The 57671-nt window shown below is 73.2% G+C and carries 37 protein-coding genes and 1 pseudogene (2 of these 38 cut by a window edge); 25 read left to right on the forward strand and 13 right to left on the reverse strand.

Features of this window, described 5'->3' with window-relative positions; translation table 11 throughout:
- Positions 1 to 14266, reverse strand: the 5' portion of a protein-coding gene (locus tag ACGF3J_RS13380) for a non-ribosomal peptide synthase/polyketide synthase (RefSeq protein WP_393854139.1). The gene continues 7592 nt to the left of window position 1, outside the view; the window shows 14266 of its 21858 coding nt (coding positions 1-14266); its start codon is at positions 14264 to 14266; its stop codon lies beyond the left edge, outside the window.
- A gap of 313 nt (positions 14267 to 14579) precedes the next feature.
- Here ACGF3J_RS13380 and hppD point away from each other — a divergent pair, with 313 nt between their 5' ends.
- From hppD to ACGF3J_RS13395, 3 genes are read left to right on the forward strand one after another with little or no spacing between them, the layout of a single operon-like run.
- A complete protein-coding gene (gene hppD / locus ACGF3J_RS13385) occupies positions 14580 to 15653 on the forward strand; it encodes a 4-hydroxyphenylpyruvate dioxygenase (protein WP_161326738.1) in 1074 nt (357 codons plus the stop codon).
- Complete coding sequence (locus ACGF3J_RS13390) at positions 15650 to 16816, forward strand: alpha-hydroxy acid oxidase (protein WP_393854140.1); 1167 nt, start codon at positions 15650 to 15652, stop codon at positions 16814 to 16816. Before hppD ends, ACGF3J_RS13390 begins: the two co-directional genes overlap by 4 nt.
- On the forward strand, positions 16813 to 18138 hold the full coding sequence (locus ACGF3J_RS13395) for a PLP-dependent aminotransferase family protein (protein WP_161326736.1): 1326 nt from the start codon (positions 16813 to 16815) through the stop codon (positions 18136 to 18138). The genes ACGF3J_RS13390 and ACGF3J_RS13395 overlap by 4 nt, the downstream gene beginning before the upstream one ends.
- Here the strand turns inward: ACGF3J_RS13395 and absA2 are convergent.
- A complete protein-coding gene (gene absA2 / locus ACGF3J_RS13400) occupies positions 18127 to 18795 on the reverse strand; it encodes a two component system response regulator (protein ID WP_122617551.1) in 669 nt (222 codons plus the stop codon). The two genes, ACGF3J_RS13395 and absA2, sit on opposite strands and share 12 nt — an antisense overlap.
- Before the next feature lie 32 nt (positions 18796 to 18827).
- Positions 18828 to 20561 carry a sensor histidine kinase gene (locus ACGF3J_RS13405; protein WP_393854141.1) on the reverse strand — a complete coding sequence of 578 codons (1734 nt, stop codon included), beginning with the start codon at positions 20559 to 20561 and terminating at the stop codon, positions 18828 to 18830.
- Between the two features lie 136 nt (positions 20562 to 20697).
- Here ACGF3J_RS13405 and ACGF3J_RS13410 point away from each other — a divergent pair, with 136 nt between their 5' ends.
- The 7 genes from ACGF3J_RS13410 to ACGF3J_RS13440 all read left to right on the forward strand — a co-directional run bounded on the left by ACGF3J_RS13410 (position 20698) and on the right by ACGF3J_RS13440 (position 26478).
- Entirely contained in the window at positions 20698 to 21651 is a 954-nt protein-coding gene (locus ACGF3J_RS13410; RefSeq protein WP_161326735.1) for an ABC transporter ATP-binding protein, read from the forward strand.
- A 6-nt stretch (positions 21652 to 21657) separates the two neighbouring features.
- Positions 21658 to 22452, forward strand: a complete 795-nt coding sequence (locus ACGF3J_RS13415) for an ABC transporter permease subunit (RefSeq protein ID WP_161326734.1) — start codon at positions 21658 to 21660, stop codon at positions 22450 to 22452.
- Between the two features lie 182 nt (positions 22453 to 22634).
- Positions 22635 to 23090 carry a phospholipase gene (locus ACGF3J_RS13420; protein WP_393854142.1) on the forward strand — a complete coding sequence of 152 codons (456 nt, stop codon included), beginning with the start codon at positions 22635 to 22637 and terminating at the stop codon, positions 23088 to 23090.
- 59 nt (positions 23091 to 23149) lie between these two features.
- Positions 23150 to 24007: a prephenate dehydrogenase gene (locus ACGF3J_RS13425; RefSeq protein WP_161326733.1), complete on the forward strand. Its 858-nt coding sequence runs from the start codon at positions 23150 to 23152 to the stop codon at positions 24005 to 24007.
- 343 nt (positions 24008 to 24350) lie between these two features.
- Complete coding sequence (locus tag ACGF3J_RS13430; RefSeq protein WP_161326732.1) at positions 24351 to 24785, forward strand: hypothetical protein; 435 nt, start codon at positions 24351 to 24353, stop codon at positions 24783 to 24785.
- Positions 24786 to 24941: 156 nt separating this feature from the next.
- A complete protein-coding gene (locus ACGF3J_RS13435) occupies positions 24942 to 26120 on the forward strand; it encodes a lipase (protein WP_161326731.1) in 1179 nt (392 codons plus the stop codon).
- Positions 26121 to 26262: 142 nt separating this feature from the next.
- Entirely contained in the window at positions 26263 to 26478 is a 216-nt protein-coding gene (locus tag ACGF3J_RS13440) for an MbtH family protein (protein ID WP_122617543.1), read from the forward strand.
- 67 nt (positions 26479 to 26545) lie between these two features.
- Here the strand turns inward: ACGF3J_RS13440 and ACGF3J_RS13445 are convergent, their stop codons facing one another.
- The gene (locus ACGF3J_RS13445) at positions 26546 to 28441 is read right to left on the reverse strand and encodes a BTAD domain-containing putative transcriptional regulator (protein WP_393854143.1); all 1896 of its coding nucleotides are present in this window, start codon (positions 28439 to 28441) and stop codon (positions 26546 to 26548) included.
- A gap of 758 nt (positions 28442 to 29199) precedes the next feature.
- On the reverse strand, positions 29200 to 31590 hold the full coding sequence (locus tag ACGF3J_RS13450) for an HAD-IC family P-type ATPase (RefSeq protein ID WP_161326729.1): 2391 nt from the start codon (positions 31588 to 31590) through the stop codon (positions 29200 to 29202).
- 266 nt (positions 31591 to 31856) lie between these two features.
- On the opposite strand from ACGF3J_RS13450, the gene ACGF3J_RS13455 reads away from it, so the two are divergent.
- From ACGF3J_RS13455 to ACGF3J_RS13480, 6 genes are read left to right on the forward strand one after another with little or no spacing between them, the layout of a single operon-like run.
- Positions 31857 to 32903: a class I SAM-dependent methyltransferase gene (locus ACGF3J_RS13455; RefSeq protein ID WP_393854144.1), complete on the forward strand. Its 1047-nt coding sequence runs from the start codon at positions 31857 to 31859 to the stop codon at positions 32901 to 32903.
- Positions 32900 to 34414, forward strand: a complete 1515-nt coding sequence (locus ACGF3J_RS13460; RefSeq protein WP_393854145.1) for an anthranilate synthase component I family protein — start codon at positions 32900 to 32902, stop codon at positions 34412 to 34414. The genes ACGF3J_RS13455 and ACGF3J_RS13460 overlap by 4 nt, the downstream gene beginning before the upstream one ends.
- On the forward strand, positions 34411 to 35013 hold the full coding sequence (locus ACGF3J_RS13465; protein WP_161326726.1) for an aminodeoxychorismate/anthranilate synthase component II: 603 nt from the start codon (positions 34411 to 34413) through the stop codon (positions 35011 to 35013). Before ACGF3J_RS13460 ends, ACGF3J_RS13465 begins: the two co-directional genes overlap by 4 nt.
- A 16-nt stretch (positions 35014 to 35029) precedes the next feature.
- A complete protein-coding gene (gene trpD / locus ACGF3J_RS13470) occupies positions 35030 to 36037 on the forward strand; it encodes an anthranilate phosphoribosyltransferase (RefSeq protein WP_393854181.1) in 1008 nt (335 codons plus the stop codon).
- A complete protein-coding gene (trpC, locus tag ACGF3J_RS13475; RefSeq protein ID WP_161326725.1) occupies positions 36034 to 36810 on the forward strand; it encodes an indole-3-glycerol phosphate synthase TrpC in 777 nt (258 codons plus the stop codon). The genes trpD and trpC overlap by 4 nt, the downstream gene beginning before the upstream one ends.
- Complete coding sequence (locus ACGF3J_RS13480) at positions 36807 to 38237, forward strand: class II 3-deoxy-7-phosphoheptulonate synthase (RefSeq protein ID WP_393854146.1); 1431 nt, start codon at positions 36807 to 36809, stop codon at positions 38235 to 38237. Before trpC ends, ACGF3J_RS13480 begins: the two co-directional genes overlap by 4 nt.
- A gap of 180 nt (positions 38238 to 38417) precedes the next feature.
- On the opposite strand, the gene ACGF3J_RS13485 is transcribed toward ACGF3J_RS13480, so the two are convergent.
- On the reverse strand, positions 38418 to 40049 hold the full coding sequence (locus tag ACGF3J_RS13485; RefSeq protein WP_393854147.1) for an IclR family transcriptional regulator C-terminal domain-containing protein: 1632 nt from the start codon (positions 40047 to 40049) through the stop codon (positions 38418 to 38420).
- Positions 40050 to 40084: 35 nt separating this feature from the next.
- Positions 40085 to 41380 (reverse strand): M6 family metalloprotease domain-containing protein, encoded by a 1296-nt coding sequence (locus ACGF3J_RS13490; protein WP_393854148.1) that lies wholly within the window; start codon positions 41378 to 41380, stop codon positions 40085 to 40087.
- Between the two features lie 312 nt (positions 41381 to 41692).
- Here ACGF3J_RS13490 and ACGF3J_RS13495 point away from each other — a divergent pair, with 312 nt between their 5' ends.
- Positions 41693 to 42346: a TetR/AcrR family transcriptional regulator gene (locus ACGF3J_RS13495; RefSeq protein ID WP_161326721.1), complete on the forward strand. Its 654-nt coding sequence runs from the start codon at positions 41693 to 41695 to the stop codon at positions 42344 to 42346.
- A 134-nt stretch (positions 42347 to 42480) separates the two neighbouring features.
- Positions 42481 to 44016, forward strand: a complete 1536-nt coding sequence (locus ACGF3J_RS13500; protein ID WP_161326720.1) for an MFS transporter — start codon at positions 42481 to 42483, stop codon at positions 44014 to 44016.
- Between the two features lie 100 nt (positions 44017 to 44116).
- Here ACGF3J_RS13500 and ACGF3J_RS13505 read toward each other — a convergent pair whose 3' ends face one another.
- The gene (locus ACGF3J_RS13505; RefSeq protein WP_161326719.1) at positions 44117 to 44608 is read right to left on the reverse strand and encodes a MarR family winged helix-turn-helix transcriptional regulator; all 492 of its coding nucleotides are present in this window, start codon (positions 44606 to 44608) and stop codon (positions 44117 to 44119) included.
- Between the two features lie 95 nt (positions 44609 to 44703).
- Between ACGF3J_RS13505 and ACGF3J_RS13510 the strand changes: the two genes are divergently transcribed.
- The gene (locus ACGF3J_RS13510; RefSeq protein ID WP_161326718.1) at positions 44704 to 45489 is read left to right on the forward strand and encodes a dioxygenase; all 786 of its coding nucleotides are present in this window, start codon (positions 44704 to 44706) and stop codon (positions 45487 to 45489) included.
- An 18-nt stretch (positions 45490 to 45507) separates the two neighbouring features.
- Here ACGF3J_RS13510 and ACGF3J_RS13515 read toward each other — a convergent pair.
- Positions 45508 to 46026, reverse strand: a pseudogene (locus ACGF3J_RS13515) (GNAT family N-acetyltransferase).
- A 181-nt stretch (positions 46027 to 46207) separates the two neighbouring features.
- Here ACGF3J_RS13515 and ACGF3J_RS13520 point away from each other — a divergent pair.
- Together ACGF3J_RS13520 and ACGF3J_RS13525 are read left to right on the forward strand one after the other, a co-directional pair.
- A complete protein-coding gene (locus ACGF3J_RS13520) occupies positions 46208 to 47206 on the forward strand; it encodes an RNA polymerase sigma factor RpoD/SigA (protein ID WP_161326716.1) in 999 nt (332 codons plus the stop codon).
- A 404-nt stretch (positions 47207 to 47610) separates the two neighbouring features.
- The gene (locus tag ACGF3J_RS13525; protein WP_393854149.1) at positions 47611 to 48315 is read left to right on the forward strand and encodes a TetR/AcrR family transcriptional regulator; all 705 of its coding nucleotides are present in this window, start codon (positions 47611 to 47613) and stop codon (positions 48313 to 48315) included.
- Between the two features lie 131 nt (positions 48316 to 48446).
- On the opposite strand, the gene ACGF3J_RS13530 is transcribed toward ACGF3J_RS13525, so the two are convergent.
- On the reverse strand, positions 48447 to 49424 hold the full coding sequence (locus ACGF3J_RS13530; RefSeq protein WP_393854150.1) for a helix-turn-helix transcriptional regulator: 978 nt from the start codon (positions 49422 to 49424) through the stop codon (positions 48447 to 48449).
- Between the two features lie 62 nt (positions 49425 to 49486).
- Here ACGF3J_RS13530 and ACGF3J_RS13535 point away from each other — a divergent pair, with 62 nt between their 5' ends.
- From ACGF3J_RS13535 to ACGF3J_RS13550, 4 genes are all read left to right on the forward strand, one after another.
- The gene (locus ACGF3J_RS13535; RefSeq protein ID WP_161332081.1) at positions 49487 to 51019 is read left to right on the forward strand and encodes an MFS transporter; all 1533 of its coding nucleotides are present in this window, start codon (positions 49487 to 49489) and stop codon (positions 51017 to 51019) included.
- 147 nt (positions 51020 to 51166) lie between these two features.
- Positions 51167 to 51928 carry a DeoR/GlpR family DNA-binding transcription regulator gene (locus ACGF3J_RS13540; protein WP_393854151.1) on the forward strand — a complete coding sequence of 254 codons (762 nt, stop codon included), beginning with the start codon at positions 51167 to 51169 and terminating at the stop codon, positions 51926 to 51928.
- Positions 51925 to 52872, forward strand: a complete 948-nt coding sequence (pfkB, locus tag ACGF3J_RS13545; protein WP_161332079.1) for a 1-phosphofructokinase — start codon at positions 51925 to 51927, stop codon at positions 52870 to 52872. Before ACGF3J_RS13540 ends, pfkB begins: the two co-directional genes overlap by 4 nt.
- 106 nt (positions 52873 to 52978) lie before the next feature.
- Complete coding sequence (locus ACGF3J_RS13550; RefSeq protein WP_393854152.1) at positions 52979 to 55084, forward strand: fructose-specific PTS transporter subunit EIIC; 2106 nt, start codon at positions 52979 to 52981, stop codon at positions 55082 to 55084.
- A 62-nt stretch (positions 55085 to 55146) separates the two neighbouring features.
- Here the strand turns inward: ACGF3J_RS13550 and ACGF3J_RS13555 are convergent, their stop codons facing one another.
- The 3 genes from ACGF3J_RS13555 to ACGF3J_RS13565 form a co-directional block, all read right to left on the reverse strand.
- Positions 55147 to 55896 carry a DUF6227 family protein gene (locus ACGF3J_RS13555; RefSeq protein WP_161330952.1) on the reverse strand — a complete coding sequence of 250 codons (750 nt, stop codon included), beginning with the start codon at positions 55894 to 55896 and terminating at the stop codon, positions 55147 to 55149.
- A gap of 217 nt (positions 55897 to 56113) precedes the next feature.
- Positions 56114 to 57148, reverse strand: a complete 1035-nt coding sequence (locus ACGF3J_RS13560; protein WP_161330953.1) for a P1 family peptidase — start codon at positions 57146 to 57148, stop codon at positions 56114 to 56116.
- Between the two features lie 46 nt (positions 57149 to 57194).
- Positions 57195 to 57671, reverse strand: the 3' end of a protein-coding gene (locus tag ACGF3J_RS13565; protein WP_161330954.1) for a low temperature requirement protein A. It continues 756 nt past the right edge of the window; the window shows 477 of its 1233 coding nt (coding positions 757-1233); the start codon falls outside the window, past its right edge — the gene reads right to left on this strand; it ends in the stop codon at positions 57195 to 57197.

A 57671-nucleotide genomic window follows, 5' to 3' on the forward strand; every position in this document is an offset into this window, starting at 1 on the left:
CGTGCCGGGCGACGACGTCACCGATCGCCGCACGCAGGGCCTCCACCTCGAGCGTGCCGTCGAGCCGCAGCGTGAGCACGGTGTTGTAGGTCGCCGACGGTCCTTCGAGCTGGTGCAGGAACCAGAGGCGCTGCTGGGCGTAGGAGAGGGGGATCCGCTCGGGGCGGGGCTTCGCGGTGAGCGCGGTGCGGACGGAGCCCGACGTGTCGAGGGCGTCGGCCAGACCCGCCACGGTCGGCGTCTCGAAGAGCTGCCGGATGGAGAGTTCGACGTGCAGTGCGGTGCGGGTGCGGCTGACGAGTCGGGTGGCGAGGAGGGAGTGTCCGCCGAGGTCGAAGAAGTTGTCGTCGATGGTGACGGTGTCGACGCCGAGTACTTCGGCGAAGAGGGTGCAGAGGATTTCTTCGCGGGGGGTGCGGGGGGTGCGTCCGGTGGTCGTGGTGGCGTAGGTGGGGGCGGGGAGGGCTTTGCGGTCGAGTTTGCCGTTGGGGGTGAGGGGGAGGGCGGTGAGGGGGACGTAGGCGGAGGGGCGCATGTAGTCGGGCAGGGCATGAGCCAGTGCGTCCCGGACGGTGTTCTCGTCCCAGTCGATGGCGACCACGTAGGCGACGAGGCGCTGGTCTCCCGCCTGGTCTTCGCGGAGTTGGACGGTGGCCTGGGTGATGCCGGGCTGGGTGGTGAGGGTGGCTTCGATTTCGCCGAGTTCGATGCGGTGGCCGCGGAGTTTGACTTGGTGGTCGGCGCGTCCGTCGTAGACGAGGTGGCCTTGGTGGTTCCAGTGGGCGAGGTCGCCGGAGCGGTACATGCGTGCGCCGGGGGTGGGGCTGTGCGGATTCGCGGTGAAGCGTTCCGAGGTCAGCGCGGAACGCCCGAGGTAGCCGCGGGCCAGCTGTTCTCCGGCGAGGTACAGCTCTCCCGTGACACCGGGGGCCACAGGCCGCAGAGCTGAATCCAGCACATACACCTGCGTGTTGGCGAAGGGGCGTCCGATCGGGATGGCGCCATCCTCGGTGCCGTCGAGGTGGTGGTCGGTGATGTTGACGGTGGATTCGGTGGGTCCGTAGGCGTTGATGACCTGGACGTCGGGGTGCTCGGCCCGCCAACCCGCGAGGTGATCGGTGTGCAGTGCCTCTCCGCCGAGGATGAGGGTGTGGGAGGGCGAGGCGGTCTCGGGGAGGTTGGTGAGCAGGGGGAGGTGGCTGGGGGTGGCCTTGATGAGGCTCGGCTGTGTCGCCGTTTCTTCCAGACTGGTCAGGTGGACCGTCCCGCCGGCCGTGAGGGGTGTCCACAGGGCGGTGATGGTGAGGTCGAAGGCGAGTGGTGAGTGCAGGACGGTGACGCCGTTCATGGCGTCGTACGTCTTGCGGGCCCGGTGGAGGTAGGTGGCCAGGGCGTGGTGTTCGATGACGACGCCCTTGGGGCGGCCGGTGGAGCCGGAGGTGTAGATCATGTAGGCGGCGTGGCGCGGTGACCACGGGCTGCGGCGCTCTTCGTCCGTGAGAGGCCCGTCGGGACGACCCTCATACGCCGTCGGGGCCACCGGCTCGGTGAGAACGAGCGCCGGTCGTGCATCGGCCAGCATGTAGGCGATGCGCTCGGCCGGGTACTCCGGGTCGAGCGGAAGATAGGCGGCGCCGGTCTTCAGTACGGCCAGCATGCTGGTGATCGCGTCCAGTGACTTCGGCAGCGCGATCGCGACGAAGTCCTCCGCTCCCAGGCCCTGTTCCAGCAGGTGCCGGGCGAGTTGGTTGGCGCGTCCGTCCAGCTCGGCGTAGGTCAGGGACCCGGAATCGCCCACCACCGCGACCGCGTCCGGCGTTCTTCCGGCCTGCTGGCTGATCAGTTCGTGCAGCGGCGTCCCGGGAAGCTCGGTCCGCTTCCCGTTCCACTCCACCAGGACCCGCTCCCGGTCGCTCGGGTCGAGGGTGTCCAGGTGGGCGACGGGCAGGTCCGCGTCGGCGATCAGAGTCTCCAGGACGCGCAGCATCCGGTCCGCCAGCGAGCGGACCAGGTCGCCGGAGCAGGTGTCCGCGCGGTGGTCGAGGCGCAGCCGCAGGCTGTCGTCGCGGGTATGGGCCACGAGGTTGACGGCGAAGTCCGTGCTCTCGACCGCGTCGAACCCGGTCACCCGCAGCCCGTCGAGCTGGCGGCTCGTCGTGTCGGCGCTCACCGGGTAGTTCTGGAAGACCATGGCGGTGTCGAAGAGTTCGCCGTGTCCGGCCCAGCGCTGGATGTCGGCGAGTCCGGCCCACTGGTGGTCCAGGAGTCGGGCCTGTTCGGCCTGGAGGCGGCGGAAGAGGGCGCCCAGGGGTTCGGCGTGGTCGAGGCGGGCGCGGACGGGCAGGGTGTTGATGAACAGGCCGATCATCGATTCGACGCCGGGCAGCTCGGGTGGGCGGCCGGAGACGGTGGCGCCGAAGACGACGTCGTCGCGTCCGGTGGCCTGGGCCAGGGCGAGTGCCCAGGCACCCTGGACCACGGTGTTCATGGTCACGCCCTGGCGCCGTGCCCACGCGGAGAGAGCCGCCGTGGCGTCACCGTTCAGGCCGAACGGGACGCTCGAGGGTGCCGTCCCGGCCGGGCCGGAGTCCGGGGCGAGGAGGGTGGTCTCCTCGAGGCCGGACAGGGAGTCCTGCCAGGCGGTCCTCGCCGCGTCCCGGTCGCGGGCGTCGAGCCAGGCCAGGTAGTCGCGGTACGGGCGGACCCGGGGCAGGCTCACGGGGTCGCCGCCCGAGACGTACAGCTCGGTCAGCTCCTGCCAGAGCAGGGGCATGGACCAGCCGTCGAGCACGATGTGGTGGTTGGTCATCACCAGCCGGACGCGCTCGGCGGACAGGCGGATCGCCGTGAAGCGCATCAGCGGCGGGCAGGTGAGGTCGAAGCGGCGTTCCCGGTCCGCGGCCGCCAGCCGTCCGGCCTCCGCGTCACGTGCGTCCCGGGCGCGGTCGGTCAGGTCGTGCTCGCTCCAGTCCGGTTCCACGTCGGCGGGCACCACCTGCACCCACGCGCCGGTCCCGGTCTGCCGGAACCCGGCCCGCAGGTTGGCGTGGCGGCGCAGCAGGGCGTGGGCCGCCGCGCGCATCCGGGTGCCGTCGAAGGTGCCCTCCAGGTCGAAGGAGAGCTGGCCGACGTAGACGTCGCGGGCGGACTCGTCGTACAGGTTGAGGAAGAGGAAGCCCTCCTGGAGCGGGGCGAGGGGCAGGACGTCCTGGAGGCCGGGGAGGGCGTCCTCCAGGTGCTCGATCTCGTCCTGGGCGAGTGCGGGGTGGGCGATGTCGGAGGGGGTGAGGCCGCCCGCGCCGGGCTGCCGGGCCTCCTCGACCAGGCGGCGCAGCATTCGGAACCAGGCGTCGGCCAGCCGCTGGGCGTCCTCGGGCTCCAGCTCGGTGCGGGAGTAGGTCCAGCGTGCGCGCAGCCGGGTGCCGTCGGGGGTCTCCCTGGCGACGGCGTTCACGTCCACGGGGTGGGCCAGCGGCATGGCACCGTCGATGCCGGCGACGTCGCCGCCCTCGATGGTCCACGGGGCCTCGTCGGCTCCCTCCTGACCGATCTGCCCCAGGTAGTTGAAGCCGAACTCCGGTACGGGCAGCGCGGCGAGGGCGTCCCGGGTGCGCGGGTTGAGGTGGCGCAGCAGCCCGTAGCCGAGGCCGTCGCCCGGTACGGCGCGCAGTTGCTCCTTGACGGCCTTCAGCGCGCGGATCGCCGATCCGGCCTCGCCGGAGAGGGCGGGCGGGGCCAGCCGGACCGGGTACATCGACGTGAACCAGCCGGCGGTGCGGCTGAGTTCGGCGCCCGGGACCGCCTCCTCGTGGCGGCCGTGGCTCTCCAGGTCCACGACGACGGGTGCGGCGGCTTCCTCGGAGCGGCCGTGCCGCCACTGGGTGACGGCCAGGGCGAAGGTGCTCAGCAGCACGTCGTTGATGGTCGCGTGGCAGACGCCGGGGACCCGGGTGAGCAGGGCCTCGGTGGTGTCCGCGTCGAGTTCGGCGGTGATCTCGCCCGCGGTCGCGTGGGTGTCCCGCGCGGGGTCCACGTGCAGCGCGCGCGGGGTGTCGCCGAGTACCGCGCGCCAGTGGTCGAGCTCGTCCTCGGTCCGCGACTGTGCGGCGAGGTCGGTCAGGGCCAGCGCCCACCGGCGCCACGGTGTGCCCACGGGGGCGAGGGCGTCGCCGGCGTAGGCGGCCGCCAGGTCGGGGACGATGATGCGCCAGGTGACGCCGTCCATGACCAGGTGATTGGCGACCAGGACGAGCAGGCCGTCCTGGGCGGTGCCCCGGTCGAGCCAGACGGCCTGGAGCATGCGGCCGTCGGCGGGGGCCAGGCGGGCGCGGGCCGCCCACGCCTGCTCGGTGACCGCGGCGCGCACGGCGGACTCGTCGAGGCGTACGGCGTCGAAGCGGACCAGGCAGTCGGCCGGTGCCACGGAGCCCGGCTCCGGGATCTCGATGGTCCAGTCGTCGGCCACCCGCATGCGCAGCGCGTCGTGACGGTCGAGCACGGCGCCCAGCGCGGCGCCGAGGGTGTCGAAGTCGAGGGCGGCGGGCACGCGCAGGACCAAGGACTGGTTGAACTCGGCCTTGCCAGAGCCGAGATCGGCGAACCAGCCCATCATCGGGGTGCGCGGCGCGGGGCCGTACGCCGGGACGTCTGAGTCCCGCGCGGAGTCGTCCGGGCCGGGCGTGTCGGCGGCCGAGCGCGCGAGAAGGGCCGGCGTCTGGTGCTCGAAGACGTCCCGCACGGACAGGACCAGGCCCGCCGCGCGGGCGCGGCCGACGAGCTGGATGGAGAGGATGCTGTCGCCGCCCAGGTCGAAGAAGCCGTCGTCCACGCCGGGCGACTCCACGCCGAGGATCTCGCCGAACAGGTCGACCAGCAGCCGTTCGCGCGGGTCGCGGGCGGCCCGGCCCGAGGTGCGGGCGGAGTAGTCGGGGGCGGGCAGCGCCTTGCGGTCCAGCTTGCCGTTGATGGTCAGCGGCAGCGCGTCCAGCACGACGAACGCGGTCGGGATCATGTGGTCGGGCAGGGTCTCGCGCAGTTCGGCGCGGAGCGCGGCGGCGTCGACGGTGCGGCCGGGCTCGGGCACGACGTAGGCCACGAGCCGCCGGTCGCCGGGCCGGTCCTCGCGGACGATGACGGCCGCCCGCGCCAGGTGCGGGCGCTCGGTGATGACCGCCTCGATCTCGGTGGGCTCGATCCGCAGGCCGCGGATCTTGACCTGGGTGTCGACGCGCCCCAGGTACTCCAGCTCGCCGTCGGGCAGCCAGCGCACCAGGTCGCCGGTGCGGTAGAGGCGGGTGCCGGGGTCGCCGAAGGGGTTGGCCACGAACCGCTCGGAGGTCAGGGCGGGGCGGGCGTGGTAGCCGCGGGCCAGGTGCGGTCCGGCGGCGTACAGCTCGCCGGGCACGCCCGGCGGGACGGGGCGCAGGGCCGCGTCCAGCACGTAGACGGCGCTGTTGGTGACGGGGGAGCCGATGGGCGGGGTGAGGGGGCCGGAGAGCGGTCCGCTCATCGTGGAGCAGACCGTGGTCTCGGTGGGACCGTAGGAGTTGAGCATCGTCCGGCCCGGCGACCAGCGCTCCACCAGCTCGGGCGGGATCGCCTCGGCGCCCACGACGAGCGTCAGCCCCTCGGGCAGCGACCCCTCCGGCAGCAGGCCGAGGACGGAGGTCGTCAGGCTCAGGTGGGTCGCCGCGTGCCGGGTCGCCAGCTCGGCCAGCTCGGGTCCCGGCGTGGTCTCCCGTGGTGCCACGACCAGGGCGGCCCCGGTGAGCAGGCCCATCGCCAGCTCCCAGAACGACGCGTCGAAGCTCGGCGAGAGATGCTGGAGGACCTTGCTGCCCGGGCCCGCCGCGCAGTCGCGGGTGAAGATGTCCACGAGGCCGGGAAGCCCGGTGTGGGTGACGACGACTCCCTTGGGGCGGCCCGTCGTTCCCGACGTGTAGATCATGTACGCGGGGTGCTCGGGACGCAGCGGGGACGGCCGGTCGGCGTCGGTGACGTCGTGGCCGGGGAACGCGGCGAGGGCCGTCGCGGTCCCGGCGTCGTCGAGCAGGAGGACGGGCGTCCCCGTGTCCGGGAGGCCGGCGGCCAGGGTGGACGTGGTGACCACGAGGGCGGGGGCCGCGTCCCGCACGAGGTGGGTGATCCGCTCGGCGGGGTAGGCCGGGTCGACGGGCAGATAGGCCGCGCCCGCCTTGAACGCGGCGAGCGCCGAGACGACCAGGTCCGCCGAGCGGGGGAGGGCCACGGCGACGAACCGCTCGGGGCCGGCGCCCAGTTCGAGGAAGCGGCGGGCCAGCCGGTTGGCGCGCTCGTTCAGCTCGCCGTAGGTCAGCCTCCCGTCGGCGGACTCCACGGCGAGGTGGTCCGGGCGGTCGGCGGCGTGCCGGGCGACGTAGTCGGCGAAGGTGCGGTCGACCGGCCTGCGGGCGGTGTCGTTCCACTCGACCAGGACGCGGTCCAGTTCCCGGGCGCTGAGCACGTCCACGTCGCCGATGCGGCGGCCCGGATCGGCGACCAGCGCCTCCAGGAGCCGCAGGAACCGCTCCACCAGCAGCGCGACCGTGTCCTCGTCGAACAGGTCCGCGCTGTACTCGGCCGCGCCCACCAGCCCGGCGGGGGCGCCGTCGGCGTCGCGGTGCTCGGCGAGTTCGAGGGCGAGGTCCAGCTTGGCGACGCCGGTGGTCACGTCGAGGAGGCTCACGCCGAGGCCGGTGGTGGCGAGCGCGGCGAGGGCGTCCTGCTGGGTGGTGTCCAGGCTGAGCAGCACCTGGAAGAGCGGGTTGTGGGAGAGCGACCTGGTCGGCGAGAGGACGTCCACCAGGTGCTCGAAGGGCAGATCCTGGTGGTCGTAGGCGCTCAGGTCGGTGTCCCGCACCCGGTCCAGGAGGTCCCGGAAGGTGGGGTCGCCGCTGGTGTCGGTGCGCAGCACCAGGGTGTTGACGAAGAAGCCGACGACCTGGTCCACGGCGTCGTCACCGCGGCCCGCCACCGGTGTGCCCAGAGGGATGTCGTCGCCCGCGCCCAGCCGGGTCAGCAGGGCGGCCAGGGCCGCCTGGAGCACCATGAAGACGCTGGTGCGGGACTCCCGGGCCAGCTCCACCGCGCCTCGGTGCAGGGCGGCGGGGACGGTCAGCGGGACCCGGCCGCCGCGGTGCGAGGCGACCGCGGGCAGCGGCCGGTCCGCGGGCAGTTCGAGCCGGTCGGGCAGCCCGGCCAGCGCCTGCTTCCAGTGCGCGAGCTGGCGGCCGGCGGGGCTGGTGCCGTCCGAGGCGTCCCCGAGCGAGGCCCGCTGCCACAGGGTGTAGTCCGCGTACTGCACGGGCAGCGGCGCCCAGTCGGGGGCGTGGCCGGCCGCGCGGGCGGTGTAGGCGGCGGCCAGGTCGCGGACCAGCGGGCCGAGGGACCAGCCGTCACCGGCGATGTGGTGGACCATCAGCAGCAGGACGTGCTCGTCCGCGGCGAGCCGGAACAGCTCCGCACGCACCGGGATGTCGGCCGTCAGGTCGAAGCAGTGCCGGGCGGCCTCCTCGAGACGGCGGCCGAGCGCGTCCTCGGTGAGGTCGGTGACCGGCAGGCCGAAGCGCACGGAGGCGGCGTCCAGGACGGTCTGCCGGGCGCCCTGCTCGTCCTCCGCGAAGACGGTCCGCAGGCTCTCGTGGCGTACGACGACGTCCTGGAAGGCCGCGCGCAGCGCCTCCGGGAGGAGGGCGCCGGTCAGCCGCAGCGCGCCGGTGATGTTGTAGGTGGGGGAGGGGCCTTCGAGCTGGTGCAGGAACCAGAGCCGCTGCTGGGCGTACGACAGGGGCAGCCGCTCCGGGCGCGCCCCGGCCGTCAGCGCCGTCCCGGCCCGCTCGGCCCCGTCGAGGACGGCGGAGAGCCCGGCCACGGTCGGGCTCTCGAACAGCCGCCGCACGGACAGCTCGACGCCGAGGGTGCTGCGGATGCGGGCGGCCAGCCGGGTGGCGAGCAGGGAGTGGCCGCCGAGGTCGAAGAAGCTGTCGTCGACGGTCAGCCGGGGCACTCCGAGCACCTCGGCGAACAGCGCGCACAGGATCTCCTCGCGCGGCCCGCGCGGGGCGCGTCCGGTGACCTGCCCCGCGTGGGCGGGGGCGGGCAGCGCCTTGGTGTCGAGCTTGCCGTTGGGCGTCAGCGGCAGCACGTCCAGGGTGACGAACGCCGACGGCAGCATGTGGTCGGGCAGGTGCCCGGCGGCGTGGTCGTGCAGCGCGCGGGCCGTCGTGTCGGTGCCGGTGACCACGTACGCGACGAGCCGCGGGTCGCCCTGGACGTCCTCGCGTGCGACCACGGCCACGTCGTCGACGGCGGGGTGCGCGGCGAGCACGGCCTCGATCTCCCCGGGCTCGATGCGGAAGCCGCGGATCTTCACCTGCTGGTCGGCGCGGCCCAGGTAGTCCAGGCCGCCGTCGGTGCGGCGCCTGGCCAGGTCGCCGGTGCGGTACATCCGGGTGCCGTGCTCGCCGAAGAGGGCGGCGTACGGGTCGGCGGGGAACCGGTCGGCGGTGAGCGCCGGGCGGCCCAGGTAGCCGCGGGCCAGTCCCGCGCCGGCCACGTACATCTCGCCGGTGACGCCGGGCGCGGTGGGGCGCAGCCGGTCGTCGAGGACGTAGACGCGCAGGTCGGGGATGTTGACGCCGATCGTGCTCGCCGACGCGGCGGCCGCGGTGGCGCGGTCCAGGGCGAAGTGCGAGACGTGCACGGTGGTCTCGGTGATGCCGTACATGTTGACCAGCGCCGGCGCGTCCTCGGCGTGCCGCTCGTACCAGTCGGCCAGCCGGGACAGGTCCAGGGCTTCGCCGCCGAAGACCACGGTGCGCAGCGCGAGTTCGTCGCCGCTCTCGCGGTCGGCGGCGGCCAGCTGGTGGAACGCGGACGGCGTCTGGTTGAGGACGGTGACCCGCTCGCGGGCGAGCAGGGAGAGGAACGCGGCGGGGTCCCGGCTCACGTCGTGCGGGACGACGACGAGCCGCCCGCCGTGCAGCAGCGGACCCCACAGCTCCCACACCGAGAAGTCGAAGGCGTACGAGTGGAACAGCGTCCACACGTCGTGCTCGTCGAAGCCGAACCAGTGCTCGGTGGCGGAGAAGAGCCGCACGACGTTGCGGTGCGGCACGGCCACGCCCTTGGGGCGGCCGGTCGAGCCGGAGGTGTAGATGACGTAGGCGGTGTCCGCCGGGTCGAGGGGCCGGACCCGCTCGCCCTGCGTCAGGTCGGTGGCGGGGTACGGGTGGCCGTCCGCCTCGCCGAGGACGATGCGGGGCACCTCGTGGGCGGGCAGCCGGCCGGCGGTGGCGCCGTCGGTGAGCAGGGCCGCGGGCGCGGAGTCGGACAGCGCGTGGGCGAGCCGGTCGGCCGGGTAGTCCGGGTCCAACGGCACATAGGCGGCGCCCGACTTGACCACCGCGAGGAGTGCCACGACCAGCTCGGGCGAGCGCGGCAGGGCGAGGGCGACCAGCGCGTCGGGGCCGATGCCGCGCGCCGTCAGTTGCCGGGCCAGGCGGTTGGCGCGGGCGTTGAGGTCGGCGTAGGAGAGCGAGGTGCCCTCGAAGGTCAGCGCGGTGCGGCCCGGGTGCCGGGCGGCCTGCCGCTCGAACAGCTCGGGCAGCGTGGCGGTGACGGGCGAGGGGGAAGCGGGGGCGCCGTCCGGCCGGTTGGCCGTCACCAGCAGGTCGTGGTGTTCGCCGGGGACGAGCACGTCGACGTCGCCGAGGCGCAGGCCCGGGTCGGCGGCGACCGCCGTGAGCAGCCGCAGCAGCCGCTCGGTGAGCGTGCGCACGGTCGCCGCGTCGAAGAGTTCGGTGCTGAACTCCACCGCGAGGTCGAGGCCGGCCTGTCCGCCGTCCGCGTCCCGCCGCTCGTCGAAGGCGAGGACGAGGTCGAAGCGGGACAGCCCGGTGTGCACCGGCAGTCGCGACGTGCTGATCCCGGGCAGCCGCCCCAGCTCGCCCAGGGCGTCCTGCTGGGTGGTGTCGAAGGTCAGCATCACCTGGAACAGCGGGTGGTGGGAGGTGGCCCGGTCGGGGTTGACCGCCTCGACGAGCCGCTCGAAGGGCAGGTCCTGGTGGGCGTAGGCGGCCAGGTCGCGCTCGCGGACGCGGCCGAGGAGGTCGCGGAAGGTGGGGTCGCCGCTGGTGTCGGTGCGTAGCACCAGCGTGTTGACGAAGAACCCGACCAGGTTCTCCACCGCCGCGTCGGTGCGGCCGGCGATGGTCGAGCCGATCGGCACGTCCTCGCCCGCGCCGAGCCGCGTCAGCAGCCCCGCGAGGGCGGCCTGGAGCACCATGAAGACACTGGTCCGCGTCTCGCCGGCCAGCGCGGCCAGCGAGCGGTGCAGGGCGGCGGGCACCGTCAGGTCGAGGCGGGCGCCGGAGTTGTCGCGGCGCACGGGACGCGGCCGGTCGGTGGGCAGCTCCAGCCGCTCCGGCAGCCCGGCGAGCGCCTCCCGCCAGTGCGCGAGCTGCCGGGCGCCCTCGCCGCCGCCCGTGCCGCCCGCTGCGTCCGCACTCCCGGCCTCGTCGCCGCCGAGCAGTTCGCGCTGCCAGAGCGTGTAGTCGGCGTACTGCACCGGCAGCGGCGCCCAGTCGGGGGCCGTACCGGCCGACCGGGCGGCGTAGGCGGTGCCCAGGTCACGGGCGAGGGGCGCCAGCGACCAGCCGTCGCCCGCGATGTGGTGCAGCACGAGGAGGAGGACGTGGTCCTCGGGCGCCACCCGCAGCAGCGTGGCCCGCAGCGGCACGTCGCGGGTGAGGTCGAAGCGGTGCCGGGCGGTGCGCGCGAGGTCGTCGGCCAGCCGCTCGGGGGCGCTGTCCAGCGTCTCCAGGCGGGACGGGGCCCGCTCGGGGGAGAGGATCACCTGGTGGGGGCCGTGCGCGTCCTCGGCGAAGACCGTGCGCAGGCTCTCGTGCCGGGCCACCACGTCGCCGACGGCAGCCGACAGCGCGGCCTCGTCCACCTCGCCGGTCAGCCGCAGCGCCGCCGGGATGTTGTACAGCGGCGAGGGTCCCTCGTACTGGTGGATGAACCAGAGGCGCTGCTGCGCGAAGGAGAGCGGCAGCCGCTCGGGGCGCGGCCGGGCGGTGATTGCCGCGCGGACCCGCCCGGTCTCCGCCAGCGCCGGGGCCAGCTCCGCCACGGTCGGCGACTCGAAGATCCGCTGGATCGGCACCTCCGCGCCGGCCGCGGCGCGGATGCGGCTGATCAGCCGGGTGGCGAGCAGGGAGTGGCCGCCCAGTTCGAAGAAGCTGTCGTCGACGCCGACCTCGTCGACGCCGAGCACCTCGGCGAAGAGCGTGCACAGCAGCTCCTCGCCCGGGGTGCCCGGGGCCCGCCCGGCCGAGCGCTCGGTGCGGGCGGGGGCGGGCAGCGCCCTGCGGTCGAGCTTGCCGTTCGGGGTGACCGGCAGCTCGGGCAGGGCGACGAAGGCGGCGGGCACCATGTAGCCGGGCAGCAGCTCGCGCAGGCGCGCGGTGAGCAGCGCGGCGTCCGCCTCCGCGCCCGGCGCGGGCACGGTGTAGCCGACCAGCCGCTGGTCGCCGGGCCGGTCCTCGCGCAGGACGACGGCGGCCTGGGCGACCTCCGGCTGCCGCACCAGCGCCGCCTCGATCTCGCCGAGTTCGATCCGGAAGCCGCGCAGCTTGACCTGGTGGTCGGCGCGGCCCAGGTAGTCGAGGCTGCCGTCGTGGTGCCGGCGCGCGAGGTCGCCGGTGCGGTACATCCGGCTGCCGGGCGCCCCGTGCGGGTCGGCGGTGAAGCGTTCGGCGCTGAGGCCGGGGCGGCCCAGGTAGCCGCGGGCCAGCTGCACGCCGGCGATGTACAGCTCGCCGGGCACGCCGGCCGGGACCGGGCGCAGCGCGGCGTCCAGCACGTACATCCGGGTGTTCCACACCGGGCGTCCGATCGGCACCGGTCCGTCGCCGGTGTCCTCGGCGCACGGCCAGTACGTCACGTCGACGGCGGCCTCGGTGGGCCCGTACAGGTTGTGCAGCGGTACGTCCGACACGGCGCGGAAGCGGGCGCGCAGCTCCGCCGAGAGGGCCTCGCCGCTGCAGAAGACCCGGCGCAGTCCGCTCAGTGAGGCCGCGGACGGCTCGCGCAGGAACACGTCGAGCATCGACGGCACGAAGTGCATGGTGGTCACGCCCGCGCGCCGGACGGTGTCGGCCAGATAGGCGGGGTCCAGGTGGCCCTCGGGCCGGGCGACGACCAGGGTGGCGCCCTGGATCAGGGGCCAGAAGAACTCCCACACGGACACGTCGAAGCCGGAGGGCGTCTTCTGCAGCACCCGGTCGGACGGTTCCAGGCCGTACGTGTCCTGCATCCAGGCCAGGCGGTTGACGATCGCCCGGTGCGAGACCACCACGCCCTTGGGGCGGCCGGTGGAGCCCGAGGTGTAGATGACGTAGGCCGGGTGGTCGGGGGCGGGCGCCGTCGTCGGCGCGGTGGCGGCGGGCTCCGGGGAGGCGGCCGGGTCGTCGAGGAGCAGCCGGGGTGTGCCGTCCTGCGGCAGCCGGTCCTCGGCGTCGCGCGTGGTCAGGACGAGCATCGCGCCCGCGTCCCGCAGGATGTGCGCGATGCGGTCGGCCGGATAGCCGGGGTCGACGGGCACGTACGCCGCGCCCGCCCTGACCACCGCGACCAGCGCCACGACCAGCTCGGCGGACCGGGGCACGGCCACCGCGACGAAGCGTTCCGGACCGGCGCCACGGGCGGCCAGCGCGGCGGCCAGCCGCCCGGCGCGGGCGTCCAGTTCGGCGTAGGTCAGCGAGGTGCCCTCGAACACGACGGCCTCGTGGTCCGGGGTGCGCGCGGCCCGCGCGGCGAGCAGCTCGGACAGCGTCGCGGCGGGCACCTCGCGCACGGTGTCGTTCCACCCGTCGAGGACGAGGTCCCGCTCGACCGGCGTGAGCAGCGCCACGTCGTCGACGGTGCGCGCGGGGTCGGCCGCCAGCTCGGCCAGGAACCGGACGAAGCGTTCCTGCAACGAGTCCAGGTCCCGGGCGCCGTACACCTGCGGGTTGCCCTCGAAGTCGACGCGGAGCCCGGCCTCGGGGGTGCCGGACAGCACGATGTTCAGGTCGGTCGTCGGACCCGAACTGATACTGCGCATCAGGCCGACCGGCCCGCCGAAGTCCACCGGCCTGATGTACGGCATGACGTTGACGGTGGGTCCCGACACCCCGGAGCCGCCCAGCTCGCGGTCGAGGTCCTCGCCGCGGTAGCGGCTGTGCGCCATCAGGCCGCTCATCGCCCCGGACACGTTCTCGACCACCCGCGCGAAGCTGTCGCCGGGGTGCACGGCCAGCCGCAGCGGCAGCCGGTTGGAGACCATGCCGGGCGTCACCCGGGCGCCCGCGCCGTAGCGGCCGGTGACCGGCACGGAGACCACGATGTCCCGGGCGCCCGTCATCCGGTGCACGAAGGCGCCCACGCCGGCGATCACCACGCGTGCCCAGTGCGCGCCCGTCGCCTCGGCGGCGGTGCCGAGCACGCCCGTGCGCTCCGGGCCGAGGGTCAGGCTCCGCACGGTCGGCGCGAGCACCCGGGCGCCGCCCCGGCCGGTGAGCGAGACGGGCTCGGGACGGTCGGCGAACAGGCCGGTCCAGTAGGCACGGTCCCGCTCGTGCCGCGCCGAGCCGCGGTAGGCCTCCTCACCGGCGACCATCCGGTCCGTGTCCCCGAACGCGTGCGCCGGGGCCTCGCGCCCGTCCCGCAGCGCGCGGTAGACCTCGGCCAGCCGCTCGTAGAACAGGGCCATGCTGGTGCCGTCGATGACGATGTGGTGGACGCCCAGGTAGTAGACGTGCCGGCCGCCGCCGAGCGTGAACAGGGCGTGGCTGCTGAGGCCGGGCCGGTCCAGCGGCAGCGGCGTCGCGCGGTCCCGTTCCATCCACCGCTGGGCCTCGCCCGCGGGGTCCTCGTGGCCGGAGAGGTCGATGTGGCGCAGCAGCACGGGGGTGTACGGCACCCCGTCAGGGCCTTCGACGGCGTCCGAACCCTCCGGTGCGGGCGGGCAGTACGCGCGGTACGGCCGGCCCTCCTCGTCGGTGAGGAAGCGGGAGCAGAGCGTCTCCGTATCGGCCACGGTCCGCCGCAGGGCCGCGCTCAGCAGCGCGTGGTCCAGCGGCCCGTCGATCTCCAGGCAGGACCCGGTCCGGTAGTGCGCGCCGCGCGGGTCCAGCTGCTGCGCGAGCCACACCTCGTGCTGGGCGCTGGTCAGACCGTGCCGAACCGAAGAGTTCTCAGACACCTGTCTCCTCACAATCCTCCGCCGGAACCCCCGGCCTCTCAGTGGCGCGCACTAAAACAAACAAGGTGTTGCCCGGATGGCATTCAATTAAGGGCGAACTGGGACGCTAGCAAGGCTGCGACGAGATGGTCAATATAGATATCCGAGTGGATAACCGCAGGTAGGAGGCTTGATAACCAGCTGATAGCGAGGTTATACGGGTCATTTGTAGAGTGTGGTCACGCGCATTTCCCATTGCTGCCCGAGAATGCGGTGACCCCTCTTCCCCGGCGGGTGCTCCCGTATTTCTCCCCTTCATTCATTGGAGATCCGCATGCCGCCCAGTGCCATCGCGTACGCCGAGCTGTACGTCGCGGACGACCGGGACGCCGCCGGCTTCCTCGTCGACAGCCTCGGCTTCGTCCCCCTGGCCGTGGCGGGCCCCGCCACCGGGACGCACGACCGCCGGTCCACCGTGCTGCGCAGCGGTGAGGTCACCCTCGTGGTCACCCAGGCGCTGCGGCCGGACACCGACGTCGCCCGGTACGTGGAGCGGCACGGCGACTCCATCGCCGACCTCGCCTTCGGCTGCGACGACGTGCGCTCCTGCTTCGACCGCGCGGTCCTCGCCGGCGCCACGGCGCTGCAGACGCCGACGCCCTCGCAACGGGCGGGCCAGGACGCCTGGTTCGCCGCCGTCTCCGGCTTCGGGGACCTCCGGCACACACTGGTCGCCACCGACGGGGACGGCGGCGCGTTGCTGCCGCCCGACCGCGACTGGGCCCTGCTGCCGGCCGCCACCGACCACGCGGGCCCCCGGCCCTTCCTCGACCACGTCGCCGTCTGCCTGGAGGCGGGCACGCTGCGGAGCACCGCCGAGTTCTACGAGGCGGCCTTCGACATGCCCTACTACTCCTCCGAGTACATCGAGGTGGGCGAGCAGGCGATGGACTCCATCGTCGTGCGCAACGCCGGCGGCGGCATCACCTTCACGCTCATCGAGCCCGACGACACCCGGGTGCCGGGCCAGATCGACCAGTTCCTGACCGCCCACGACGGCCCGGGCGTCCAGCACCTGGCCTTCCTGGTGGACGACATCGTCGACTCGGTCCGCTCGCTCGGCAACCGCGGCGTGGCCTTCCTGCGCACCCCGGGCGCCTACTACGACCTGCTCACCGAGCGGGTCGGCGCCATGGCCGACGCCATCGGCGACCTGCGCGAGACCAACGTCCTCGCGGACCGCGACGAGTGGGGCTACCTGCTGCAGATCTTCACCCGCTCGCCCTACCCGCGCGGCACGCTCTTCTACGAGTACATCCAGCGCAACGGCGCCCGCGGCTTCGGCAGTTCCAACATCAAGGCGCTGTACGAGGCCGTCGAGAGGGAGCGGGAAGTGGCCGGTCGATGACGACCGTCACCCGGCGGCCCGCCGACACCACCGCCGGGGACCCGGCGCGGGAGCCGCTCACGCTCGACGACTTCGCCGCGCTGGCCCGCCGGGAACTGCCGCCCGAGGTGTGGGACTTCATCGCGGGCGGCGCCGGACGGGAGCGGACCCTCGCCGCCAACGAGGCCGTCTTCGACGCAGTGCGGCTGCGGCCCAGGGCGCTGCCCGGCATCGAGGAGCCGGACACCTCCGTGGAGCTGCTCGGCTCCCGGTGGGCGGCGCCGGTGGGCATCGCGCCGGTCGCCTACCACGAACTCGCCCACCCCGACGGTGAACCGGCCACCGCCGCCGCCGCGGGCGCGCTCGGGCTCCCGCTCGTCGTCAGCACCTTCGCGAGCCGGACCCTCGAAGAGGTGGCCGGCGCCGCGAGCGCGCCGCTCTGGCTCCAGCTGTACTGCTTCCGCGACCACGGCACCACCCTGGACCTGGCCCGCCGTGCGCGGGACAGCGGCTACCAGGCGCTGGTGCTCACCGTCGACACCCCGTTCACCGGCCGCCGGCTGCGCGACCTGCGCAACGGCTTCGCGGTCCCCGCCCACATCACCCCGGCCAACCTGGCCGGTTCGGTGGCGGCCGGCAGCGCGACCCCCTCGGCACACAGCAGGCTGGCCTTCGACCGCCGCCTGGACTGGTCCTTCGTGGCCCGGCTGGGCGCGGAGAGCGGACTGCCGGTGCTCGCCAAGGGCGTCCTGACCGCGGCGGACGCCGAGGCGGCCGTGCGGGCGGGCGTCGCGGGCGTCGTCGTCTCCAACCACGGGGGCCGCCAGCTCGACGGCGCCCCCGCCACCCTGGAGGCGCTGCCCGAGGTGGCGGCCGCCGTGCGCGGAAGCGTCCCGGTCCTCCTCGACGGCGGCGTCCGCACCGGCGCCGACGTCCTCGCCGCCCTGGCCCTCGGCGCCCGCGCGGTCCTCGTCGGCCGCCCCGCGCTGTACGCCCTCGCGGCGGGCGGCGGACCGGCCGTACGCCGCATGCTCACCCTGCTGACGGCCGACTTCGCCGACACGATGACCCTCACGGGCCACGCGACGACCGGGACGATCACCCCGGACGCGCTGTTCCGGCCCGACCCCGGCCGGCCCGCCGCGCGCCGTGCGGCGCCGCACACCGACAGGAGCCACGGATGACGACCGCCCGCGTGAGCACGGAACCGGCGGGTGTGCTGCCGCGGAGCGGTCTGCACGCCAGCCTCTCCGCGCCGCTGCTCGACACGATGACCTTCCTCAACGAGGTCACCCTCCGCTATCCGCAGGCGATCTCCTTCGCGCCGGGGCGGCCGTACGAGGGGGACTTCGACGTCGCGCGCGTCCCCGGGCTCATCGAGACCTACCTCGACCACCTGCGCGCCCGCGGCCTCTCCGAGGACCGCGTCCGTACCGCGCTCTACCAGTACGGCGAGACCGCCGGCCAGATCAGGGACATCGTCGCGGGCATGCTCGCCGTCGACGAGGACATGACGGTCGACCCGGCCTCCGTCGTCGTGACGGTCGGCTGCCAGGAGGCCGTACTCCTCACCCTGCGCGCCCTGTTCACCGGCCCCGACGACGTGCTCCTCGTCGACAGCCCGGCCTACGTCGGCATCACGGGCGCCGCGAGTCTGCTCGACATCCCCGTCGTGCCCGTGCCCGGCACCCCGAACGGCCCGAGCCTGGCGGGGCTCGAACGCACCGTCCGGGAGATCGAGGCGAGCGGCCGGCGTGCCCGCTGCCTGTACGTGGTGCCCGACTGCTCCAACCCGACTGGCGTCAGCATGCGCCGCGAGGACCGCACCGCCCTGCTCGACACCGCGGCCCGGCTGGGGCTGCTGCTCCTGGAGGACAACCCCTACGGTGTGTTCAGCCGGGTGCGCCGCCCCACACTCAAGTCCCTCGACACCGAGCGGCGCGTCGTCTACCTGGGCTCCTTCGCGAAGACCGCCTTCCCGGGCGCCCGGGTCGGCTTCGTCGTCGCCGACCAGCTGGTGGCGGGCGCGGACGGCCGCCCGCCGGGTCTGCTCGCCGACGAGGTGGCCAAGGTCAAGAGCATGGTCACCGTCAACACCTCCAGCCTGAGCCAGGCCGCGGTCGCCGGACTGCTCCTCCAGAACGGCGGCGGGCTGCGGTCGGCCAACGAGGCCTCGGCACGCCACTACCAGGCCACCATGCGGTGCCTGCGGGAGACGCTCGCCGCCGAACTGCCGCCCGGTTCACCGGAGACGGCCGGGGTGCGCTGGAACGACCCCGACGGCGGCTTCTTCCTCACCCTCGACGTGCCCTTCGAGGCGGACGAGGCCGCGCTGGACGTCTCCGCGGAGAAGTACGGCGTCATCTGGACCCCGATGCGCCACTTCCACCTGGACGACGCGGGCGACCGGCAGATCCGGCTCTCGTGCAGCTACCTGACCACCGACCGCGCCGCCGAGGGCGCGACCCGCCTGGCCCGCTTCGTCAAGGACCGCTCAACGCCCTAGATCGGCGTCCTGCACCAGCCCCGCCTCATAGGCGATGATCGCCGCCTGCACCCGGTTGCGGACCTCCAACTGGGTGAAGATGGCGCTGACATACGTCTTGATGGTGCCCTCGACCAGGTGCAGCCGCTGCGCGATCTCCGCGTTGGACAGCCCGGCCCCCAGCATGCCGAGAACCTCCTGCTCCCGCTTGGTCAGCAGCGTGGTGCGCTCCCCGGACACCTCCGAGCGCGGCGAGGGCGCCCGGCGCAGCTCGGTCATCAGCCGCCGCGCCACCAGCGGGGAGAGACAGGACCCCCCGGACGCCACGGCCCGCACGCCGGAGATCAGGTCGCGCGGGTCGGACGCCTTGAGGAGGAATCCGGCGACCCCCTGGTCGAGGGCGCGCTCGATGTACTTGTCCTCCCCGAAGGTGGTGAGGACGACGACCGCGGTGTCCGGGTTGGTGGTCCGCAGTTCACCCGCGGCCGTCAGGCCGTCCATCTCCGGCATCCGGATGTCGAGCAGCGCCACGTCGGGGCGGTGCTTGCGGGCCAGTTCGACCGCTTCCCGCCCGTCGGACGCCTCGGCGACCACCTCGATGCCCGGCTCGGTCGTCAGGATGGAGCGGACCCCGGCCCTGATGATGGTCTCGTCGTCGGCGAGCAGTACGCGAATCATCCGGTTCTTCCCTGGTGGTGAGAGATGGTCGGTCAGAGCGTGTCCTTGGCCATGAGGACATCATCCTCGAAACAGAGCCGGTACATGGTGTCGCCGAAGTCGAGGAGATTCCTGCTCGCCCGGTAGTACTCGCACGTCGCCCCGGCCGGCTTGGCGGGCTCGGAGGTGACCGGCGGCGGCTTCCTGATCCGGCGGTCCGGCAGCACCGGCGCCAGCTCGTCGCGGGTCTCCCCGACACGTATCCCGGCGTAGTCCTCGGGGCTGAGCGACGTCGTCGCCGAGGTGAAGACGTAGAGCCCGCCGAGGAGCGCCACGATGGCGGCACCGAGCACCGCCGGGATCAACGCGGCCCGCCGCGCGTCGCGCCTGAGCCGGGCCCGGGTGCGCAGCAGCGCGGTCCGCGAGGCGCTGAGCCACGGCGCGGCGGAGGCGGGCCGGGCCGCGTCGGCCCCGGCTCCGGCGCCCGGTCCGCTCGTGGCGGCCCCGACACCCCCGTCCTCGCCGCCGCCGGCCGTCTCGTGGTCGTCGGGGTGCGGCCCCGGACCACCGGTGCCGGTGCCCGGCGGTTCGATGTGCCGCGACGGCGAGGACGCGCTGCGCGGCAGGCGCGCGTGCACCTCGAAGCCGCCGGCCCGCGGGCCGGTCCGCAGCGTGCCGCCCGCGAGCCGGACGCGCTCGTCGAGGCCGATCAGCCCGGACCCGCTGCCCGTCGCGGGCGCGTCCGCACCCTGCTCCGGCCGTTCGTTGACGACCGAGACCACGGTCTCGTCCGCCGTGTGCGTGACCCGTACGGTGATGGGGGCGCCCGGCGCGTGCTTCGCCGCGTTGGTCAGGGCCTCCTGCACCACCCGGTAGGCCGCGAGGTCGGACAGCAGCGGGGTGCCCGGCCGGTCCCGCGCCCCGTCCTCCTGGAACTCCACCGGCGTGCCGGACCGCTGGAAGCGGCGCACGAGCTGGGTGATGGACTCGTGGGCGGGGGTCAGCGAGGGCGTGGGGTCCTCCCGCAGCAGCCCGATCACCTCGTGCAGCCGCTCGGTGGCCATCGTGCACCGCTCGCGCAACTGCCCGACGGACTCCCGGTGCTGCTCCGAGAGACCGGGGGCCAGTTCGAGACCACCGGCGAGCAGAGCCATCACGCTCAGCTCGTGGCCCAGGGAGTCGTGCATGTCCTGCGCGATCCTGGCCCGCTCCTTCAGCCGCGCCTGGTCGGCGATGTAGCGCTGGCGCCACTCCAGTTGCTCCGCGTGCTCCCAGCCGGCGTGCGTCAACGCGGTGCGCTGGCTCCACCAGTTCCCCGCCCACCAGGGCAGCACGCAGGCGATGAACATCGTCATCAGCAGGCTCAGCCAGTCCTTGGACTGGGCGACCGTGCTCACCAGCAGCAGCCCGGCCACCGCGACGCACAGGAACACCAGGTGCGCCGGCCCCAGCCGGGTCAGCCGACGGCCCGCGAGACAGCTCAGCACCACCGTCGCCATCGACGGCCACAGGCTCGCGCCGAACCACGGATAGAACAGCGTGAGGAGCCCGGCGAGCAGCAGCGACAGCAGCGGCGCGGTGCGCTGCACCACCACCGCGACGGTGATGACCAGGCACGCGGTCAGCCAGCTGGCCGGCGTGCTCACGAGCGCCTCGGTGCTGAGGGCGGAGGGCGCCAGCAGCACCAGGAGCAGCACCAGATCGCCACGCCGGGCGAACGGACGTTCGGAGCCCAGGACCCGCAGAAGCGATTCGGTTCGTCGGCGCACGGCCTGCCATCGGTGCATTCCAGCACGCTACAAGAGGCGTTGCGGGCTCCGGATCTGCCGAAAGTCGCATGCGGTCGTTGCCGATCGCCAGATGTTCTCGCCCTTCCCCTCTCCCTAGCGTTGAAGTCGTGACTTTGGAAGGAGCCACCAGGCGATGATCACTTTGGACCGACTGACCAAGCGGTACGGCGACAAGACGGCCGTCTCGGACCTCTCGTTCGAGATCAATCCGGGAAAGGTCACCGGATTCCTCGGCCCGAACGGCGCCGGAAAGTCGACGACCATGCGCATGATCGTCGGTCTGGACGCGCCGACGTCCGGGCGGGCCCTGGTGGGCGGCAAGCGGTACGAGGAGCTGCGGCACCCGTTGCGCGAGGTCGGTGCCCTGCTCGACGCCCGCGCGGGCCACCCCGGCCGCTCGGCCCACCAGCACCTGCTCGGCCTGGCCCGCAGCAACGGCATCCCGGCCTCCCGGGTCGCCGAAGTGCTGGAGACCGTCGGCCTGACCGAAGTGGCGAAGAAGCGCATCGGCTCCTTCTCCCTCGGCATGGGCCAGCGGCTCGGGATCGCCGCGGCCCTGCTGGGTGACCCGAAGGTGCTGCTCTTCGACGAGCCGGTCAACGGCCTCGACCCGGACGGTGTGCGCTGGGTCCGCGAGCTGATGCGCTCCCTGGCCGCGGAGGGCAGGACGATCTTCGTCTCCAGTCACCTGATGAGCGAGATGCAGGAGACCGCCGACCACCTCCTGGTCATCGGCCGCGGAAAGATCATCGCCGACGCGCCGATCGAGGAGGTCATCGCGGGCAGCTCGCTGACCGCCGTCCGGGTCCGGACCCCGCAGCCCGACGTGCTCAGGCGCGAGCTGCTGGAGTTCGGTCTGCGGGTCGAGCCGGACGCCGGCTCCGAGCCCGACGAACTCCTCGTCGTGGGCGGCACCCTGGAGGAGATCGGCGACCTGGCCTTCCACCACCGCGTCCCCATCCACGAACTCAGCATGCGCAAGGCCAGCCTGGAACAGGCGTACATGGAACTCACCGCCGCGAGCGTGGAGTACGGCTCTCCCGCGCTCGCCCAGGTCACCGAAGTCCCGGACCACCAGAAGGCGTAACTGGATATGACTACAACTACCGTCCCCAAGCTCGTGGGCCCAGTGAAGGGCGGCGGCTTCAAGGGCGCCGTCGCGTTCGAGTGGACCAAGTTCTGGAGCGTCCGGGCCACTTGGTGGAACCTGGTCGTCGGCCTGGTGCTCACCGTGGGCTTCGCCGCCATCGTCGGCGCGTCGGCCGACGCCAGCGCGAAGAAGGGCGTCGACGTCACGATGCCCGCCCCGCACCACGCCTCCCAGGCCTTCCTCATCTCCCAGCTGACCATCGTGGTGCTCGCCACCCTCGCCCTCACCAGCGAGTACTCCAGCGGCTCCATCCGCACCACGCTCCAGAGCGTGCCCAAGCGCGGCCGGATGCTCCGCTCCAAGACCCTGGTGATCGCCGCGGTCGTGGTCGTCGCCGGCTTCGTCTTCAGCCTGCTGGGCACCATGGTGGCCGCACCCCTGATGGGCGACTACGGCGACTACACCGGCGGCCAGTTGTTCGGCACCGCGCTCGGCGCCGGGGTCTACCTCGCCCTCCTCGCCGTCATGGCGATCGGACTCGGCACCGTCCTGCGCAGCGCCGCGGGCACCATCACGACCCTCATCATGGTGCTGCTCGCCCTGCCCCAGCTGATGGGCGTCGTGGGCGCCAAGTGGCTGGAGACCGCCTCCGACTACATGCCCAGCGTCGCCGGCACCGTCCTGCTGACCCAGGACAGCGACCCGTACGGCGGCGGAACCGCCCTGCTGGTCCTCCTGCTGTGGGCGCTGGCCGCCTACGTCGCCGGCGCCGCGGTGCTGCGCCGCCGAGATGCCTAGGACACCCGCACTCCTCCCCCCACGGAAGAGGAAGGGGCCGCACTCCGCCAGCCGGGTGCGGCCCCTTCGCCGTGTCCTCCTCGCCTGTCCGGGCGGGGCGCGATAGCGGTGCGATAAGGGGCCCATAGCGGGTCTCGCCAAGGTGGTTGAGCCGCATCCTCACCCCACCTTGGAGGCCGTCCATGCGCACCACGACGAAGACCAGGACCACCCTCGCCGCCCTCGGTTCGGCGCTCGCGCTCGGCATCGCCGCCGCCCCCGCCCAGGCCGCCCCCGCGGACAAGCCGCAGGTGCTCTCCTCCTTCACGCAGACCAGCGCGTCCAGCCAGAACGCGTGGCTTGCGGCCAACCGCAACCAGTCCGCCTGGGCCGCCTACGGATTCGACTGGTCGACCGACCTGTGCACCCAGGCGCCCGACAACCCCTTCGGCTTCCCCTTCGACAACGCCTGTGCGCGCCACGACTTCGGCTACCGCAACTACAAGGTGGCCGGCCAGTTCGACGCCAACAAGAGCCGCATCGACAGCGCCTTCTACGAGGACATGAAGCGCGTCTGCACCGGCTACACCGGCGAGAAGAACACCGCCTGCAACAGCACCGCCTGGACCTACTACCAGGCGGTCAAGATCTTCGGCTGAGCGGAAGCGAGGGCAGGAGCGGGACCGGGACCGGGTCCTGGCCGAGGAGAGGAAGACGGATGCGCAGCGTCGTCATCGTGGGCGCCGGGGTGATCGGCCGCTCCGTGGGGCTCGCACTGCGACGGCACGGCGTGACCACCTACCTGGACGACGCCGACCCCGAGGCGGCGCTGGCCGGCGAGCGCTGCGGTGCCGGATTCGCGGCGCGTCCCCCGCGACAGGCCGACATCGCGGTGCTCGCGGTCCCGCCCGACCAGGTCGCCCCCGTCCTCGCCGAGCACCAGAAGCTCGGCACGGCCCGCTGCTACACCGACGTCTCCGGCGTCAAGGTACGACTGCACCGCGAGGTCAGGGCCTACGGCTGCGACCTGACCTCGCTGGTCAGCGGCGCCCCCGTGGTCGGCGGCGGAGAGCGCCCGGCGCAGCCCCGGGCCGACCTCTTCGACGGCAGGCCCTGGGCGCTCACCCCCACCGAGGCCACCGGGAACCTCGCCCTGAACTGCGCGCTGGAGCTGGTCGCGCTGTGCGGGGCGGTCTCGGTGCTGCTGGACCCCGAGGCCCACGACCGTGCCGTCGCCCTCGTCTCGCACGCGCCGCACGTGGTCGCGAGCCTCGTCGCCGCGCGCCTGCTGGGCGGCGACGAGTCGGCCGTGCGGCTGGCCGGCCAGGACCTGCGCGACGTCACCAGGACCGCGGACGGCAACCCCGAGCGGTGGGCTCAGACCCTGACCGCCAACGCCGGTCCCGTCGCCGACCAGTTGGACGACTGGGCGGCCGAGGCGCAGGCCATGGCCCGCGAACTGCGGGACGCCGCCCGGTCCGGGGACCCCACCGGGCCGGTCCGGCTGCGGGAGACCCTCCGCTTCGGAGTGGCGGGCCGGGCCCGCATCCGTCAGCCGGACACACCCCGGCCTTGAGACCGGGGAGGGACCACGGAACAGAACCTCGGACCCCGCCCCGAACCCCGGACCCGGACCCCGGACCCCGGACCCGGACCCTGCCTCGAACCACGGCCTCGGGCCCCGGGCCCGGACCCCGCCTCGAACCCCCGCCTCGGGCCCCGGGCCCGGACCCCGCCTCGAACCCCCGCCTCGGGCCCCGGGCCCGGACCCCGGACCCCGGACCCGGATCCCGCCACGGACCCCGGGCCTCGGGCCCCGCCACGGACCCCGGGCCTCGGGCCCCGGACCCCCGTACGGACGGCACCCCGTACGGACGCCACCACGCACGGACCGGCACCACCGACGGAAGGACACGACGATGCGCGGAATCCTGCGCACCACGGCTCTCACCGCCGCGATCGGCGCAGCCGCCCTGCTCCCCTCGACGGCGGCCTCCGCCACGGCCGGCCGGACCGCGGCGGAGGCCGCCTGTGTGACGGACAGCGGGACCGAGGACTTCGGCCGGGGCGAGATCACCGTCTGCGTCGGCGACGACGGCGTACGCGTGCGCGGCCATGTCGAGGACCTCAAGCCCGGCGGCCCCTTCACCGGCGGCGACTCCGCCTGCGTGGCCTGGTACATCACCTGGGAGACCGCGTCCGGAACCACCGCCGGCACCAGCTCCATGGCCTGCCCCCACTTCCCGGGCGGCGAGGCGTACGTCGAGTTCGACTACGACCCGACCGAGTCGGAGCACGGCCCGAAGAACGTCACCGGGGTGCGGGACACGAGCCTCACGACGATCTTCATGTGACGGGCCCGACGAAAGTCGAGGCGTGTCACCGTTCGGCCCACGGAGATCGCACAGACCTCCGTCGACCAAGGTCATGAATCCGCCGTCCCCGCTTTCACCTCGGCTTTTCCACTCCTAACGTCATCAGTGTTCCTGCTTCCGACGAAGTGAGCGCCGATGACGAAGGTGATCCGGTCCGGCCGTCCGGCGCGTCGATGCGCCGCCCTCGCGACCGCGCTGCTGCTGGCCGTCGCGCCCTCCTGCGCGGGCGGCCGGAGCGCGGCCGCCGCACCGGCCCCCGAGGTGGCGCGCGCCGCGCCCACCGCCCTGCCCGCCCTGCCCGAGCCGACCGGCGCCCTGCCGGTCGGCCTGCGCACGGCACGGCTGAGCGACACCTCCCGACGCGACCCCTGGAATCCGGACCGGCAGCGCGAGCTGACCGTGTCGCTCTGGTACCCCGCGCTGCCCTCCCGGGCGCCGCACGCCTCCTACGTCACCGCGCGGGAGTCGGAGCTCATCCTGCGCTTCCACCGGGTGAAGGGCGTACCCGCCGACCTGCTCAGCCGTACCCGCGTCCACGCGCGCCTGGCCCCGCCGCCGCTGCCCGCGCCCCCGCGCGGCCTGCCCCTCGTCCTGCTGTCACCGGGCTTCACGCTGCCCCGCACCTCGCTGACCGGGCTCGCCGAGGAACTGGCCAGCCGGGGCTACGCCGTCGCCGCCGTCGACCACGCCTACGAGGCCCCGGCCATCAGCCACCCCGACGGCCGTGTGACCGGCTGCCTGGCCTGTGAACGACGCCCGGAGGGCGCCCGGGTGGCCGCCGTCCGCGCAGCCGACCTCCGCTTCCTGCGCGAGCGCCTGCTCCGGTCGCCCGGCACCGCGGGGCTGGGGCCGCTGGACCCGTCGCGGGTGGCGGTCGTGGGCCACTCCGTGGGCGGCGCCGCGGCCTTCGAGGCGCTGCGCACCGATGCCGGCTTCGCCGCCGCCGCCAACCTGGACGGCACCGTGCACACCGCGGGGAAGAGCCCGGTGGACCGGCCGTTCCTGCTGCTCGGCGCGGGCGGGCACGGCCGTCCGGGCGCCGACCCCACCTGGGGACGGGCCTGGAAGGACCTGTCCGGGCCGCGCCGCTGGCTCTCGGTGCGCGGCGCGGGCCACCTGTCCTTCACCGACTACGCGCCGCTCCTGGAGCGGACCGGCGCGGCCGGCCCCGAGGTCACGCTCGGCGCGGCGGACGCCCAGCGGATCACCCGGGAGCTGGTGGTGGCCTTCCTGGACGAGCGGCTGCGCCTGCACGGCCCCCGGCTCGACACGGCGGCCCGGACCGACCCGGAGGTCGTCGAGCACGGCCGCTGAGCGGTCCTCCGCGACCCGCGCCGGCCCGCGGAGAAAGCGGATCGATATCGGAAGGAAAAACGGTCCCCGTACCTTGACGAAGGTCGGCAGGGTCCGCAACCCGCGCAGAGTCTTTGCCCGACGCTCCCGGAAGGAATGTGACGTGACCAATCCGTTCGAAGACGCAGACGGCCGCTACCTCGTGCTGGTCAACGACGAGGGGCAGCACTCCCTGTGGCCGTCCTTCGTGGACGTGCCCGCCGGATGGACGGTCGCCTTCGGCGAGTCCGACCGGGAGGCGTGCCTGGAGTACGTGGAGAAGAACTGGACGGACATGCGGCCCAGGAGCCTCGTGGAGGCGATGAGCGCCGGCAACTGACGCCCCCGCACGACGCGACGGCCCGTACGGCCCCGGCAGGGGCGTACGGGCCGTGGTCGTGGCCGGATCAGTCGGTGCCCACCCCGCACGGGGTGGCGGCCGCCAGGCAGTGGAAGGCGTGCAGCCGCACCAGCTCCTGCCACCGGTAGCGCATCTCGCCCCAGGCGCTGCGGCCCACCGCCTCCACGAGCTGGGCGTCGACCAGTGTCTCGATCAGATCCTCGGCCTCCAGCAGATCCGTGCCGAGCACCTTCGCCGCCTCCGCGGCCTCGAACGCCGAGTCGTCGAGGCGGCTCAACTCCCGGTAGGCGGCGGCCACCCTCGGATCCAGGTCCCGCATGCTGCGGTCCAGCCGGGCGCGCAACGAGTCGTCACCGATGCTGAGTTCCGACAGCCGGTCGCCCGAGCGCTCCAGGCGGCGGACCAGGTCGAGGACCCGCCAGTGCGTCTTGGTGAGCAGCCGGGCCGCGGCGGCCCGCAGCGCCAGCGGGGTGTGCCCGCACAGCGCGGCGAGGCGGCTGGTCGCCTCGGGGGAGTCCTCCGCCCTGGCGTCCCGCAGCACACTGGTGAGCGTCTCCCGTGACTCGTCGTCCGACAGCGGCGCGACGCGCAGCCGCAGGGCGCGGTACTTCTGCATCAGCTCGTCCAGGTTGGCCCGGCCGGTGATCAGGACACAGCACCCGCCGCTCGTGGGCAGCAGATGACGCACCTGGGCGTACGACGAGGCGTGGTCGAGCACGATCAGGACGCGCCGGCCCTCCAGCATCCCGCGGTACCGCTCGGCCGCGTCCGCGGGCTCGGCGGGCAGCGGGCCCTCGGCTCCCAGCTGGCGCAGGAACTGGTGGAGCACGGTCGGCGTGTCGCCCTCCCGGAGGTCGGCGAAGAGCTGCCCGTCGGGAAATCTGTGCGCCGTGCGGTGCGCCCAGTTGACTGCGAGGCTCGTCTTTCCGATTCCGGGACTTCCCGTGATGTAGGCGATGGGGGGTGGATTCTGTGCGGATCCGTCGAGCAGCACATCATCCATCAGCCACTGCTCCCGACTACGCCCGATGAAGTAGGCGTCGCTTTCCGGGAGCTGACTCGGAACGGTCTGCCGGACCTCTCTTTGCGGCGCCGCTATGCCGGGGACGTCGAGCTGCGGGAATTCGTCCCGGAGGATCGAGTCGTGCAGTGTCTGGAGGTCGGTGCCCAGTTCGAGCCCGATCTCTTCGATGGAGTGCCGCATTCCGTCGCGGAATGTCGTCAGCGCCTCCGCCCGTCGGCCCGATCGGTACTGGGCGAGCATCAGGTAGTAGCGCAGCCGGTCCCGCAGCGGGCAGGCGCCGACCAGTGCCTGGAGTTCGCCCAGCACGGCCTGGTGCTCACCGAGCCGGAGGCGCAGCGCCATGTGCTGCTCCACGGCCAGCATCCGCTGTTCGTCGAGGCGGGCCGCCTCGGTCTCGGCGAAGGGCGCGTAGACGCCGCCGAGCGCGGGGCCGCGCCACAGGGCCAGCGCCTGGCGCAGTGCCTCCGCCGCCGGTGCCGGGCGGTTCTCCGCCGTCAGTTCCGTGGCCCGGGCGACCAGCTGCTCGAAACGGAGCGAGTCGAGCGAGTGACCGGCGAGGCCGAGCATGTAGCCGGGCGTGGCCGTGATGATGGTTTCCGGGTCCCAGCCCGCGGTGCGGAATATCTTGCGCAGAGTGGCGATGCAAATGGCCACCTGAGTGCGCGCCGTGCTCGGCGGACGCCCGTTCCAGACCTTCTCTATCAGGGAATCAAAAGACACGACCTGATTGAAGGAGAGAAGCAGGGCGGAGAGTACGGCCCGTTGCCTGGGGCCGCCCACCGTAAGACCTCGGCCGTTCATTTTTACTTCGAGCGGCCCGAGCACTCCGAATTCGAGACCGACGGCGGAAATTTCCTTTTGGGGCTTCTCCGCGGTGCCGATTCTCTTGTCTATCGGTTCTATCAGCCGAAGATCCATGACCTCTTGATACCCCCGCGTCAAGTTGTGCTGATGTCTGCGTGCCGAAATGCTCCGGATCTTCCGGGTGCCGCGGACATGAAAACTGCGCGAAGATCGGGTCAGCCGGGTTCACCGCTGGTAGAGCCCTCGTCGCCATGTCACTCACCTCCGGATCCGGTTGCTTCGTCAGGAGTTCCTGGGTTGTGTGAGTTCCTCACTTCCGCTCGGGTGCATACGCCCGGGCCGGTGGCCCGGCGGCAGTGCGAGAGGGAGAACGTCGCGAATGTCACTGTCGTGGTCGCCGGCGCGGCACCGCCTGCGGCTCGGCCCAATGTGACCTGCGGATTTTATCCGTCGTAGCTGGCTCCCCCCTGCCTGCAGTCGAATAATACGGATCTTCTTTGGGTCCAACACTCAACTTTCGTCAGGTCTCTGCCCTGGCTTTGGTTAGTGCGTCGATTCCTATTGCTCCGCGGCTTGGATCCGGCCCCGCGGTTACCGGCCGGTCACCTCGCTTGCGGATTGTGTAAAAAATGTGAACTCCGCTGGTGGCGGCCGATGTTGTGGTGCGCCCCGGCCGACGCGGCCGCAGGGGTTCGGGCGGCTCCGGAGCCGTCGCGTCCGGTGGTGCCGGTACGGAGGTTTGGCTGGATCGTGACGCCCCTGGCGTCAGGGAGCCGTACAGACGCACAGACGCACAGACGAAAGGGACGCCCGGCACGGGCCGGGCGTCCCTTCCTCTCACCGGGCGGTACGGGGGACGACCGCCCGGTCGCTCACTCGGTGTCGAGCCCGCGCCGCATGCGGGCCCAGACCACCTCGAGGAGCAGTCCGGCGACGGCCGCACAGGCGACCGCCGTCCACGGGGCGGCGACACCGACCAGCTTCAGCTGGAAGAACTCCTGGAGCCACGGCACCACCAGCACCACCGCGAAGCTCACCGCCATGGTCAGTACCAGCGCCACCCGCCACCAGGTGTACGGGCGGGCGATGATGGCCAGGGCCCACAGCGCGGTCAGGAACAGCGCGAGGGTCGCCGCCGAGGTCTCGGCGTCCAGGTTGTCGTCGTACACGGCCCGGGCGACCAGGTAGGCCACCGAGGTGGCGGTGGCGGCCAGCACGCCGGCCGGGATCGCGAACCTGAGGACCCGGCCGACGAAGTTGGCCCGGGCACGCTCCTTGTTGGGGGCGAGCGCGATGAAGAAGGCCGGGATGCCGATCGTGAGGGAGCCGATCAGGGTGATGTGGCGCGGCAGGAACGGGTAGGGCACCTGCGCGAGCACGACGACCAGCGCCATCACCACCGAGTACACGGTCTTGGTGAGGAACAGGTTGGCCACCCGCTCGATGTTGCCGATCACCCGGCGCCCCTCCGCGACCACCGAGGGCAGCGCGGAGAAGTTGTTGTTCAGCAGGACGATCTGCGCGACCGCCCGGGTGGCCGGGCTGCCCGAGCCCATCCCCACGCCGATGTCCGCGTCCTTGAGGGCGAGGACGTCGTTGACGCCGTCGCCGGTCATCGCCACGGTGTGACCGCGCGACTGGAGGGCACCCACCATGTCCCGCTTCTGCTGCGGCCCGACCCGCCCGAAGATGAAGTTCTCCTCGACGGCGTCGGCCAGTTCCTTCGGGTCCTCGGGCAGGAACCGGGCGTCCACCGGCCGGTCGGCTCCCGGCAGCGACAGGCTGGCGGCGACGGCGCCCACCGAGACGGCGTTGTCGCCCGAGATCACCTTCGCCGTCACACCCTGGTCGGCGAAGTACTGGAGCGTCGCCGGCGCCTCCTGGCGCACCCGCTGCTTGATGACGACGAGCGCGGCGGCCGTGACCGCGTCGGGCACGGCCGCGGGGTCGTCCATGAGCGTGTCCAGCGGCCGCGAACAGCGCGCGAGGAGCAGCACGCGCAGCCCCCGCGCCCCGTAGGAGTCGGCGGCGGTGAGCACCGAGTGGCCGGCCGGCAGCATCGCGTCCGGCGCGCCGAGCAGCCACACCGACTCGGTGCCGGACGGTTCGACGAAGGAGGCACCGCTCCAGCGCCGCGCGGACGAGAAGGGCGCGGTGGCGGTGCGCCGCCAGTCCCCGGGAGCGGGATGGGACTCGATGATCGCCTGCAGGCTGGAGTTGGGACGCTCGTCGGCGGCGCCGAGCGCGCCGAGTACCGCCTCGACCGGCACGTCCGGCAGCAGCGGCAGGACCTCGTCGACGTCCATCGACGCCTCGGTGAGCGTGCCCGTCTTGTCCAGGCAGACCGTGTCCACCCGGGCCAGCCCCTCGATCGCCGGCAACTCCTGCACGAGGCACTGCTTCTTGCCGAGCCGGACCACGCCGACCGCGAAGGCCAGCGACGTCAGCAGCACCAGGCCCTCGGGAACCATGGGGACGAGACCGCCCACCATGCGCCGGATGGCCTCGGAGAAGTTGTCGTCGTTCACCACGAACTGCGTGATGATCAGCGCGATGCCCGCCGGAATGATCGCCCAGGTGACGAACTTCAGGATCCGGTCGATGCCGTTGCGCAGCTCGGAGTTGACCAGGCTGAAGCGCTTGGCCTCCTCGGCGAGCTGCGAGGCGTACGCCTCCCGGCCCACCCGGGTGGCGGTGAACGCGCCCGATCCGGCGACCACGAAGCTGCCGGACATCACCGGGTCGCCGGGCTGCTTGACCACCGGGTCGGCCTCGCCGGTGAGCAGTGACTCGTCGACCTCCAGGTTGTCGCCCGAGGTGACCGTGCCGTCCACCACGATCTTGTCGCCCTGACCGAGATCGATGGTGTCGTCGATGACGATCTCGGAGGCGCTCAGCTCGACCCGCTGCCCGTCCCGCCAGACCCGCGGCCGGCTCTCACCCACGATCGCGAGCTGGTCCAGGGTCCGCTTGGCGCGCACCTCCTGGATGATGCCGATCAGTGTGTTGGCGAGGATGACTCCGCCGAACAGTCCGTCCTGCACCGGCCCGACGATCATCACGATGACGAACAGCACGCCGATGATCGCGTTGATGCGCGTGAACAGGTTGCCGCGGACGATCTCCCCGATGCTGCGGCTCGACCGGGCCGGCACATCGTTGACCTGCCCCGCCGCGACCCGTTCGGCGACCTCCGCCGCGCTCAGGCCGACTCTCCCGCCGACGCGTGTCGTGCCCCCCGGCTCGTCCAACTGGTTCTTCATCCCTGACGCCCTCCCGGGCTCGACTCCGCGCTCAGTTCCGGTCTCGGCTGCGTCCCCCGCCACGTGACTGTAGGAGCCCGCCATCCACCGCCACCAGGCACGAACGACGTCTCTTGCGCCTTACTTTCGACAGGGATGGATCTTGGCCCGGCGGGGCGAAAACCGATCGATATCGAGCAGAAAGTTGACGCTCCTAGCGTCGTGCCGGCAGCCCGGCGGGCATCGCGTTGGCCCGCGCCCACCCCCACCCGAGGAGATCCCGACGCATGCACGCACAGACGAGCGGACACCCCGTGACCGGGGACGACGTGCGGGGACAGCTGGCGGAACTGCGGCGGTGCCACCCCGAGTTGCACGCCCTCACCGACCCGCGGCGGATCGCCGCCTGGGAGGCGGCCAGGGACGCCGCCCCGCCGCGGCACGACGACTTCGGCGCGGACGGCGAGGGCAGCCGGGGCGTGGAGTACGTGCAGGCCCAGACCCTCAACCGGCGGGCCCGCGAGACCGGGATCAGGAAGCTCCTCGGCTTCGCCGACACCGCCCGCCGCACGCCGCACGGCGAGCGGCCCGTCCTGGTCGACCTGCTGGGCGGCGACGGACTGGTCCGCAAGGTCTGCGAGGACCTGGGCATCGGCGACTTCAACATCCTCACCTGCGACGCGTCCCCCCACATGGTGACGACGGCGTGGGCGGCGGGCGTGCCCGCCCTGCTCCAGCGCGCCGAGCAGCCGCTGCTGCGCGACGGCAGCGTGGACGCCGTACTGCTGGCCTACGGCTCGCACCACGTGCCGCCCTCCGACCGCCAGACGGTGGCCACCGAGGCACGCCGGATGCTCCGCCCCGGCGGCACGTTCGTCCTGCACGACTTCCTCGTCGGCTCCCCGGTGGACGTCTGGTTCGAGGAGGTCACCGACGTGTACTCGGCGACCGGCCACAAGTTCCTGCACTTCACCCGGGACGAGATCGACGGTTACCTGGAGAAGGCCGGCTACGACCACCGCGAGGTCGTGGAGATCGACGACCCGTACACCGCCGTCGGCGCCACCCCCGAGGAGGCCGAGCTGGAGATCGGCCGGTACCTGCTCAACATGTACGGGCTGGTCAAGGTCTTCGAGGGCCGCACCGAGACCGAGGCGTACCGCTGGGTGGCAGAGACCGCGAAGGCCGTCTTCCGCTACCCGGACGCGCCCGAGGGCCTCACCTCCAGCGTGCTGCGCCGGGAGGAGGCCACCGGCGGGTGGCGCGTCACCGTCCCGCGGCGCGCCGTCGTCGGAGTGGGCCGGGTCTCCTCCGCCGCCGGGAAGGCGGCATGACCACCCACGCCGCCGGGGCCGGGGCGCGCACGGCGTACGCACCGGACCCGCACGAGGCGGCCGAGGCGGCCCGCGCCACCGTCCCGGACCGCTCCGCCGCCGCGGCACTGGCCCGGGAACACGACGTCATCCCGCTCCACCAGGAGTTCCTGGACGACGCCATCAGCCCCGTCACCGCCTTCTCCCAGCTGTGCGGACCGGACGAGGCGGGCTTCCTGCTGGAGAGCGTGCCCGTCTCCGGCGGGGTGGCACGCTATTCGTACGTCGGCCACCGCCCCGTCCCGCTGGACCTGCCCGGCGGCGACCCGCTGACCGCGCTGCGCGGCTTCCTGGCCCGGTCCGCGGCACCCGTGCGGGGACTGCCGCCGTTTTACGGCGGGATCGTCGGCTACCTCGGCTACGAGGCGGCCCGCCACTTCGAGGACCTCCCCGTCGCCGCCGGCCCGCCGCCCGGCCTGCCCGAGTCCGCCTTCCTGGCCGCCGACGACCTCGTCGTCTTCGACCACGCGACAAGGCGGGTCCTGCTGATGACCCTGTACCGTCCGGCCCGGGAGTCCTACGACGACGCCGTCGCCCGGATCACGCACCTCAACCGCAGGCTGCGCGAGGCGGACCGGCCCGCCGGGTTCGCCGGCCGGCCGCTCGCCGCGGCCGTACCGGCGGACAGCGGGACGGACGGCTGGACCTCCAACCTCACCGAGGCGGAGTTCACGGACCGCGTCGCCCGCGCCCGCGAGCACATCGCGGCCGGCGACGCCTTCCAGATCGTGCTCTCCCGGCGGCTCAGCAGACCCCTGCGCGCCGCACCGCTCGACCTGTACCGGCACCTGCGTGCCACCAATCCCTCGCCGTACATGTACCACCTGAGCCTCGGCGGCGGCCGGCACATCATCGGCGCCTCGCCCGAACTCCTCGTCAAGGCGACCGGCCGCACGGTACGCACCCGGCCCCTGGCCGGCACCCGGCCCCGGCACCCCGACCCCGCCGAGGACCTGCGGCTGGAGCGGGAACTGCTCGCCGACGAGAAGGAGCGCGCCGAACACGTGATGCTGGTCGACCTCGGCCGCAACGACCTGGGCCGGGTCACCGAACCCGGCACCGTCCGGGTGGAGCGGCTGATGCGGGTCGAGCGCTTCTCCCACGTGATGCACCTGTCGTCCACCGTCGCCGGGCACCTCGCACCGGGCCGGGACGCGCTGGACGCCCTGCGCTCCGCCTTCCCCGCCGGCACCCTCTCCGGGGCGCCCAAGATCCGGGCCATGGAGATCATCGCCGAGCTGGAGCCCGAGCGGCGCGGCGTGTACGGCGGCGCCCTCGGCTTCGTCGGCGCGGACGGCCTGACCGACTTCGCCATCGCGCTGCGCACCATGGTCGTCGCCGACGGGCAGGTGCACGTGCAGGCGGGCGCCGGGATCGTCGCCGACTCCGACCCCGCCGCCGAGTTCCACGAGACGCTGCACAAGTCGCGGGCGATGCTCACGGCCGTACGGCGGGCGGAGGCCGGGACATGAGCGCCCCGCACGGAACCCGCCCGGGCGCCGGGCCGCGCGTCGCGGTCGTCGACAACTACGACTCGTTCACCTACAACCTCGTCCACTACGTCGCCGAACAGGGCGGCCGGCCCACGGTCTTCCGCAACGACGCCGTCGGCCTCGCCGACCTCGCCGCGTTCGACCTGCTGCTGCTCTCGCCCGGTCCCGGCACGCCGGACGAGGCGGGGATCTGCGTCGAAGCGGTCCGCGCACTCGGCACCCGGCTGCCGATCCTCGGCGTCTGCCTGGGCCACCAGAGCATCGCCGCGGCCTTCGGCGGCTCGGTGGTGCGCGGCGAACAGGTGCACGGCAAGGCATCCGCGGTGCACCACGACGGCAGCGGCGTCCTGGCCGGCCTGCCCGACCCGTTCACCGCCACCCGGTACCACTCACTCGTGGTCGAGCCCACCGGTCTGCCGGACGAACTGGTCGTCACCGCCCGCACGGCGGACGGCACGATCATGGGCCTGCGCCACCGCGAGCACCCCGTCCACGGGGTGCAGTTCCACCCGGAGTCGGTGCTCAGCCCCGAGGGCAAGCAGCTGATCGCGAACTTCCTGGAGTGCGCTGATGATTGAGTCCCTGAGAACACTCGTGCGGCGCCCCCTCACCGAGGGCGAGGCCGCCGAGGCGATGCGCGTGATCATGCGCGGCGAGGCCACCGCGGCCCAGATCGCCGGATTCGCGCTGGCCGTCACGGTACGCGGCGCGTCCGTCGACGACCTGGTCGGCATGGCCCGCGCCGCCCAGGAGTTCGCCACGCCCGTGCCGTGCGAGGGCGACCTGCTCGACACCTGCGGAACCGGCGGCGACGGGCTGAACACCTTCAACATCTCCACCGCGTCCGCGATCGTCGCCGCCGCCTGCGGGGTACGGGTCGCCAAGCACGGCAACCGCAGCGCCTCCTCCGCATGCGGCAGCGCCGACGTGCTGGAGGAACTGGGCATCCGCATCGACCTCGGCGCCGAGGAGGCCGCGGCCTGCCTGGACCGCGCCGGGATCACCTTCCTGTTCGCCCCGGTCTTCCACCCGGCCTTCCGGCACACGGCGGGCCCGCGCCGGGAACTGGGCACGCGGACCGTCTTCAACCTGCTCGGGCCGCTGTGCAACCCGTCGGGCGCCCGGCTGCGCACCCTGGGCGTGCCGAGCCGCGAGCTGGTGGAACCGATGACCGAGGTCCTCGACCGGCTCGGCGTCACCAGCGCACTGGTCTTCCACAGCGAGGACGGCATGGACGAACTGAGCACCGGCGCACCGGCCCACATGGTCGAGCTGCGCGACGGCCGCCGCACCACCCACCGTTTCGACCCAGCCGACCACGGACTGGCCAGGTCCCGGCCCGGCGACCTGGCCGGCGGCGACCGCGCCGTCAACGCGGCCGTCGTCCGCCGCGTCCTGGCCGGTGAACGCGGCCCCGCACGGGACGTCGTCCTGCTCAACGCCGCCGCCGCGCTGCGCGTCGCCGGCCTGGCCGGCACCTGGCCCGACGCGCTGCGGCTCGCCGGGACCGCCGTGGACGACGGCGCCGCCGCCGACCTGCTCGACCGCTGGACCCGCGCCTCCTGGCAGAGCGCGGACGCGGACCTGGAGGTGCCGGCATGAGCGGCATCCTCACCACCCTCGTCGCCGCCGCGGAACTCCAGACGCGCCGCCGCCGCGCGGCACGTCCCGAGGCGGAACTGGCGGACCTGGCCGCCGCCGCACCCCCGGCCCGGGACTTCGCCGCCGCACTGCGCGAACCGGGCCTCGCGGTCATCGCCGAGATGAAGCCCCGCAGCCCCTCCAAGGGGCCGCTCACCGACGACTACCGCCCCGCCGAGCTGGCCCGCGCCTACCGGGACGGCGGCGCGCACGCCCTGTCGGTGCTCACCCACGAGGCCGGGTTCGGCGGCAGCCCCGAACACCTGCCCGTCGCCCGCGCCGCCTGCGATCTGCCCGTGCTGCGCAAGGACTTCGTCACCGACGAGTACCAGATCCTGGAGGCCCGCGCGCTCGGCGCCGACGCCCTGCTGCTGATCGTCGCCGCGCTGAGCCCGGAGCGGCTGGCCGAACTCCTCGCCCACACCCGGGCCCAGGGCATGGAGGCGCTGGTCGAGGTGCACGACGAGCGGGAGGTGGACGTGGCGCTCGCGGCGGGCGCCGACGTCATCGGCGTCAACCACCGCGACCTGCGGGACTTCTCGATCGACCGGACCCTTTCGGCCCGGCTGCGCGGGCGGGTGGGCACCGGACGCGTCATGGTCGGGGAGAGCGGAGTCCGCGGCGCGGCGGACGCCCGTGCGCTGGAAGGGGCCGGGGTCGACGCGGTCCTGGTCGGAGAACTGCTCATGCGGGCCGGGGATCCCGGTGCCACGATCAAGGAACTGGTCGGATGACGGCGAGCGACACCCACACGACACGACGGGCGGTCCCGGACGGGGCCCGGACGGCGGGCGGCGGTGGACGGGGCGCGTGGAGCCCGGACTCGTGGCGCGGCCGCCCGGCCGCCCAGCAGCCGGACTGGCCCGACCCCGAGGAGCTGCGCGGGGTGGAGAACACCCTCGCGCTGCGGCCGCCCCTGGTGCTCCCCGAGGAGATCCTCGACCTGCGCCGCTCCCTGGCCCAGGTCGCCGCCGGGGAGGGCTTCCTGCTCCAGGCGGGCGACTGCGCGGAACGGTTCGGCTCCTGCACCGAGGCCGGGGTGCGCGGCAAGCTGCGGGTGATCCTCCAGGTGGCCATCCTGCTCACCTACGGATCCGGGCTGCCGGTGGTCAAGGTGGGCAGGATCGCCGGCCAGTTCGGCAAGCCCCGCAGCCGCCCCACGGAGACCGTCGACGGCGTCGAACTGCCCGCGTTCCGCGGCGACATCGTCAACCGGCCCGAGTTCACCGCCGAGGCCCGCCGCCCGGACGCCGGACGGCTGCTGAGCGCCTACCACCACGCCTCGGCGGCCCTGAACGTGCTGCGCGCGCTGACCCTGGGCGGCTACGCCGACCTGGGCCAGGTGCACGACTGGAACCAGGAGTTCGTCCGGCGCAGCGCCGCCGGACAGCGGTACGAGAAGGCCGCCGACGACATCACCTGGGCCCTGAGGTTCATGTCCGCGTGCGGCGTGGACACCCGCTCCCAGGCGGCCCTGCACCAGGTGCAGCTCTACACCTCGCACGAGGCGCTGCTGCCCCAGTACGAGCAGGCGCTGATCCGCTACGACGAGAAGCGGCGCGGCTGGTTCGACACCAGCGCCCACATGCTGTGGATCGGCGACCGCACGCGGGCGCTCGACGGGGCGCACGTGGAGCTGCTGGCCGGGGTGGACAACCCGGTCGGCGTCAAGGTGGGCCCGTCCACGGGCGCCGACGACCTGCGCGAGCTGTGCGAACGGCTCGACCCGGACCGCGCCCCGGGCAGGCTCGTCCTGATCAGCCGGCTCGGCGCCGGACGCGGAGCGGAACTGCTGCCGCCGCTGCTGCGGGCCGTGCGGGACGCCGGGCACACCCCGGTGTGGGCCTGCGACCCCATGCACGGCAACACCTTCGTCTCGGAGAGCGGCTACAAGACCCGCCGCCTGTCCGACATCACCACCGAGGTGGCCGAGTTCTTCGCCGCGCACCGCGAGGAGGGCCTGCACCCGGGCGGCATCCACCTCGAACTCACCGGCGACGACGTCACCGAATGCCTCGGCGGCGACCTGGACGAGGTGCTGGACACCCACCTGGCCAGCCGCTACGAGACCGCCTGCGACCCTCGGCTGAACGCCGCCCAGTCCATCGAACTCGCCTTCCGTGTGGCGGAGTTCCTGCGGGAGCAGCGCAGCGGGGCCTGAGCCGTACTGCCGAAGGTAAGTTCCGCGCCTGACGAACGCCAGGTGTGGCGCGGGGGACGGTCTCCGTACCCTCGTGCGCAGGGCCTGAAATTCCCCCGCAGGCTCCGTTCGAACCGGCCCGGGGGCGGCGGTCCGACCTCTGCGGACCGCCGCCCCCGGGCCGCCGCCGTTTCCGCCGGGTCAGACGGCGGGCACCCGGCAGAAGCGCCCCGCCACCCGCAGTTCGGTCTCGATGAGGTCCGCCGTGCGCCGCAGCTCCGGCAGGATCCGCGTCACGCATTCCTCCGCCGTCCACCGTGCCGCGTGCATCGCCACGTTCACGGCGGCCACCACGCGTCCCGTACGGTCCCGCACCGGGACCGCGACGGCGCGCAGCCCGGCCTCCAGCTCCTCGTCGACCAGGGCGTGGCCCCGCGCCCGCACCTCCCGCAGCACGTCGGACGGTGTCCCGGCGCCGTCCGGCCGTCCGGCCAGCAGCACGCGCCCCAGCGCGGTCGCGTACGCGGGCAGCCGGGCACCGACCGTGACCCGGGCGCTCAGCACGCGGCCGGTGGACGCCCGGGCCGTGTACTGGATCTCCTCGCCCGTCTCCGACAGGACGGCCAGCGCCGCCGACTCGTGGACGCGGCCGGCCAGCGCGGTCAGGTGCGGCTGGGCGATCTCGGGCAGGGACGTGCGGGAGAGCGGCGGGAAGCCGAGGGACAGCACCCGGGGGGTGAGCGCGAACGCCCGGTCGGGCGCCGGTGCCACCAGCCCCGCGTGCTCGTAGGTGATCAGGGCCCGGCGGGCGGTCGCGCGGGCCAGGCCGGTGGCCTTCGCGACCTCGGTGAGGGTCAGCGCCGGGCGGCCCTCGCCGAAGGCGGTCAGCACGGTCAGCCCGCGGGCCAGCGACTCGACGAACTCCCGGCCCAGCTCCTGCTTGGACGCACCTGTCCAGGTGGCCAGGCCGGACGGCTGCGGCCCCGGTTCCGCCGGCGGCGCGGTGCGCAGGTCGTCCTCCATCGCGGCGACCGCGGCGCGCAGCCGGGGGAGCAGGGCGGCCCGCAGGTCCGGTGCCGTGTGGCGGCTGGTGTGGCTCACCACGCTCGCCACGCAGGCCACCCGTCCGGTGCCGGGATCGCGCACCGGGACCGAGACCGCCACCAGGCCCGGCTCGATCAACTGGTCGTCCAGCGCCCAGCCTTCGCCCGCCGCCCGCTCCGTGCGCCGCTCGAAGTCCTCGTCCGGGGTGCCGTGTTCGCGCGGCGGTACGTGGGAGAAGCCGCGGTCCTCCGGGTCGGCCGCCCGGCGCCGGCGCCAGCGCTGCCAGTCGGCCGGCGTCCACTCGGCGGCGAACAGCGGTCCCGGCGCGGTGCGTTCGGCGGGGAGGAGGTCGCCGATGCGGAAGCTCAGGGACATCGCGCGGCGGCGGGTGGCCTGGTGGATGAAGCGGATGCCGTCCCGGTCGCCGACCGCCAGCGACACCGACTCGTCCAGTTCGTCGGCGAGGGCGTCGGCGCGGGCGGCCAGCAGGCCGGGCAGGCGGAGCGCGGCGAGGTAGGCGTTGCCGAGTTCCATCAGCCGGGGGGCGAGGGACACGTCGCGGCCGTCCAGGCGGACGTATCCCACGCGGGCGAGGGTCGCGATGAGGCGGTCGACGGTGGACCGGGCCAGTCCGGTGGCCTTCTCCAGCGCGCTGAGGCTGAGCGCGCCGCCGTCCGCCTCGGTCAGCCGGCGCAGCACGGCGATCCCGCGCAGCAGCGGCGCCACCGCCTCGTCCGGCACGGGGGCGGCCCCGTCGGGTGCGACGGCGTTCGTGGTGTTGGCGGGCATCGGCTCTCCGGGACGGCGTTCGCGGCAGGGCTACGTTAATCCCGCCCGCCGCGGGTGATCCGCACCCGGTGGTCGCCGTTCCCGTCCGCGGCCGACACCTTGATCGTGACGTCCCGGGCCGGATCCTCGAAGGTCTCGCCCGGGGTGAAGGCGGCGTCGGAGAGTTCGGCGTGGACGTTCGGGCCGCGGGTGCAGCCGCCGCTGTCGCGCTGGGAGTCGTAGACCTTCACCGGGCCCATGCCGGTGTCGACGTCCGCGTCCACCTTGTAGACCAGGACGCCCGGCCGGCACACCGTCTCGTCGTTGCCCGCCTGGGTGCGCAGCTCCACCGCGTAGCCGGACTCGCCGTCCAGCGGGACGACCACCAGCTTGTCGCCGCCCTTGCGGGCCAGCGGCGTCAGCGTGTACTCGGTCGTCCCGGAATCGGCGGCGCAGTGCACCTGGGAGGGGTCGAGCCAGCCCAGCTTCCACTTGTGCCAGCCGAGGAGGTCGTTGTTGGCGCCCCAGTCCTCGCTCATGATGTCCCAGTGCCCGACCGCGCCCCCGCCCTCCTGGGTGTAGAGGTCGGGGAGTCCGAAGACATGGCCGTTCTCGTGCGGCAGCACCCGGTAGCCGGTCTCGTCGTAGGAGCCGGAGCCGTCGTCCTGGCGGGAGTAGACGAAGGACGCGTTGGCCACCGGGACGCCGTCGGCGACCGGGGCGTCGGCGTTCCCGGCGAAGGTCACGGACAGCACGGTGTCCAGGGCGGACGGGCCCGCGTTCGGGGTGACCAGCACGTTCAGCAGGTCGTAGGAGCGGAAGTCGACCTCCGGGTCGGCCGTCGCCACGAGGTCCTGGACCAGTGTGCGGTAGCCGGGTTCGAAGGGGGCGCCGCGCTCTATGGCGTACTCCGCGAACGACTTCGGCATCCGCAGCCAGTCCCGTACGGGGGTCTCGGGGCGGTAGTCGAGGCGGCCGTAGGAGCTGGTGCGGAACCACTCCTCGGTCTTCGGGAAGAACTCCGCGAACCGGTCGAGTGCCTCGCCCTCGCCGGGCGCGTCGGAGAAGTCGACCATCAGGTTCAGGGCCCGGACGGTGCCGGTCGAGGGGGCGTAGCCGGCGGAGGTCGGGACGCCCTCGGACATCTGGATCTCGGGTCCACCACTGATCATGCAGGGGCCGTGCGCGGAGGAGCGGGAGAGGGCGGCCGGTCCGGCGCCCGCGGGCGCGGTGCCCGGCGCGAGGCCGCCGGTGCTCGCCGAGGTGCTGAGCGCGAGGGTCAGGACGCCGACGGTCCCGATCGCGGCCAGCCGGCGCGGACGTATGCGTCGGCTCGGCGGCTGCGCCTGCATGCGGACCTCCCCGCTTCACGGCAGCCGCCCGGCACCGGCTGCGCTCCTGCGCTCACCCTGTGCCGCGGGGTGTGCGGGCGCGCGCTGGAGCGGCCGATCGTGGGTTTCTCGCCGGTAGCTTCCGTCCGGGGGACGGGCGTTGGGGGCTCACGGAGGGTGAGGAGCGGCTTCCTCGCGGTGTTGTGACTCAGGTCACGGTGTTTCTTCTCGGGTCCGGGAAATAACCGGGGATCGTTTCCCCGTTTAGCCGTGTGTCCGAGCGAAGCGGGGACTGTCTCCCCGGATCGCGAACCCCACGCCAAGGAGTACGCCGTGCAGACCGCGACCCCCGAGCAGCGCAAGGTGCCCCGGCCCCGTGCCGACGCTCTGCGCAACCGGGAGCGGATCGTCACCGCCGCCCGGGAGATGTTCGTCGAGCACGGCCCCGAGGTGCCGCTCGACGAGATCGCCCGCCGGGCCGGCGTGGGCAACGCCACGGTGTACCGCAACTTCCCCGACCGCGACGCCCTCGTCCGCGAGGTCGTCTGCTCGGTCATGGATCGCACGGCACGGGCGGCCGAGCTGGCCCTCGCGGAGACCGGTGACGCGTTCGAGGCGCTGGAGCGCTTCGTGCACGCCTCCGCCGACGAGCGGATCAGCGCCCTGTGCCCGATGGTCTCCAGCACGTTCGACCAGCACCACCCCGACCTGGAAGCGGCGCGCGAACGGGTCGAACGACTCGTCGCCGAGGTCATGGACCGGGCGAAGGCGGCCGGTCAGCTCCGTAACGACGTGGGCGTGGGCGACCTGATGATCGCCGCAGCCCAGCTGAGCCGGCCCCCGGCCGGTACGGGGTGCCTGAGCGCCGACCGGTTCGTCCACCGCCATCTCCAGCTGTTCCTGGACGGACTGCGGGCACCGGCCCGCTCCGTCCTGCCCGGCAGCGAAGTGACCATGGAGGATCTGCGCCGGCCCTGCGACCAGTAGCACCACTGCTTCCAGTACCAGTAGCACCACTGCTTCCAGCAACTGTGCGACACCCGACCCTCCGGCCGTCGCCGTAGGTCAGTCGTCCCTTTACTCACCTTTATCCGTCACGAAGTCCCGAAGTGGGTATCCCCATGTCTGAAACAGCCGTCAAGGCTCCCGGCGTCCCGGACGCCGGACGCTGGAAAGCGCTCGTCTTCATCGCGCTCGCCCAGCTGATGGTGGTCCTCGACGCCACCATCGTGAACATCGCCCTGCCCTCCGCCCAGCAGGACCTCGGCATCTCCGACGGCAACCGGCAGTGGGTCGTCACGGCCTACGCCCTCGCCTTCGGCGGTCTGCTGCTGTTCGGCGGCCGGATAGCCGACCTGTGGGGCCGCAAGCGCACCTTCGTCACCGGCCTGGCCGGCTTCGCCGTGGCCTCGGCGCTCGGCGGCGCAGCCACCAACGAGGCGATGATGTTCGGCTCCCGCGCCCTCCAGGGTGTCTTCGGCGCCCTGCTCGCGCCCGCCGCGCTCTCCCTGCTCGCCGTGATGTTCACGGACGCCAAGGAGCGCGCCAAGGCCTTCGGCATCTACGGCGCGATCGCCGGTGGCGGCGGCGCCGTGGGTCTGATCCTCGGCGGTTTCCTCACCGAGTACCTGAACTGGCGCTGGACGTTCTTCGTCAACATCCCGTTCGCCATCGTCGCCGCGGCCGGTGCCTACCTGGTCATCCGTGAGCCCCAGGGCGGCCGCAACCGCTCGCCGCTCGACATCCCCGGCGTGATCCTCTCCACCCTCGGCCTGGTCTCGCTCGTCTACGGCTTCACTCGCGCCGAGTCCAACGGCTGGAGCGACGCGCTGACCGTCGGCATGTTCGTCGCCGCTGCCGTGCTGCTGCTCACCTTCGTGATCGTCGAGTCGAGGGTCAAGGCCCCGCTGCTGCCGCTGCGCGTGATCACCGAGCGCAACCGCGGCGGGATCTACCTCTCGCTGGGCCTGGCGATCATTGCGATGTTCGGCCTGTTCCTCTTCCTGACCTACTACCTCCAGGTCGTGAAGGGCTACACGCCGGTGAAGACCGGCTTCGCCTTCCTGCCGATGATCGCGGGCATGATCACCGGCTCCACCCAGATCGGCACCCGCCTGATGACCCGGGTCGCGCCCCGGCTGCTGATGGGTCCGGGCTTCCTGGTCGCCGCCGTCGGCATGCTGCTGCTGACCCAGCTGGAGATCAACACCTCCTACGCCGGTGTGCTGCTGCCCGGCATGCTCCTGCTCGGCCTCGGCATGGGTACGGCGTTCATGCCGGCCATGTCCATGGCCACCATGGGCGTGGAGGCGCGGGACGCCGGTGTCGCCTCGGCGATGGTCAACACCTCGCAGCAGGTGGGCGGCGCGATCGGTACGGCGCTGCTGAACACCATCGCGGCCTCGGCCACCACGTCCTACGTCGCCGACCACATCGGCGGCGCGACCTCCCGGTCCCAGCAGCAGCTGGTCCAGCTCCAGGGCCAGGTGCAGGGCTACACCAGTGCCATCTGGTTCGCCGTCGGCATCCTGGTGGCGGCGGCCGTCATCGCCCTGACCTTCATCAACGCCGGACGCCCGGGCGGCACCACCGTCACCGGGTCGGCCGCCGGCGACGGGGTCGAGGACGAGCTGCCGGTGCCGGTCGTCGCCCACTGACGCCGGACCCGGTACCCGCTCGGGCCCTTCGTTCCATCCGTGTGCGGGGGGAGGGGACGCCCTCCGCACACGGCTCCCAGGACCTGCCCCGGCCGCGCGTTCAGCGCAGCCAGGGCAGGTCCGCACCCGCTTCGCTCGGCTGAAGTCCCTCGGCGACGATCCGCATGATCTCGCCGAGGGACTTCTGCTGTTCGGGGGTGAGCCGGTCGAAGACGGCCTGGCGCACGGCGTCCACGTGGCCCGGAGCGGTCCGGCTCAGCACCGCGTACCCCTCGTCCGTGAGGATGGCGAACTGGCCGCGCTTGTCGGAGGGGCAGTCCTCGCGGCGGACCCAGCCGTTCTTCTCCAGCCGGGCCACCGCGTGCGAGAGCCGGGAGCGGGTGATCTTCGCGTACCGGGCCAGCTCCGTCATCCGCAGCCGCCGCCGCGGGGACTCGGCCAGTTTGACCAGCAGGCCGTAGTAGACGTGGGGCATGCCCGCGTCGCGCTGGAGCTGCCGGTCGAGGTGGTCCTCCAGGAGGGTGGCGGCCTCGATGTAGGAGCGCCAGACGAGCTGCTCCTCGTCGGTGAGCCAGCGGGGTTCGTCGTTCATGGTCCCACTCTACGAAACTACTTCTTGAAAGTTAAACAAATCCGGGATAGATTGACGTCGAGTAGAGATTGAGAGTTCAAGTATCTGGAGCCGTCATGACCGCCGCCACGCAGGAGCGCATGCCCGCCCTCTACCTCAGTCACGGCGCCCCGCCGCTCGCCGACGACCCGGTCTGGCCCGGCGAACTCGCCGCGTGGGCCGCCGGACTGCCCCGGCCGAAGGCGATCCTCGTCGTCTCCGCCCACTGGGAGGAATCCCCGCTCGCCCTCGGCGCCACCACGACCCTGCCCCTGGTGTACGACTTCTGGGGCTTCCCCGAGCACTACTACCGGGTGCGCTACGAGGCCCCAGGCGCCCCCGCGCTGGCCGAGTCGGTCCGCAAGCTGCTGCGCGCCCCCGGCACGCCCGTCCAGGACGTCCCCGACCGCGGCCTCGACCACGGCGCCTACGTGCCGCTCGTCGAGATGTACCCCGACGCCGACATCCCGGTCCTCCAGGTCTCCATGCCGACCCTCGACCCGGAACGGCTGATGGAGACCGGCCGCAGGCTCGCGCCGCTGCGCGACGAGGGCGTGCTGATCATCGGCTCCGGCTTCTTCACCCACAACCTGGCCGCGCTGCGCCAGGGCGGGGTGCCCTCCTGGTCCGCGGAGTTTGACGACTGGGGCCGGCGCGCGCTGGAGGACGGGGACGTGGACGGGCTGCTCGACTTCACCCGCAAGTCCCCGGCGGGGCGGCTCGCCCACCCGCGCACCGAGCACTTCGCGCCCCTGTTCGTGACCATGGGGGCCGCCGACGCGGCCGGTGAGCTGGACCTGCGCCGGTCGGTGATCGACGGGTTCTGGATGGGGCTGGCCAAGCGGTCCGTGCAGTTCGGCTGAGTGACGCGCGGGGCGGGGCTACAGCGGCTTCTCGTACCAGGCCACGTCCCAGTAGCGGCCGAACTTGCGGCCCACCTCGCGGTAGGTGCCGACGTGCCGGAAGCCGAAGCGCGCGTGCAGCCGGGCCGACGCCTCGTTGGGCTGGGCGACGCCCGCGTAGGCGCGGTGCAGGTCCTCACCGGCCAGCGCCTCGAAGAGGGACGTGTAGAGCAGCGTGCCCACGCCCCGGCCGCCGGCGCCCGGGGCGACGTAGACGGTGGTCTCCACCGAGGTCCCGTAGGCGGGCTTGGCCCGGTAGGGGCTGGAGGTGGCGTACCCCAGGATCTCCTGTGAGTCCGCGTCCGTGGCAACCCTCAGCCGGTACGGGCCGTCTTCAGGGTGGGAGAGCAGCCAAGGGCGGCGCTCTTCCACCGTGAAGGGCTCGGTGTCGAACGTGATGGGCGTCTCACACACCTAGTGGTTGTAGAGGTCGGTGAGTGCCTTGAGGTCGTCCTCGACTCCCGGTCTGACCTGGACGTCCTTACGTGCCGTCGGCATCTCGCCACCTCCTGTGGCGGCACAGGGTACTGCATGATCAGAAAAATCGAGGGACGGGTTGGGAATTCTGTCCGGATTCCAGTCGTTGTTTCCATCGGATGCAGGGCACCCGAGGAGAGTCCCCCACAGTGCTGAGCGTCCACCGGATCACTCGCTGAACCACCATCGCAAGGGAGCACGCATGGCAACCCGTGCCGTCGCCCGTCGTAAGTCCGCCACCGGCGAGACCTCCGGCGCGGCAACCAGCGTCCGCGCCAACGGCGGAGAGCTCGCCGACCGCGATCTGGTCGGCATGTACCTCGACGAGATCGCGCGTACGCCGCTGCTCGACGCCGCCAAGGAGGTCGAGCTGTCCCAGACCATCGAGGCCGGTGTCTTCGCGCGACAGGTCCTCGAAGGCTACGAGGAGACCGGGGCGGATGCCACCCGTGAGGAACTCCAGGCCCTGATCGACGAGAGCGAGCGGGCGAAGGACGTCTTCATCCGGTCCAACCTCCGCCTGGTCGTCGCGGTCGCCCGCCGCTACCCGCGCAGCGGACTGCCGCTCCTCGACCTGATCCAGGAGGGCAACGCCGGCCTGGTCCGCGCGGTCGAGAAGTTCGACTACCGCAAGGGCTTCAAGTTCTCGACCTACGCGACCTGGTGGATCCGTCAGGCCATCACCCGGTCCATCGCCGACCAGTCGCGCACCATCCGCCTGCCCGTCCACCTGGTGGAGGAGCTGGGCCGGATCCGCCGCGTGCAGCGCGAGTTCAACCGCGAGCACGGCCGCGAGCCGGAGCCCGCCGAGATCGCGGCCGAGCTGGGCTCGACCCCGGAGCGCGTCACCGACGTGCTCGACTGGGCCCGCGACCCGGTCTCGCTGAACATGTCGGTGGACGACGAGGGCGAGACCCAGTTCGGCGACCTGCTGGAGGACACCTCCGCCGTGTCGCCCGAGCAGTCGGTGCTGACCCTGCTGCGCAGCGAGGAGCTGGACGACCTCATCGGCCGCCTCGACCCGCGCACCGCCTCCATCATCAAGATGCGGTACGGCATCGTCGACGGCCGCGAGCGCACGCTGACCGAGGTCGGCAAGGAGCACGGCCTCACCCGTGAGCGCATCCGGCAGATCGAGAAGCACGCGCTGCTCGAGCTGAAGAAGCTGGCCCGTTCGACCGGCTTCGAGGCGGCGGCGTAGCGTCGGCGCGTGACGCGGGGGCGTGACGTGGCGCGTGGGGCGCACGCCGGTGGCCGAACCCCGCGCAAACATGGCCGTACAACGCTGCTTCAACCCGCGGGGGCCCGGGAAAAAGAACTCCGGGCCCACCCGCAGGCGGCCCGAACCACCGGACCGCCGCCCCTTGAGGACCACGTCCCGACGCACTCCCCCCGGTGCCGGGACTTTCCCGAGCCGGGCTCGGCGCCCCTCCCCCCGGGGTGCCGCAGCCCGGCTCCCTCCTTTGTCCGCGAGCCGTCGTGAGTCGTCGCGAGCCGTCAGTGACGGGCCGGAGAGCCGAAGCGGGCCGGCGGGACACCCCGAACCTGAACCCCGGGGTGGCCCGCCGAATGGCAGATTCTGCCACAGCGGCATAGCCTGCCGAAGTGAGCAGCACCATCCCCGCATACCCCGACCCCGGGTCGGGACCGGTCTCCCTGACCGAACGGCGCAAGGCCGAGACCCGTATGGAGATCGCCCGCGCGGCGGCCCGCCTCTTCGTCGGACAGGGCCTCAGAGCCACCCGGGCCGAGGACATCGCCCGCGCCGCCGGAATCGCCCCGCGCACCTTCTACCGCTACTTCGCGGCCAAGGAGGAGGCCGTCGCCCCGCTGTACGCCCTCGGCGCCGAGCGCTGGGTGCGGGCGGTCCGCGACGCCCCGGCCGAGCTGTCCCCGCCAGAGGCGCTGGAACACGCCGTCCGGCACACCCTGACCCCCGGCGCCGGAGTCTCGGCCGCCTCCTGGGAGTGGGCCCGCACCCTGATCCGCCTGGCCGGGAGCAGCCCGGCGCTGCGCAAGGTGTGGGCGGAGGTCTGCCACAGCACGGAACGCGGACTCGTGGAGGCGCTGGCCGCGCGGATGTCCGGCGGCGACGACAACGTTGCCGAGCGCCTCGCCTCCGCGCCCCGGCTCCACTTCGCGGCGGCCGTGGCGGGGGCCGCCGTGCGCGTCGCCGTGGAGCACTGGGCGACGTCCGGCGAGACGGCCCGCAGCCCTCTGGACCAGGCCCTGCGAAACCTGGAAACCCTGCGGGACTTCCCGTGGGAGGACGGGGAGGACGGGGAGGACGAGCCGCCGGTGCGGGCGTGAGCCGGGCGGGCGCCCGGTGGTGGAGCTTCGGCCCCGGGCGGACGCCGCGCCGTCGCAGGCGTGCGGTCCGGGGGAGGCGCCCTATCCGATGCGCGGGCGGCTCCGGTGCGTCGCCGGGGCCGCCGCCCGCCTCATCCCGCGCCGGACGGCGCTGCCCGCCCCAGTCGCTCCCCCAGTTCCCTTACCCGGTCCACCAGTTCCGCCGGCTGCCGGACCCGGAACTCCAGCCCCGTCATCGCCAGCCGCACCGCCATCCACTCCGGCGCGTCGGACACCGTCGCCCGCAGGACGCACGACGTGCCGCCGTCCACCGCCTCCGGCGCCCCGAGCCAGTGCGGCAGCCGGGCCGCGACGGTCTCGGGCGCTTCGAGGAAGAGGACCTCGATCCCGTACGAGTCGTTGCGCCGCTGCATCGAGCGCCGCAGGTATTCGGCCGCGTCCCCGGTCGGCAGCTCCCGGGGCGTGAACCGGGCGCCGGTGGCGAAGGGGTCGCTGACCCGGTCGACCCGGAAGGTCCGCCAGTCGTCGCGGTCGAGGTCGTAGGCGATCAGGTACCAGCGGCGTCCCGTCGACACCAGCCGGTACGGCTCCGTCACGCGCCGCGACTCGGTGCCGTCGCCCGTGCGGTAGGCGAACCGCAGCCGCTCGTGTCCGGCCACCGTCGAGGCCATGACGGTCAGTGTGCCGGGCGCGATGCTCGGACCGTCCCCGCTGGTCAGCGGCGTGGTCGCGGCCTGCAGGGTGGTCACCCGGTGCCGGAGCCGGGACGGCAGCACCTGCTCCAGCTTGGCCAGCGCCCGCACCGACGCCTCGTCCAGTCCCTCGACCGCGTGCCCGGCGCCGGCACGCAGCCCGACCGCGATGGCCACCGCCTCCTCGTCGTCGAGGACGAGCGGCGGCATCGCCTTGCCGGCCACCAGCCGGTAGCCGCCGTCCGTGCCCATGGTGGCCTGCACGGGATAGCCCAGCTCGCGCAGCCGGTCGATGTCGCGCCGGACCGTGCGGCGGGAGACCCCGAGCCGGTCGGCCAGCTCGCCGCCGGGCCATTCGCGGGGCGTCTGGAGGAGGGAGAGGAGCGTCAGCAGCCGGGCCGGAGTGTCCGTCGTCATGGCACCGAGGATGCCGCACATCTAGGACGTGATCCGTCCTACTGCCGCCCTAACTTCCACGCATGACCTTCTCGCAGACCCCGGACACGCCACCCGCCCCGTCCGCTTCACCCGCCCCGCCCGCGGGCGACCGCCGCCGCTGGTTCGCCCTCGCGATCGTGATGACCGCGGCCTTCATGGACCTGGTCGACGTCACCATCGTCAACATCGCGATCCCGTCGATCCAGCGGGACGAGGGCGCCTCCGTCAGCCAGATCCAGTGGATAACGGCCGGCTACGCCCTCGCCTTCGCCGCCGGTCTGATCACCGGCGGACGGCTCGGCGACATCCACGGCCGCAAGCGGGTGTTCCTCATCGGCATCGCCGGGTTCACCCTGGCGTCCGCGCTGTGCGGTCTGGCGGCGAACCCGGAGATGCTGGTCGCCTCCCGCATCCTCCAGGGCGCCATGGCGGCGCTGATGGTGCCGCAGGTCCTGTCGATCGTGCACGCCACCTTTCCCGCGCACGAACGCGGCAAGGTCTTCGGCCTGTTCGGCGCGATCGTCGGACTCGGCGCGGTCTCCGGCCCGCTGCTGGGCGCGCTGCTCACCGAGTGGAACCTCTTCGGCCTCGAGTGGCGGCCCATCTTCCTCATCAACCTGCCGGTCGGCATCGCGGGACTCGTCCTCGGCAGCCGCTTCATCACGGAGTCCAGGGCGCCGCGCGCCCTGCGGCTCGACCTGGTCGGGGTCGCCCTGGTCACCCTCGGCATGCTGATGCTGGTCTACCCGCTCACCCGCGGTGAGGAGCTGGGCTGGCCGCTGTGGGGGTACCTGTCGATGGCCGGCTCGCTCGTGGTCCTCGCGGTGCTGGTGGCGTACGAGCGGCGAAAGAGCGCGCGGGACGGCTCGCCGCTGGTCGAGCTGTCGCTGTTCAGGGTGAAGAGCTTCGCGGCCGGTATCGCCGTGCAGACCGTCTTCGGCATCGCGCTCGGCGTCTTCTTCCTGGTGTGGACGCTGTACATGCAGGTGGGACTCGGCTGGACCGCGCTGCGGGCCGGGCTGACCGGGGTGCCGTTCTCGATCGCCGTCTCGGTGGCGGCCGGGGTGTCGGTGCAGTTGCTGGTCCCGCGCTTCGGACGCAAGGTGCTCCAGGCGGGCGCGCTGGTGATGGCGGCCGGAGTGCTGCTCTACATCTGGGAGTCCGAGCGCTACGGCCTCGGCATCGCCTCCTGGCAGATGGCGCTGCCGCTCACCGTGATGGGCGTCGGCATGGGCCTGATCGTCGCGCCGCTGACCGACGCGGTGCTGTCCCAGGTGCCGCGTGAGCACGCCGGGGCCGCGTCCGGGCTCATCAACACCGTGCAGCAGATGGGCAACGCGCTCGGCCTCGGCCTGGTGTCGGTGGTCTTCTTCGGCACGATGAGCGACCACCTCACCCCCGCCCGCCTGGGCCCGGCCTACGCGGACGCCTTCCAGAACGCGCTGGGCTGGGTGGCCGGGGTGATGGCCGTCATCTTCCTGCTGATGTTCGCGCTGCCCAAGCGGCCCGCGCAGCACGTGGAAGGGGCCGAGGCGGCGGAGCCGGCGCAGGAGAAGGAGCCCGCGCTGCTCTGAGCCCGGCCGTCCCGGCCTCCGCCGCTCATGCCCGTTCATGCCCGAGCGTGTCCGAACACCTGTGTTTCTCTGTTTACATTCCGGAAGACCGGGGTTAGCCTCCCGGGAGAAACCACAGGTTCGGGCAGAGTTCGGAGGTGAACGGTCATGTACGCAGCGGAGCGGCAGCAGGAGATCCTCCGGCTCGCCCGGGACAGTGGCCGGGTGGACGTGGTGTCGCTCGCCGAGGAGTTCCAGGTGACGGCGGAGACCATCCGCCGCGACCTCACGGCGCTGGACCGCGCCGGACTGCTCCGCCGGGTGCACGGCGGCGCGATCCCGGCCGGGCGGCTCGACTTCGAGCCCGACCTCGCCGAGCGCGAGTCCACCGCCGCCGACGAGAAGGACCGGATCGCCAAGGTGGCCCTGGCCGAACTGCCCACCGACGGCACGCTGATCCTCGACGCCGGCTCGACGGTGGCCCGCATCGCGGCGGCGATCCCGGCGGAGAGCTCGCTGACCGTCGTCACCCACAGCCTGCCCATCGCCGCCCGCCTCGCCGACCACCCCGGCATCCAGCTCCACCTGGTCGGCGGCCGGGTCCGGCACCGTACCCGCGCCGCCGTGGACGCCTGGGCGCTGCGCGCGTACGGCGAGATCCGCGCCGACGTCACGGTGGTGGCGGCCAACGGCTTCTCCGCCGAGTACGGACTGACCACCCCCGACCTCGCCGAGGCCGCCGTCAAGCGGGCCGCCGTGGCCGCCGCCCGCCGCGCGGTGCTGGTCGCCGACTCCTCGAAGTACGGCCAGGAGCACTTCGCCCGCTTCGGCGCCCTGCACGACGTGGACCTGCTGATCACCGACAGCGGGCTGAGCCCCGAAGACGCGGGCGACGTCGAGCGCGCCGGCACGGAAGTGGTGCGCGCATGATCCTCACCGTCACCCCCAACCCGTCCCTGGACCGCACCTACGAGGTCCCCTCGCTCGACCGCGGCGAGGTCGTCCGCGCCACGGGCGAGCGCGTGGACCCGGGCGGCAAGGGCGTGAACGTCTCGCGGGCGGTGGCGGCGGCCGGCCGGCGCACCGTCGCGGTACTGCCGCTCGGCGGGGCGCCGGGAGCGCTGGTGGCCGACCTGCTGGACGCCCAGGGCATCGAGGTCGCCCCGGTGCCGATCGCCGGGGCCACCCGCTCCAACATCGCGCTCGCCGAGGCCGACGGCGTCCTGACGAAGATCAACGCACCGGGCCCCGAACTGTCCGCGGCCGAACGAGAACTGCTCCTGGAGACCGTACGGAGCCAGTCGCCCGGCGCCGACTGGATCGCCTGCTGCGGCAGCCTGCCCCGCGGCCTCGCCCCCTCCTGGTACGCCGAGTTGGTCGCCCGGGCGCACGCCGCCGGAGCCCGCATCGCCCTGGACACCTCGGGACCCGCCCTGCTCCAGGCTCTGCGCGAGCGGCCCGACGTGGTCAAGCCGAACGCCGAGGAACTCGCGGAGGCCGTCGGACGCCCCCTCGCCACGGTCGGCGACGCCGTGAAGGCGGCCGAGGAACTGCGGGAGCTGGGCGCCCGGTCCGTGCTCGCCAGCCTGGGCGCCGACGGGCAACTGCTCGTGGCCGAGGAGGGCACCTGGTTCGGCACCGCCCGCGTGGACGCCGTACGCAGCAACGTGGGCGCCGGCGACTCCTCCCTCGCCGGATTCCTGATCGCCCGGGGAGCGGGGCCCGGCGCCCTCGCCTCCGCCGTCGCGCACGGCGCCGCCGCCGTCCGGCTGCCGGGCAGCGTGATGCCGGCGCCGGAGGACCTGGATCCGTCCGCCGTGACGGTCACCACCGAGGTGCCGACGGACCGCGCACTGCGGGAGCCGGCGTCATGACCCCCGGCACCCCCGACCCCGTTCCCGGCCTGCACCGAAGCGTCCCCCTCCCCGCCCCCGCCCCTCACCCCGTGTTCCGGGCGATACGCGAGCTAAGGAGCCCGCGATGAGCGACATGATCAGTGCGGATCTGGTCGACCTCGACCTGTCCGTCGACACCAAGGAAGCGGCGGCGCGCGCCCTCGCCGAGCGGATGGCGGCCCGGGGCCGGGTGACCGACCTGGAGGGCTTCCTCGCCGACGTGGCCGCCCGTGAGGCGCAGATGCCGACCGGCCTCGACGGCGGCATCGGCATCCCGCACTGCCGCAGCGAGCACGTCACCGAGCCCACGCTGGCCTTCGGGCGCAGTGCGCGGGGCATCGACTTCGGGGCGGCGGACGGCCCGGCCGACCTGGTCTTCCTCATCGCCGCACCGGCGGGCGCCGACGACGCCCACCTGACGATCCTCTCCTCCCTGGCCCGGCAGCTGATGAACGCCGAGTTCACGGACGCGCTGCGCGCGGTGGGCGACCCGGCGGACGCGGCGGCGCTGATCCGCGGCGAGGAGCCCGCGGCGGCCCCCGCCGACGAGGACTCCGCCGTCGGGGTCTCCGCCGACGAGGACTCCGTGGCGACCCCGGCGGCGGCCTCCGCCGGGGCCGCCACGGTCGGCACCGGCGAACGGGAGGACCCCGGACCGCCCGGGCGCCCCTTCCGGATCGTCGCCGTCACCTCCTGCCCCACCGGCATCGCGCACACCTACATGGCCGCCGAGTCGCTGGAGAACGCGGGCCGCGAGGAAGGCGTCGAGGTCGCCGTCGAGACCCAGGGCTCGGCCGGGTTCGACCGGCTGGACCCCGCGGTGATCGCGGCGGCGGACGGCGTGATCTTCGCCCACGACGTGCCGGTGCGCGAGAAGGACCGCTTCGCCGGGAAGCCCACCGTCGACACCGGCGTCAAGGCCGCCATCAACCGGCCGGGCGAGCTGATCGGCGAGGTCCGCGGGAAGGCGGCCCGCGGCGAGGTCACGGCGGCCGGGGCGACGGATGCGTCCGGTTCCGCCGGTGCGACGCCGGTCGAGCGGGGCGGCGAGTCCGGTGAGGGGTATGGGACGAAGCTCCGCAAGTGGCTGATGTCCGGCGTCAGTTACATGGTTCCGTTCGTCGCCGCGGGCGGTCTGCTGATAGCCCTGGGCTTCGCGATCGGCGGCTACGAGATCAACAAGGCGCCGTCCGTGACGGACCACTTCGTGTGGACCCAGGCGGACAGCTGGGCGGCCCTGCTGTTCCAGATCGGCGGCGTGGCCTTCGCCTTCCTCGTCCCGGTGCTGGCCGGCTACATCGCCTACGGCATGGCCGACCGGCCGGGTCTGGTCCCCGGCTTCGTCGGCGGCTCGATCGCGCTGACCGTCAACGCCGGTTTCCTCGGCGGTCTGGCGGCCGGTCTGATCTCGGGTGCCGTGGTGCTGGCCGTCCAACGGGTGCGCATCCCGAAGGCGTTGCGCGGCATCATGCCGGTGGTGGTGATCCCGCTGATCTCGGCGGCGGTCGTCGGGTTCCTGATGTTCGTGGTGATCGGCAAACCCATCGCGTCCGCACAGTCGGCGATGACCGACTGGCTGAACGGCCTGTCCGGCGCCAACGCGATCCTGCTCGGTGCCCTCCTGGGCCTGATGATGTGCTTCGACCTGGGCGGCCCGGTCAACAAGGTCGCCTACACCTTCGCCACCGCGGGCATCGCGGTCGCCAGTCCCAGCGACTCGGCGATGAAGATCATGGCGGCGGTGATGGCGGCCGGCATGGTCCCGCCGCTGGCGATGGCCCTGGCCACCACCGTGCGCGGCCGGCTCTTCAACGCCGCCGAGCGCGAGAACGGCAAGGCCGCCTGGGTGCTGGGCGCCTCCTTCATCTCCGAGGGCGCGATCCCGTTCGCCGCAGCCGACCCGCTGCGGGTCATCCCGTCCTCCATGGTGGGCGGCGCGGTCACCGGCGCCCTGTCGATGGCCTTCGGGGCCACGCTGCGGGCCCCGCACGGCGGCATCTTCGTGGTCCCGTTGATCGGCAACCCGCTGCTCTACCTGGTCGCCATCGCGGCCGGCGTCTGCGTCACCACGGCCCTGGTGATCGTCCTCAAGGGCCTGCGCAAACCGGCGCGGGGGGCGACCGCGCAGGGGCCCGGCGGTGCGGACCCGTCGGACCGGGCACCCGGGGCGAAGCAGCCGGTGGCCGCGTAGAGCCGGGCCGGCCGGACGCTCCCGCCGTCACCGCTCACCGCTCACCGCTCACTGCTCACTGCTCAGGAGGAGAGCTGCGCGGCCCGTCGCTCCATCGCGCGGCGGGCCGCGTCCTCGCTGTCGTAGACCTCGCACATGTGCCGACCGTCGGGCGTGGCCGTGTGCTCGACCTCCCAGAGCGAGACCTCGGCGCCGTCGCGGAGCAGGAACGCGTGCTCGTAGAGCGAGAACCCGGCGCGGGCGCGGCCCGCGCGGCCGGGACCGCCGAAAGCCTGGATGATCTGGTGCGCGGACGCCGTCGCCAGCAGCTCGGCCAGCTCGGATCCCGGCCGGTCCGTGTTCTCCGCACGGCGCAGCAGCCGACGGGCGTGGTCCGCCGAGGCGTCGGAGACGTAGGTGTGCCGCGGGGCCGGGACCGGGGAGTGGTGCACCTGCACCGGCAGTTCGAAGTCCGGCGTCTCCGGCGGCAGCGCCAGCCGGGAGGTCGCGGTGCGCAGCTCCTCGTCGTCCAGGTACACCTCGTGCTGCGGTTCACCGCCCGGGACGGTGTTGTGGACCAGCTCCCAGAGCGTGAGCGCCGAACCGTCGGCGAGCAGCCAGGTGTGCCGGTACGTCTCACGGTGCAGCCCCGCGCTGTGGTGCGCGGAGTGCAGGGAACCGTCGTGCGCCAGCGCGCAGTCCAGGCGCCGTATCGTCTCGTCGGGCAGTTCGAACGAGTTCAGGGCGCGACCCAGCAGCCGCATGAGATGCTCCTCCGGAGACTCGGGCGACTCGGGTGGTTCGTACGCTGCCGTCTCGTACGGAACGCTCAAGGTTTCTCCCGGCGTTGCTGCATGTCACCTTGTGGGTGCATACCGTAGCCCCTCGACCGGACATCATGTCCGGGAACCGAGAAAACGTACGCACGAAAAACCCGCGGGCCGCGCGAAAAGTTCCCGCGCGACCCGACGTTACGTCAAAATCCGCTGGTCAAAGCCCGGTCGGACGACATGCGCCGCAACATTTCGACACCGCCCGGCCGTTCTCCCGTCACCCGCCGTACAGCTCCCCGTACGACGGCCAGGCCCCGCCCGGTCCGTCCACCGGCCCGGCGGCCCGGACCGCGCGGACGATCGCCCGCGTCACCATGTCCGCGCCGGCCGCCAGCACCTCGTTCAACGCGAGCGGCTGCCCCTCGGAGAGCGGACGCGCCCCGGTCGCCAGCGCGAACACCGTGTCCCCGTCGCTGAGCAGGTGCACCGGCCGGACGGCGCGCGCGATCCCGTCGTGCGCCGTGCCGGCCAGCTTCTGCGCCTGCGCCTTCGACAGGTCGGCGTCGGTGGCGACCACGGCGAGCGTGGTGTTCAACGGCGGTGGAGCGTTCCTCGCCGCGACCTCCGCCAGGCGCCGCCCCGCCGCCTCGTGCACCTCCGCCGCCGGATACGGGACCCGCCCGCCGCCGAACAGCTCCCCGTACAGCACCCCCGTCTCCGGATCCGTCACCGACCCCGCCGCGTTGGCCACCACCAGTGCGGCCACCGTGATGCCCGAGTCCAGCACGGTGCTCGCGGTGCCGACGCCGCCCTTCAGCGTGCCGACCACGGCCCCCGTGCCCGCCCCGACGCAGCCCTGCGGCACCCCGGCGCCGGGGGAGTCCGCACTCGCCTGCGCCGCCTCGACGGCCACCCGGCCGGTGGCGGCGTCCGGCCTGGCCCGGAAGTCGCCACCGCGCCCCAGGTCGAAGACGCAGGCCGCGGGCACCACCGGCACCACGTGCGCGGGGTCCGGCCCGACGCGCACCCCGCGTCCCCGCTCCTCCAGCCAGGCCATCACCCCCGACGCCGCGTCGAGCCCGTACGCGCTGCCGCCGGTCAGCACCACCGCCTGCACCCGCTGCACCAGGTTGCGCGGATCGAGCGCGTCGGTCTCCTTGGTGCCGGGGCCCCCGCCGCGCACGTCCACGGCCGCCACCGCCCCGTCTTCCGGAGCGAGCACCACCGTCGTCCCCGTGAGCCATCCGTCGCCGCGCCGCGTCGCGTGCCCCACCAGCAGACCCGCGACGTCCGTCAATGCGTCAACTGTCATGCCGCCAGTCTCGTCCACACCGGTGGCCGGGGCGGGCCGCGGCCGGTCAGGCGGCGGACGGCGCCGCGCCCCGCGGCCGCCCGGTGTGCCGCGCGGTCAGCGTCACGCCGGTCGCCACGGCCAGCGCCAGGACGACTCCGGCCACCAGCACCGCCATGTCCCCGAGGAAGGTGCAGCAGATCACGAGCAGCGCGGCGGTCGGCAGCACCGACTGCTCGGCGATGCCCACCTTGAAGTGCCGTGCGTGCAGCGCCCACACCGTGATCAGGAACAGCGCCGTCGGCAGGGTCACCGCCGCGGACGCCGCGAGCGTCGAGATGTGCGCCTTCCCCACGGTCTGCTCCACCGCCACCTCCAGCCCCGCCCCGATCGCGGCGGCCGAGGCGAACACCACGTAGTGGCCGTAGCCCCACACGAACGACTGCCTGCTGGTCCGCAGACGGCTGTGGACGGGGACCACGAAGTAGATCCACCAGGCGGAGAAGACGATGAGGAGCCCGCCCGCCGCGATCGGCAGCACCTC

The organism is Streptomyces sp. NPDC048171 (assembly GCF_043202655.1).
Taxonomy (GTDB): Bacteria; Actinomycetota; Actinomycetes; order Streptomycetales; family Streptomycetaceae; genus Streptomyces.

Bases quoted from the DNA above. Each gene is read 5' to 3' on its own strand.
- hppD (WP_161326738.1), top strand. From the start codon at position 14,580: ATGCCGCCCAGTGCCATCGCGTACGCCGAGCTGTACGTCGCGGACGAC.
- ACGF3J_RS13390 (WP_393854140.1), top strand. From the start codon at position 15,650: ATGACGACCGTCACCCGGCGGCCCGCCGACACCACCGCCGGGGACCCG.
- ACGF3J_RS13395 (WP_161326736.1), top strand. From the start codon at position 16,813: ATGACGACCGCCCGCGTGAGCACGGAACCGGCGGGTGTGCTGCCGCGG.
- absA2 (WP_122617551.1), bottom strand. From the start codon at position 18,795: ATGATTCGCGTACTGCTCGCCGACGACGAGACCATCATCAGGGCCGGG.
- ACGF3J_RS13405 (WP_393854141.1), bottom strand. From the start codon at position 20,561: ATGCACCGATGGCAGGCCGTGCGCCGACGAACCGAATCGCTTCTGCGG.
- ACGF3J_RS13410 (WP_161326735.1), top strand. From the start codon at position 20,698: ATGATCACTTTGGACCGACTGACCAAGCGGTACGGCGACAAGACGGCC.
- ACGF3J_RS13415 (WP_161326734.1), top strand. From the start codon at position 21,658: ATGACTACAACTACCGTCCCCAAGCTCGTGGGCCCAGTGAAGGGCGGC.
- ACGF3J_RS13420 (WP_393854142.1), top strand. From the start codon at position 22,635: ATGCGCACCACGACGAAGACCAGGACCACCCTCGCCGCCCTCGGTTCG.
- ACGF3J_RS13425 (WP_161326733.1), top strand. From the start codon at position 23,150: ATGCGCAGCGTCGTCATCGTGGGCGCCGGGGTGATCGGCCGCTCCGTG.
- ACGF3J_RS13430 (WP_161326732.1), top strand. From the start codon at position 24,351: ATGCGCGGAATCCTGCGCACCACGGCTCTCACCGCCGCGATCGGCGCA.
- ACGF3J_RS13435 (WP_161326731.1), top strand. From the start codon at position 24,942: ATGACGAAGGTGATCCGGTCCGGCCGTCCGGCGCGTCGATGCGCCGCC.
- ACGF3J_RS13445 (WP_393854143.1), bottom strand. From the start codon at position 28,441: ATGGATCTTCGGCTGATAGAACCGATAGACAAGAGAATCGGCACCGCG.
- ACGF3J_RS13450 (WP_161326729.1), bottom strand. From the start codon at position 31,590: ATGAAGAACCAGTTGGACGAGCCGGGGGGCACGACACGCGTCGGCGGG.
- ACGF3J_RS13455 (WP_393854144.1), top strand. From the start codon at position 31,857: ATGCACGCACAGACGAGCGGACACCCCGTGACCGGGGACGACGTGCGG.
- ACGF3J_RS13460 (WP_393854145.1), top strand. From the start codon at position 32,900: ATGACCACCCACGCCGCCGGGGCCGGGGCGCGCACGGCGTACGCACCG.
- ACGF3J_RS13465 (WP_161326726.1), top strand. From the start codon at position 34,411: ATGAGCGCCCCGCACGGAACCCGCCCGGGCGCCGGGCCGCGCGTCGCG.
- trpC (WP_161326725.1), top strand. From the start codon at position 36,034: ATGAGCGGCATCCTCACCACCCTCGTCGCCGCCGCGGAACTCCAGACG.
- ACGF3J_RS13480 (WP_393854146.1), top strand. From the start codon at position 36,807: ATGACGGCGAGCGACACCCACACGACACGACGGGCGGTCCCGGACGGG.
- ACGF3J_RS13485 (WP_393854147.1), bottom strand. From the start codon at position 40,049: ATGCCCGCCAACACCACGAACGCCGTCGCACCCGACGGGGCCGCCCCC.
- ACGF3J_RS13490 (WP_393854148.1), bottom strand. From the start codon at position 41,380: ATGCAGGCGCAGCCGCCGAGCCGACGCATACGTCCGCGCCGGCTGGCC.
- ACGF3J_RS13500 (WP_161326720.1), top strand. From the start codon at position 42,481: ATGTCTGAAACAGCCGTCAAGGCTCCCGGCGTCCCGGACGCCGGACGC.
- ACGF3J_RS13505 (WP_161326719.1), bottom strand. From the start codon at position 44,608: ATGAACGACGAACCCCGCTGGCTCACCGACGAGGAGCAGCTCGTCTGG.
- ACGF3J_RS13510 (WP_161326718.1), top strand. From the start codon at position 44,704: ATGACCGCCGCCACGCAGGAGCGCATGCCCGCCCTCTACCTCAGTCAC.
- ACGF3J_RS13520 (WP_161326716.1), top strand. From the start codon at position 46,208: ATGGCAACCCGTGCCGTCGCCCGTCGTAAGTCCGCCACCGGCGAGACC.
- ACGF3J_RS13530 (WP_393854150.1), bottom strand. From the start codon at position 49,424: ATGACGACGGACACTCCGGCCCGGCTGCTGACGCTCCTCTCCCTCCTC.
- ACGF3J_RS13535 (WP_161332081.1), top strand. From the start codon at position 49,487: ATGACCTTCTCGCAGACCCCGGACACGCCACCCGCCCCGTCCGCTTCA.
- ACGF3J_RS13540 (WP_393854151.1), top strand. From the start codon at position 51,167: ATGTACGCAGCGGAGCGGCAGCAGGAGATCCTCCGGCTCGCCCGGGAC.
- pfkB (WP_161332079.1), top strand. From the start codon at position 51,925: ATGATCCTCACCGTCACCCCCAACCCGTCCCTGGACCGCACCTACGAG.
- ACGF3J_RS13550 (WP_393854152.1), top strand. From the start codon at position 52,979: ATGAGCGACATGATCAGTGCGGATCTGGTCGACCTCGACCTGTCCGTC.
- ACGF3J_RS13560 (WP_161330953.1), bottom strand. From the start codon at position 57,148: ATGACAGTTGACGCATTGACGGACGTCGCGGGTCTGCTGGTGGGGCAC.